The organism is Kitasatospora sp. NPDC004745 (assembly GCF_042873275.1).
GTDB lineage: Bacteria > Actinomycetota > Actinomycetes > Streptomycetales > Streptomycetaceae > Kitasatospora.
Genome location: NZ_JBIALK010000033.1, coordinates 1 through 56,659, shown reverse-complemented (window position 1 = coordinate 56,659; position 56,659 = coordinate 1). Strand labels below are relative to the sequence as shown.

Annotated in this window: 50 protein-coding genes and 1 pseudogene; 23 read left to right on the top strand and 28 right to left on the bottom strand. The window is 75.0% G+C overall.

The window, feature by feature from the left end:
- The first annotated feature begins 12 nt into the window (after positions 1–12).
- Both ACFYUY_RS35295 and ACFYUY_RS35290 read left to right on the top strand, forming a co-directional pair.
- Positions 13–207, top strand: a complete 195-nt coding sequence (locus ACFYUY_RS35295) for a DUF1918 domain-containing protein (protein ID WP_360215266.1) — start codon at positions 13–15, stop codon at positions 205–207.
- A gap of 50 nt (positions 208–257) precedes the next feature.
- Positions 258–1,013 carry a DedA family protein gene (locus ACFYUY_RS35290; RefSeq protein WP_387906933.1) on the top strand — a complete coding sequence of 252 codons (756 nt, stop codon included), beginning with the start codon at positions 258–260 and terminating at the stop codon, positions 1,011–1,013.
- 21 nt (positions 1,014–1,034) lie between these two features.
- On the opposite strand, the gene ACFYUY_RS35285 is transcribed toward ACFYUY_RS35290, so the two are convergent.
- The 6 genes from ACFYUY_RS35285 to ACFYUY_RS35260 form a co-directional block, all read right to left on the bottom strand.
- Positions 1,035–1,775: a PIG-L deacetylase family protein gene (locus tag ACFYUY_RS35285; protein WP_360215260.1), complete on the bottom strand. Its 741-nt coding sequence runs from the start codon at positions 1,773–1,775 to the stop codon at positions 1,035–1,037.
- 363 nt (positions 1,776–2,138) lie between these two features.
- Positions 2,139–3,374, bottom strand: coding sequence for an MFS transporter (locus tag ACFYUY_RS35280; RefSeq protein WP_360215257.1), 1,236 nt, complete (start codon positions 3,372–3,374; stop codon positions 2,139–2,141).
- A gap of 5 nt (positions 3,375–3,379) precedes the next feature.
- Positions 3,380–4,033 carry a GNAT family N-acetyltransferase gene (locus tag ACFYUY_RS35275; protein WP_387906931.1) on the bottom strand — a complete coding sequence of 218 codons (654 nt, stop codon included), beginning with the start codon at positions 4,031–4,033 and terminating at the stop codon, positions 3,380–3,382.
- Positions 4,030–5,268 (bottom strand): type III PLP-dependent enzyme, encoded by a 1,239-nt coding sequence (locus tag ACFYUY_RS35270; RefSeq protein WP_387906992.1) that lies wholly within the window; start codon positions 5,266–5,268, stop codon positions 4,030–4,032. The genes ACFYUY_RS35275 and ACFYUY_RS35270 overlap by 4 nt, the downstream gene beginning before the upstream one ends.
- Before the next feature lie 166 nt (positions 5,269–5,434).
- The gene (locus ACFYUY_RS35265) at positions 5,435–6,748 is read right to left on the bottom strand and encodes a DUF6271 family protein (protein ID WP_360215251.1); all 1,314 of its coding nucleotides are present in this window, start codon (positions 6,746–6,748) and stop codon (positions 5,435–5,437) included.
- Positions 6,730–7,839, bottom strand: a complete 1,110-nt coding sequence (locus ACFYUY_RS35260; RefSeq protein ID WP_360215248.1) for a phytanoyl-CoA dioxygenase family protein — start codon at positions 7,837–7,839, stop codon at positions 6,730–6,732. The genes ACFYUY_RS35265 and ACFYUY_RS35260 overlap by 19 nt, the downstream gene beginning before the upstream one ends.
- Before the next feature lie 570 nt (positions 7,840–8,409).
- Here ACFYUY_RS35260 and ACFYUY_RS35255 point away from each other — a divergent pair.
- Positions 8,410–10,368 (top strand): FUSC family protein, encoded by a 1,959-nt coding sequence (locus ACFYUY_RS35255; RefSeq protein WP_360215245.1) that lies wholly within the window; start codon positions 8,410–8,412, stop codon positions 10,366–10,368.
- Positions 10,369–10,462: 94 nt separating this feature from the next.
- Here the strand turns inward: ACFYUY_RS35255 and ACFYUY_RS35250 are convergent, their stop codons facing one another.
- Positions 10,463–11,866 carry an amidase gene (locus tag ACFYUY_RS35250; protein WP_387906927.1) on the bottom strand — a complete coding sequence of 468 codons (1,404 nt, stop codon included), beginning with the start codon at positions 11,864–11,866 and terminating at the stop codon, positions 10,463–10,465.
- A gap of 295 nt (positions 11,867–12,161) precedes the next feature.
- On the opposite strand from ACFYUY_RS35250, the gene ACFYUY_RS35245 reads away from it, so the two are divergent.
- Positions 12,162–13,484 carry a cytochrome P450 gene (locus tag ACFYUY_RS35245; RefSeq protein ID WP_387906926.1) on the top strand — a complete coding sequence of 441 codons (1,323 nt, stop codon included), beginning with the start codon at positions 12,162–12,164 and terminating at the stop codon, positions 13,482–13,484.
- 90 nt (positions 13,485–13,574) lie between these two features.
- On the opposite strand, the gene ACFYUY_RS35240 is transcribed toward ACFYUY_RS35245, so the two are convergent.
- Both ACFYUY_RS35240 and ACFYUY_RS35235 read right to left on the bottom strand, forming a co-directional pair.
- The gene (locus ACFYUY_RS35240) at positions 13,575–14,156 is read right to left on the bottom strand and encodes a DUF421 domain-containing protein (protein ID WP_387906923.1); all 582 of its coding nucleotides are present in this window, start codon (positions 14,154–14,156) and stop codon (positions 13,575–13,577) included.
- Between the two features lie 182 nt (positions 14,157–14,338).
- Complete coding sequence (locus ACFYUY_RS35235) at positions 14,339–15,160, bottom strand: LysR family substrate-binding domain-containing protein (protein ID WP_387906991.1); 822 nt, start codon at positions 15,158–15,160, stop codon at positions 14,339–14,341.
- A 67-nt stretch (positions 15,161–15,227) separates the two neighbouring features.
- Here ACFYUY_RS35235 and ACFYUY_RS35230 point away from each other — a divergent pair, with 67 nt between their 5' ends.
- From ACFYUY_RS35230 to ACFYUY_RS35220, 3 genes are all read left to right on the top strand, one after another.
- Positions 15,228–15,647 (top strand): DUF5997 family protein, encoded by a 420-nt coding sequence (locus tag ACFYUY_RS35230; protein WP_360215230.1) that lies wholly within the window; start codon positions 15,228–15,230, stop codon positions 15,645–15,647.
- Between the two features lie 227 nt (positions 15,648–15,874).
- Complete coding sequence (locus tag ACFYUY_RS35225) at positions 15,875–16,789, top strand: SDR family oxidoreductase (RefSeq protein WP_360215227.1); 915 nt, start codon at positions 15,875–15,877, stop codon at positions 16,787–16,789.
- 247 nt (positions 16,790–17,036) lie between these two features.
- Positions 17,037–18,713 (top strand): DUF885 domain-containing protein, encoded by a 1,677-nt coding sequence (locus ACFYUY_RS35220; RefSeq protein ID WP_360215224.1) that lies wholly within the window; start codon positions 17,037–17,039, stop codon positions 18,711–18,713.
- A 58-nt stretch (positions 18,714–18,771) separates the two neighbouring features.
- Here the strand turns inward: ACFYUY_RS35220 and ACFYUY_RS35215 are convergent, their stop codons facing one another.
- Entirely contained in the window at positions 18,772–19,560 is a 789-nt protein-coding gene (locus ACFYUY_RS35215; RefSeq protein WP_387906919.1) for a hypothetical protein, read from the bottom strand.
- A gap of 398 nt (positions 19,561–19,958) precedes the next feature.
- Between ACFYUY_RS35215 and ACFYUY_RS35210 the strand changes: the two genes are divergently transcribed.
- Positions 19,959–20,693 carry a hypothetical protein gene (locus ACFYUY_RS35210; RefSeq protein WP_387906917.1) on the top strand — a complete coding sequence of 245 codons (735 nt, stop codon included), beginning with the start codon at positions 19,959–19,961 and terminating at the stop codon, positions 20,691–20,693.
- A 142-nt stretch (positions 20,694–20,835) separates the two neighbouring features.
- Here ACFYUY_RS35210 and ACFYUY_RS35205 read toward each other — a convergent pair whose 3' ends face one another.
- The 5 genes and pseudogenes from ACFYUY_RS35205 to ACFYUY_RS35185 all read right to left on the bottom strand — a co-directional run bounded on the left by ACFYUY_RS35205 (position 20,836) and on the right by ACFYUY_RS35185 (position 24,981).
- A complete protein-coding gene (locus ACFYUY_RS35205) occupies positions 20,836–22,056 on the bottom strand; it encodes a glycosyltransferase (protein WP_387906914.1) in 1,221 nt (406 codons plus the stop codon).
- A 282-nt stretch (positions 22,057–22,338) separates the two neighbouring features.
- Complete coding sequence (locus tag ACFYUY_RS35200; protein ID WP_360215212.1) at positions 22,339–23,082, bottom strand: SDR family oxidoreductase; 744 nt, start codon at positions 23,080–23,082, stop codon at positions 22,339–22,341.
- 95 nt (positions 23,083–23,177) lie between these two features.
- Positions 23,178–23,630 (bottom strand): annotated as a pseudogene (locus tag ACFYUY_RS35195) (SAM-dependent methyltransferase); the annotation flags it as partial.
- Between the two features lie 209 nt (positions 23,631–23,839).
- Complete coding sequence (locus ACFYUY_RS35190; RefSeq protein WP_387906989.1) at positions 23,840–24,772, bottom strand: ADP-ribosylglycohydrolase family protein; 933 nt, start codon at positions 24,770–24,772, stop codon at positions 23,840–23,842.
- Positions 24,773–24,810: 38 nt separating this feature from the next.
- Positions 24,811–24,981, bottom strand: a complete 171-nt coding sequence (locus ACFYUY_RS35185) for a hypothetical protein (protein WP_387906912.1) — start codon at positions 24,979–24,981, stop codon at positions 24,811–24,813.
- A 302-nt stretch (positions 24,982–25,283) separates the two neighbouring features.
- On the opposite strand from ACFYUY_RS35185, the gene ACFYUY_RS35180 reads away from it, so the two are divergent.
- A complete protein-coding gene (locus tag ACFYUY_RS35180; RefSeq protein WP_387906909.1) occupies positions 25,284–25,706 on the top strand; it encodes a hypothetical protein in 423 nt (140 codons plus the stop codon).
- A 299-nt stretch (positions 25,707–26,005) separates the two neighbouring features.
- Here the strand turns inward: ACFYUY_RS35180 and ACFYUY_RS35175 are convergent, their stop codons facing one another.
- Positions 26,006–26,890, bottom strand: coding sequence for a hypothetical protein (locus ACFYUY_RS35175; protein WP_387906907.1), 885 nt, complete (start codon positions 26,888–26,890; stop codon positions 26,006–26,008).
- 58 nt (positions 26,891–26,948) lie between these two features.
- Positions 26,949–27,494, bottom strand: a complete 546-nt coding sequence (locus tag ACFYUY_RS35170) for a hypothetical protein (RefSeq protein WP_387906904.1) — start codon at positions 27,492–27,494, stop codon at positions 26,949–26,951.
- 59 nt (positions 27,495–27,553) lie between these two features.
- Between ACFYUY_RS35170 and ACFYUY_RS35165 the strand changes: the two genes are divergently transcribed.
- Positions 27,554–28,135, top strand: coding sequence for a hypothetical protein (locus ACFYUY_RS35165; protein ID WP_360215197.1), 582 nt, complete (start codon positions 27,554–27,556; stop codon positions 28,133–28,135).
- 13 nt (positions 28,136–28,148) lie between these two features.
- On the opposite strand, the gene ACFYUY_RS35160 is transcribed toward ACFYUY_RS35165, so the two are convergent.
- From ACFYUY_RS35160 to ACFYUY_RS35150, 3 genes are all read right to left on the bottom strand, one after another.
- Positions 28,149–28,622: a hypothetical protein gene (locus ACFYUY_RS35160; protein ID WP_360215194.1), complete on the bottom strand. Its 474-nt coding sequence runs from the start codon at positions 28,620–28,622 to the stop codon at positions 28,149–28,151.
- 82 nt (positions 28,623–28,704) lie between these two features.
- Complete coding sequence (locus tag ACFYUY_RS35155) at positions 28,705–28,869, bottom strand: hypothetical protein (RefSeq protein WP_387906901.1); 165 nt, start codon at positions 28,867–28,869, stop codon at positions 28,705–28,707.
- A 134-nt stretch (positions 28,870–29,003) separates the two neighbouring features.
- Positions 29,004–29,600, bottom strand: a complete 597-nt coding sequence (locus tag ACFYUY_RS35150) for a nuclear transport factor 2 family protein (protein ID WP_387906898.1) — start codon at positions 29,598–29,600, stop codon at positions 29,004–29,006.
- Between the two features lie 426 nt (positions 29,601–30,026).
- Here ACFYUY_RS35150 and ACFYUY_RS35145 point away from each other — a divergent pair, with 426 nt between their 5' ends.
- Complete coding sequence (locus ACFYUY_RS35145; RefSeq protein ID WP_387906895.1) at positions 30,027–30,587, top strand: SMI1/KNR4 family protein; 561 nt, start codon at positions 30,027–30,029, stop codon at positions 30,585–30,587.
- 183 nt (positions 30,588–30,770) lie between these two features.
- Entirely contained in the window at positions 30,771–32,048 is a 1,278-nt protein-coding gene (locus ACFYUY_RS35140; protein WP_387906892.1) for a damage-control phosphatase ARMT1 family protein, read from the top strand.
- Positions 32,049–33,199: 1,151 nt separating this feature from the next.
- On the opposite strand, the gene ACFYUY_RS35135 is transcribed toward ACFYUY_RS35140, so the two are convergent.
- From ACFYUY_RS35135 to ACFYUY_RS35120, 4 genes are all read right to left on the bottom strand, one after another.
- Positions 33,200–34,573: a M14 family metallopeptidase gene (locus ACFYUY_RS35135; protein ID WP_387906890.1), complete on the bottom strand. Its 1,374-nt coding sequence runs from the start codon at positions 34,571–34,573 to the stop codon at positions 33,200–33,202.
- 403 nt (positions 34,574–34,976) lie between these two features.
- Complete coding sequence (gene ftsH, locus ACFYUY_RS35130; protein ID WP_387906887.1) at positions 34,977–36,923, bottom strand: ATP-dependent zinc metalloprotease FtsH; 1,947 nt, start codon at positions 36,921–36,923, stop codon at positions 34,977–34,979.
- Between the two features lie 271 nt (positions 36,924–37,194).
- A complete protein-coding gene (locus tag ACFYUY_RS35125) occupies positions 37,195–37,800 on the bottom strand; it encodes a disulfide bond formation protein DsbA (protein ID WP_360215170.1) in 606 nt (201 codons plus the stop codon).
- Between the two features lie 116 nt (positions 37,801–37,916).
- Positions 37,917–39,515, bottom strand: a complete 1,599-nt coding sequence (locus tag ACFYUY_RS35120) for an alpha/beta hydrolase (protein ID WP_387906884.1) — start codon at positions 39,513–39,515, stop codon at positions 37,917–37,919.
- A 285-nt stretch (positions 39,516–39,800) separates the two neighbouring features.
- Here ACFYUY_RS35120 and ACFYUY_RS35115 point away from each other — a divergent pair, with 285 nt between their 5' ends.
- From ACFYUY_RS35115 to ACFYUY_RS35100, 4 genes are all read left to right on the top strand, one after another.
- The gene (locus ACFYUY_RS35115; RefSeq protein WP_387906881.1) at positions 39,801–40,640 is read left to right on the top strand and encodes an NUDIX domain-containing protein; all 840 of its coding nucleotides are present in this window, start codon (positions 39,801–39,803) and stop codon (positions 40,638–40,640) included.
- 144 nt (positions 40,641–40,784) lie between these two features.
- Positions 40,785–41,165 carry a PadR family transcriptional regulator gene (locus ACFYUY_RS35110; protein ID WP_360215161.1) on the top strand — a complete coding sequence of 127 codons (381 nt, stop codon included), beginning with the start codon at positions 40,785–40,787 and terminating at the stop codon, positions 41,163–41,165.
- Positions 41,162–41,764, top strand: a complete 603-nt coding sequence (locus ACFYUY_RS35105; RefSeq protein WP_387906879.1) for an HAAS signaling domain-containing protein — start codon at positions 41,162–41,164, stop codon at positions 41,762–41,764. The genes ACFYUY_RS35110 and ACFYUY_RS35105 overlap by 4 nt, the downstream gene beginning before the upstream one ends.
- A 680-nt stretch (positions 41,765–42,444) precedes the next feature.
- Positions 42,445–43,647, top strand: a complete 1,203-nt coding sequence (locus tag ACFYUY_RS35100) for an Ig-like domain repeat protein (protein ID WP_387906876.1) — start codon at positions 42,445–42,447, stop codon at positions 43,645–43,647.
- Positions 43,648–43,744: 97 nt separating this feature from the next.
- Here ACFYUY_RS35100 and ACFYUY_RS35095 read toward each other — a convergent pair whose 3' ends face one another.
- Complete coding sequence (locus ACFYUY_RS35095) at positions 43,745–44,458, bottom strand: DUF5995 family protein (protein WP_387906873.1); 714 nt, start codon at positions 44,456–44,458, stop codon at positions 43,745–43,747.
- 207 nt (positions 44,459–44,665) lie between these two features.
- Here ACFYUY_RS35095 and ACFYUY_RS35090 point away from each other — a divergent pair, with 207 nt between their 5' ends.
- A complete protein-coding gene (locus ACFYUY_RS35090; RefSeq protein ID WP_387906870.1) occupies positions 44,666–45,358 on the top strand; it encodes a TetR family transcriptional regulator in 693 nt (230 codons plus the stop codon).
- Entirely contained in the window at positions 45,355–46,269 is a 915-nt protein-coding gene (locus ACFYUY_RS35085) for an SDR family oxidoreductase (protein ID WP_387906867.1), read from the top strand. The genes ACFYUY_RS35090 and ACFYUY_RS35085 overlap by 4 nt, the downstream gene beginning before the upstream one ends.
- Positions 46,270–46,399: 130 nt before the next feature.
- Here the strand turns inward: ACFYUY_RS35085 and ACFYUY_RS35080 are convergent, their stop codons facing one another.
- Together ACFYUY_RS35080 and ACFYUY_RS35075 are read right to left on the bottom strand one after the other, a co-directional pair.
- Positions 46,400–47,077 carry a DUF6461 domain-containing protein gene (locus tag ACFYUY_RS35080; RefSeq protein ID WP_387906864.1) on the bottom strand — a complete coding sequence of 226 codons (678 nt, stop codon included), beginning with the start codon at positions 47,075–47,077 and terminating at the stop codon, positions 46,400–46,402.
- 283 nt (positions 47,078–47,360) lie between these two features.
- Positions 47,361–48,797, bottom strand: coding sequence for a cytosine permease (locus ACFYUY_RS35075; RefSeq protein WP_360215140.1), 1,437 nt, complete (start codon positions 48,795–48,797; stop codon positions 47,361–47,363).
- 73 nt (positions 48,798–48,870) lie between these two features.
- Between ACFYUY_RS35075 and ACFYUY_RS35070 the strand changes: the two genes are divergently transcribed.
- The 3 genes from ACFYUY_RS35070 to ACFYUY_RS35060 all read left to right on the top strand — a co-directional run bounded on the left by ACFYUY_RS35070 (position 48,871) and on the right by ACFYUY_RS35060 (position 53,467).
- Positions 48,871–49,566, top strand: coding sequence for a TetR/AcrR family transcriptional regulator (locus tag ACFYUY_RS35070; protein ID WP_387906861.1), 696 nt, complete (start codon positions 48,871–48,873; stop codon positions 49,564–49,566).
- A 117-nt stretch (positions 49,567–49,683) separates the two neighbouring features.
- Positions 49,684–51,360 carry an amidohydrolase gene (locus ACFYUY_RS35065; protein WP_387906858.1) on the top strand — a complete coding sequence of 559 codons (1,677 nt, stop codon included), beginning with the start codon at positions 49,684–49,686 and terminating at the stop codon, positions 51,358–51,360.
- 121 nt (positions 51,361–51,481) lie between these two features.
- Positions 51,482–53,467 carry an acyl-CoA dehydrogenase gene (locus ACFYUY_RS35060; RefSeq protein WP_387906855.1) on the top strand — a complete coding sequence of 662 codons (1,986 nt, stop codon included), beginning with the start codon at positions 51,482–51,484 and terminating at the stop codon, positions 53,465–53,467.
- A 154-nt stretch (positions 53,468–53,621) separates the two neighbouring features.
- Here ACFYUY_RS35060 and ACFYUY_RS35055 read toward each other — a convergent pair whose 3' ends face one another.
- Positions 53,622–54,086, bottom strand: a complete 465-nt coding sequence (locus ACFYUY_RS35055) for a MarR family winged helix-turn-helix transcriptional regulator (RefSeq protein ID WP_387906852.1) — start codon at positions 54,084–54,086, stop codon at positions 53,622–53,624.
- Between the two features lie 118 nt (positions 54,087–54,204).
- On the opposite strand from ACFYUY_RS35055, the gene ACFYUY_RS35050 reads away from it, so the two are divergent.
- Together ACFYUY_RS35050 and ACFYUY_RS35045 are read left to right on the top strand one after the other, a co-directional pair.
- Positions 54,205–55,557 carry an aldehyde dehydrogenase family protein gene (locus tag ACFYUY_RS35050; protein ID WP_387906850.1) on the top strand — a complete coding sequence of 451 codons (1,353 nt, stop codon included), beginning with the start codon at positions 54,205–54,207 and terminating at the stop codon, positions 55,555–55,557.
- Positions 55,558–55,700: 143 nt separating this feature from the next.
- Positions 55,701–56,459 (top strand): maleylpyruvate isomerase family mycothiol-dependent enzyme, encoded by a 759-nt coding sequence (locus tag ACFYUY_RS35045; protein WP_387906847.1) that lies wholly within the window; start codon positions 55,701–55,703, stop codon positions 56,457–56,459.
- Positions 56,460–56,659 lie beyond the last annotated feature (200 nt).

Sequence of the window (56,659 nt, the reverse complement as noted above, 5' to 3'; positions counted from 1 at the left end):
GAGGAGCAGACCATGCACGCAGCGGTAGGTGACCAGCTCCACATCCACAGCAGGTCGGTGGGCATGGTGGACCAGAAGGGCGAGATCGTCGAGGTGCGCGGCGCCGACGGCCAACCGCCGTACGTGGTCCGCTTCGAGGACGGACACCAGGGCCTGATCTACCCCGGCCCGGACTGCAACATCGAGCCGCGCGCGACGAACCGCTGACCGACGCCCCCACCGCCCCGCACCCCACCGGGACGAGGTGGTGAGGAGCGGTGTCCGCCGCCACGACCCCGCTGCCCGGGGCGCTCGCCGGGCTCGCGCCACTGCTGGACCACTACGGGTACCTCGCGGTGGCGCTGCTCGTGCTGCTCGACAACTGCGGCATCCCGGTGCCCGGGCAGACCATCCTCGTGCTCGCCTCGGTGTACGCCGGGACGGGCCACCTGAACTTCGCCGCCGTCCTGCTGATCGCCGTCGTCGCCGCCACCGTCGGCAACAGCCTGGGCTACCTGATCGGCCGCACCGGCGGGCGCGCCTTCGTCCACCGCTGGGGCCGCTACGTGCTGCTCACCCCGGAGCGGATGGAGCGGGCGGACGGCTTCTTCGCCCGGCACGGCGCCAAGGTCGTCACGGTGGCCCGCTTCGTGGACGGGCTGCGCCAGACCAACGGCATCATCGCGGGCACGACGGAGATGCCCTGGCGCCGGTTCCAGCCGTTCAACGTGCTCGGCGCGGTGCTGTGGGTGGGCGTCTGGGGCACCTTCGGCTACCTGGCCGGGGCCAACATCGGCACCGTCTACCGGACGGCGATCCGCTACCAGCTCTGGTTCGCCGTCGGCCTCGGGCTGCTGGTGGCGGCCTTCCTGCTCCGGCAGGTGCTGCGCTACCGGCGCCGGCGCGCGGAGGAGGGCGGTGCCGACGGGAACCCCGCCGGCACCGAGCCGGGCGGCGCCCCGGGCGGCGCCACCGGCACCACCTCCGACACCGCCACCGGGCACGACACCGAACCCGGCCCCGACCGCGACTGAACGGGCCGGCCGCCCGCGCGCCTACCGCAGCGGGAACACCTCGAACGGCACCGCGAACCGCACCCCCAGCCGGCTGCCGGCGCCGCGTCCGAAGCCCTCCAGGAACTCGCGCGCGTCCGCCATCGCCCCGCCCAACCCGGCCAGGTACGCCTTGTGCTCCTCCAGCGAGGCGACGCCCAGGTCGAAGTGGTCGGTGGTGTCCACCGCGTGCCGCGCCTCGGGCGAGCCCGCCGCCCACACCTGCCGCACCCCGTTCCACGGCTCGTGGCCCTCGTCGAGCAGCTCGCGGAACACCCACCGGTTGCCGGCGTCGCGCACCGCGTCCAGGGTGGCGCGTCCGACCGCGATGTGGTCGGCCTGGTTGAGGAACACCCCGCCGTAGGTCTCCCGGAAGTTGCTGGTGATCACCACGTCGGGCCGGTGCCGGCGCACCGCCCGGGCGATGTCCCGGCGCAGCGGCAGCCCGTACTCGAGGACCCCGTCCGGGTGGCCGAGGAACTCGACCGTGTCGACGCCGACGACCCGCGCCGAGGCGATCTGCTCGGCCTCGCGCAGCGGACCGCACTCCTCGGGGCTCATCGAGTCGATGCCGGCCTCGCCGCTGGTGACCATCACGTAGACGACCTTCTTGCCCTGCGAGGTCCAGCGTGCGACGGCCGCGGCGCCGCCGTACTCCATGTCGTCCGGGTGGGCCACGACGGCCAGTGCCGTGGTCCAGTCCTCGTCGACGGGGAGGTAGGGCTCGGGGGCCTGCTCGGTCATGGTGCTGTCGCCTCTCGCTCCGTGCATCACAGTCGTACGGTCGTGCCGCAGGCGACTCTAGAAGACCCCCGGCGTCGACGCACCGTCAGACACCGTTCCGGCCCGCGGCCTTGCCCCGGGGCCGGTCCGGCGGACGACCCGCCGCCCCGCGGAGGAGTGCCGCCCCGGGCGCCGGGAGCGTCCGGGCGGGCCGCCCGACGGGACGGGCTCGCCCGGCACCTCCGCGACGGGGGCGCGGAGGTGCCGAGCGAGGGTCGGGTGCGGGCGGGTGACCGGGTGGTCCCGCCCCGGCGGAGGGGGCTCGCCCGGAACGCCGCGACGGGGGAGGGCGCGGCGTGCCGGCGAGGGTCGGGGGTGCGGGCGTCAGGCCGGGCCGGCCGCGAGGTCGGCGCCGGGCCCGGTGCGGGGCTCCGGGGCCGGCCAGCCGATGCGCAGGGCGCAGAGCGAGACGATCGCGGCGGAGGCGGCGACGGCGGCCATGCCCCAGACCAGACTGGTGGCGTCGGCGATGAAGCCGATCACGGCCGGGCCGGCGAGCAGTCCGGTGGTGCCCATCGCGGCGACCAGGGAGAGCGCGTCGGAGCCCTGGCGGGCCGCGGCGACGTAGACGCAGGGCGTGACGGCCGCGACGCCCAGGCCGACGCAGGCGAAGCCGAGCAGGGTCGGGACGACGCCGCCGACGAGCAGGGCGAGGGCCAGTCCGGCGCCGGCCAGCAGGCTGCCGGTCCGGACGATCCGGCCGTCGCCGAACCGGGTCCGCCAGCCGTCGGCGAAGATCCGGGCGAGCACCATCATCACCGAGACCACCGCGATGCCCATCGGGGCGAGCCCGGCGCCGGCGTCCACGACGTCCTTGAGGTAGAGCGCGGACCAGTCGTTCATGGCGCCCTCGGTGACGGTGCCGAAGACCATGGCCAGCCCCATCCAGAGGGTGGCCGCGACGGGCAGGGCGAAGCGGCGCCGCGCCTTCCGCCCCGCGGGCGCCGGCTCCGCAGCCTTCGCCTCGTCCGTCTTCGCCTCGTCGGCGTCCGCCTCGTCGGCGAGCAGCCCGGGCCGGGCGGCGACGACCAGGACGGCGAGCAGGGCGGCGGCGACACCGAAGTGCGCGAGCAGGCCGTCGGTGACGGCGGTGACGCCGGAGGCCAGCAGCGCGGCCAGCAGCGAGCCGGCGCTGAAGGTGGCGTGCAGCCGGGACATCGTGGTCCGCCGGTACCTGGCCTCGAGCGCCGCGCCCTGGGCGTTCATCGCCACGTTCAGGCAGCCCACCGCGACGCCGTCGCAGAACAGCACCAGGAGGGTGAGCGGGTAGTCGGGCACCACGGACAGGGCGAGCAGGACGGCGCCGAGGGCGAGCGCGGACAGCACCGACAGCAGGCGCGAACCGACCCGCCGCATCAGCACCGCGACCAGCGGGAAGGACACCGCCGCGCCGACCCCGCAGGTCATCAGCAGCAGGCCGATCTGGGCCTCGCCGAGGTCGAGCCGGGCCTTGAGCGCGGGGATCCGGGAGACCCAGCTCGCGTACTGGAATCCGAGCAGGAGGAACAGGGCGCCGATGGCCAGTTGGGACCGGCGGAAGGCGTCTCGATCGGGGGACATGTGCATCAGCCCACTTCGGCTCTGGGTGGGGACCCGGGGGACGGTTCGGTGGAGCGCGCCGGCGGCCGGGGCACGCCCGGGACGGGCGCCGGCGCCGGGGAGGGGACCGGGGCGGCGGCAGGGACGGGCGCCGGGGCGGCGGGGAGCACCGCGGGGGCCGCGACCGGGCCGAGCGGCATCGCCATGTAGACGGCCTGCGGCCCGTAGCTCTCGGGCAGGTCGACCTCGGGCCGCGCCCGGTAGCCCAGCGGGCCCCACACCACCTGCGCGCCGCCGACGGCGACCAGCGAGACGGTGCGGTAGCCGGCCGCGCGGGCGGTCTCCTCCAGGTGGCGCAGCAGCCGGTGGCCGAGGCCCCGGCCGCGCAGCTCCTCGGCGACGACCAGGTCGTGGGCGTGCATGTTGGTGGCGCGCACGCCGCCCGCCTCGCTCCGGCTGAGGTCCGGGCACCGGAACAGCGGGTAGGGCAGGGCGAGCAGGTACCCGCCGAAGCCGCCGGCGTGCTCCAGCACGAAGCAGGTGTCGGGTGAGGCCCGGTGCCGGGACTGCAGGGCGGCGCGCCCCTCGGAGAGACCGCTGGCGGCGTAGGCGCGCTCCTCGAGCGCGACCAGGCCGTCCCAGTCGCCCTCCCGGAGCAGCCGGATCCTGACGTCGTTCATGCCGCGCCCCCGTCCCGGCCGACCGTTCCGGCCACGGCGCCGGTCACGCCGGGGCCGTCCGCACCGCCCGTGCCGTCCGCCGGGTCCGTCCGGCCCACGCAGACGTAGGGCAGCGGCTCGAAGCCGTTGAACCCGCGAGTGGTGTAGGCGGTGGCGTACGCCCCGCAGGAGTGGATCCAGACCGGGTCGCCGGAGGCGATCGCGCGCGGGACGCGGACCAGTCCGCCGTCCCGGGTGTAGGCGTCGTCGCTGTCGCAGGTCGGCCCGGCGACGACGGCGTTGACGAACTGGCCACCGGGGTGGGTGGGGAACTCCAGGCGGTACTGCAGCTCGTCCATCTCGTAGAGGCCGTTGAACTTGCCGCAGCTCAGGTAGAGCCAGTCCTCACGGGTGCCGTCGAGCTGGCGGCGGGAGGAGAGCCGCGCGACGTGGGCGCGGATGGCCCCGTGGTCGGCGACCAGGTGGCGGCCGGGTTCCAGCAGGAACTCCAGCGGTGCGGCGTTGACGGTGCGCAGCCGCTCCATGCCCTCGCGGATCACCGCGAACATCTTGTCCAGCGGCGGCTCCAGCGGTCGCCCGTGCCGGTCGAGGACGCCGAGGGCGGGCAGGCCGCCGCCGAGGTTGATCCGCTGCGGGGTGATGCCGCGCCAGTTGAGCGCCTCCAGGACGGCGGCGAGCGAGTCGACGGCGGCGCCCCAGGCCTCGGCGGTCATCTGCTGGGAGCCCACGTGGACGGAGAGCCCGGACGGGACGAGCCCGGCCGTGCGGGCCGCGTCCAGGACGCGCAGAGCGTCCTCCGGCGAGCAGCCGAACTTGCGGCTCAGGCCCCACAGGGCGCCGTCGCCGGTGGTGGCGATCCGGCAGAACACCCGGGAGCCGGGGGCGTGTTCGGCGATCGCGGCGACGTCCTCCAGGCTGTCGGTGGCGAAGTCGCGCACGCCCAGCCGGTACGCCTCGGCGATGTTGCGGTCGGACTTGATGGTGTTGCCGTAGTGGATCCGCTCGGGGCCGACCCCGGTGCGCAGCGCCTGGGCGATCTCCTGCGGGCTGGCCGCGTCGAAGCCGGAGCCGAGCGCGGCGAGGCCGGCGAGCACCTCGTCGACCGGGCAGGCCTTCATGGCGAACCGGACGTCGACGCCGGGGAGTTCACGGACGAGGGCGGCGTACTGGCGCCCGATGCCGTCGAGGTCGTAGACGATCCGGTCGTCGGTGGCGGCGGCGAGGGCGGCGCGGATCGCCGTCCGGTCGTGCGCGGCCGGGTCGGGTGCGGGGCCGGCGAGTTCGCCGGCGTGGTGGGCGGTGGTGTGGTGCGCGGGGGCGCGGTGGGCGGCCGCCTGGCGGTGGCCGGCGCTCTGGCAGTGGGTGGTGCTCTGGGATATCACGGATGGGCTCCCGGTCCGGCTACCGCGGCAGCCGCTCGGCGGGGGTGGTCCTGCTCGCCCGGGTCAGCGGGCCCCACGCGTCGATCAGCAGCGCGAAGTCCTCGATGTCCGCCTGCGCCTCGTCGAGCAGGCGTGCCCGCTGGGGCGCCAGGTGGTCGGCGAACTCGGCGTACTTGCCGCCCAGTCGCCGGTAGCAGCGGTCGAGTTCGTCGAGCCGCCGGTGGTTCTCCGCGCGGTCCGTCGCGGCGCTGCGGCGGGCGGAGTCGGCGATGGCGTCGGCGCGCACGTGGTGCGCCTCGTCGAGGAGGGCGTCGCCGGCCGCCTCCATGTCGAAGTAGACCGGGTAGAGGTAGAGCATGGAGAGCAGGAACTTGGCGTAGCGCAGCTGGTAGGCGGTGAAGCCGGCGCCGGTGCGGCGTTCCGGGGTGTAGTAGTTGACGATGTGCCGGTTGTGGACGACACCGGGCAGGGTGGCGTCCCGGACGAGGTGCAGCAGGAAGTAGTCGCTGCCGATGGTGTCGGTGGCGGGCGGCAGCGGGACGCGTTCGTAGACCTCGTGGTCGATGGCGACGTTGCACATGTCGATCCGCCAGATGTCGGGCAGGTCGAGCACGGCGCGGTCACCGCCGAACGGTTCGGTGCCGCCGCCGGTGAAGGACTCGGCGACGAGCTCGCGCCGCTCCTCCTCGCTCGCACCGGTGGGCGCCCAGAGCGCGACGACCCGGTGGTAGGCCTGCGGGTCGAGGTCACGGATCTCGGCGAGGTCGACGGAGAGTTCACCGACGAAGGAGCCGCCGACCAGGGCCACGGGCTTGTCCGCGTGCGCCGGGTCGAGGGTGTGGTCGGTGACGGCGGCGGCCGCGTCGGCGGCCTTCAGGCCGAGTGCGGCCAGTTCCGGGACGATCGGGAACACCGGTTCGCCGTCGAGGAGTTGGTAGTGGCTGTCGGAGTCGCGGCGGTGCACGGAGGTGCAGCCGAGGGCGGCGGCGAGCAGGAAGGCGCGGTTGGTGCAGGCGCCGTAGGAGACGGCGTCGGGCAGCATGAGGTCGAGCAGCCGCTCGGGGCCGGCGGCGCCGGAGCGCTCGATCACGTCGCGCAGGAAGGCGCGTTGGGCGTCCTCGTCGAGGTGGTGGACGGTCACCCGCTCGACGGCGGGCAGGGCGGCGACGGCCTCGGCGTGCCGGCGGAAGACGGCCGGGTCGGCGGAGTCCAGGACCAGCAGGTGCACGCGGACGTCGAACCGCGCCGCGGCGAAGGCGGCTTCGGCGCCGATCGCGGCGATGGTGGCCGCGCACTCGCGGTTGGTGGGCAGGGTCAGGCAGACGGTTCGCATTCGGGCTCCCCCGTGGACGTGGCGGGCTGGTGCGCGGCGGGATCCTGCTCCGCCGGCGCCGGGTCCGCGCTCGCGCGGCCGTGCCAGGAGCGCAGGCCGAGCAGCTTCTCGCCGAGTTCGGTGAGCCGGGCCGGCCCGTACCGCAGCGACTCGTGCCTGACCGGGTCGCCGACCAGGGTGCGGTTCCAGTCCGGGGTGGCGAGGGTGCGCCAGGACTCCACCCGGGAGCGGCGCATCTGCTCGGCCTCCTCCAGCGCGGGCATCATGGACAGGTACTGCACGGCCCGCACGCCGTTCTCGGAGGTGTTGCGGGCGACTCCGTGGGCCAGCAGGCCGTTCCAGATCAGCAGGTCGCCGGCGGCCAACTCGGGCCGCACCACCGGGAACTCGGTGCGGTCGACGTCCGGGCGGATCGGGTCGCGGTCGGCCGGCTGGGCGGCCTGCCACTCGTTGAACCGGCGGAACAGCTCCGGGTTGCACTGGAAGCCGCCGTGGTCGGGGCGGGTGTCGTCGAGCGCGATGATGCCCTGGACGCGCTGGGGCAGCATGCCCTGGGTGGTGTCGACGTCCCAGTGCAGCTCGATGTCGAAACCCTTGTCGGTGGGCTCGATGAGTGCGCGGTCGCGGTTGCGGACGTTCGGCGGGTTGAGGTTGAGCCGGTCGAGGGTGACCCACAGCTCCTCGCAGTCCCAGACGTCGACGAAGGCGTCGTAGACGCGGCGGGTCTGCCGGCTGTCCCAGATCAGCTGGTGGTGGTAGGCCTCGACGAAGCCGTAGATGTGCAGGTGCTGGTCGAGTTCGTCCCGGTAGTCGCGCTCGCGGTACCAGTCCTCGGGGCGGTCGGGCGAGAGGCCCTGGAACTCCCAGGCGAACTCCAGCAGGCGCCGCGCGGCCTCGGCCGGGACGGCCTGCTTGACCACGACGTAGCCGTAGGTCTGCCAGAACGCGAAGTCCTCTTCGGAGAGCACCCGCAGCGGGTGCTTCTTGCGGACCTCGCGCAGCGCGGTCCGCGCGAGGTAGCTCTCCCCGTCCTCACTGAAGTAGGGGCGCTCCGAGGCGGCTCGGTGCAGATACCCGTCAGGGCTCGGCATGGGCAGTCACTCCATGGTTCGTAGTCGACGCAGCGCCCCTCGGGCGCAGAGTGCGGGTACGGCGGGCCGACGGCCCGTCACCGGCCGCACGCGGAATTCGACCCACGAACGCGTGCCGATCCGCACACGCTCCGTCCCTTCCGGGGCCCGGTCGCGGGCTTCGCCGAAAGGGGCCAACTCGCAAGTCCGGCAGGCGTGCTCACCCCGTCTCAGCCTTTTGCCGAACCGCGCTCCCCATACGTTGGACTAGACCAACTAATGGTGTCAACCCTCGATCGGCGGTTACCAACGGGGAAATCCACGCAGCTCATGACGACCCTCGGGAGCGCTTTATGTTTCGGGAGCCGACATAAGCCGGGATATGTTTCCGGAATTGACATAACCGTCGGTGAACCGGATCGGCCGCCCGTCCGTTGCCCGCCCGCCCGGGCCGGACGCAGGACGAACCCCGGACCGGACGCCCGACGAACCCCGGGCCGGACGCCCGACGAACCCCGGACCGGACGCCCGACGAACCCCGGACCGGACGCAGGACGAGCCGCGGGCCGGGCCCGGCCGTACGTTGGGCCTATGGCACGCCGCCGACGAGTCGCCGCCAGGCTCGCCCCGCCCAGCTGGCTGACCGAGGGCCTGCGGCCCGCGCCCGCGCCGGTGCCCTGGGCGGCGGCGGCCCGGGCCTCGGTGGCGCTCGCCGCGCCGCTCGCGGTCGGCACCGCCACCGGCCGGACCGGGTACGGCGCTCTGGTGTCGATGGGCGCCCTGTCCGGGGTCATCGGTGACACCGCGGACGCCTACCGGATGCGGGTGTTCAACATCGCCGTCCCCCAACTGTTCGGCGCGCTCGGGGTGCTCCTCGGCACCCTGGTGTACGGCTCGGGCTGGACGGCCGTCGCCGTGCTGACCGCCGTCGCCCTGGTCTCCGGCATGATCTCCTCGATCGGCGCGGTGGCCTCCGTCTCCGGGCTGCTCCTGCTGCTGAACGCGGTGGTCGGAGCCGGGCTCCCGCTGCCCCCGCCGTGGTGGCTGCCGCCCGCGCTGCTGCTGCTCGGCGGTCTGCTGGTGCTCGCCCTCACCCTGCTGGCCTGGCCGCTGCGCGGCGGCACGCCGGAGCGCTCGGCCGTCGCGGACACCTACCGGACGGTCGCCGCCGTCCTCGAGGCCACCGGCACCCCCGGCCACGACGCCCGGCGCCAGGCGCTCACCCAGTCGCTCAACCACTCCTACGACCTGCTGCTCGCCCGCCGGGCCCGCCGGCACGGCCGCTCCCCCACCCTGGTGCGCCTGCTCGCCCAGCTCAACGCCGTCATCCCCGTGGTGGAGGCGGTCTCGGCGGCCCAGCTGCGCCCGAGCCCGCAGGTACCGCTGCCGGCCGCCTACCCGGCGGCCGTGCGCGACCTGGCCGCGGCCATCGACCACGACCGCCCCGGGCGCGCCCCGCCACCCGCCCTCCCCGCACCCACCGGGCCGTCCACCCGGGCCCTGGTGGACGCCATCGGCCACGCCCGGAGCGTCGTGCACGAGACCGAACCCGACCCGTACGGCGCCGAGGACCGGCTCGGCCGGCCCGCCGCGCTACGGGTCCGCGCCCGGAAGGCGGCGCACGCCCTGCTGCTGTCCGGCGCGTCCTGGCGGTACGGCCTGCGGCTGGCGCTGTGCATCGGCCTCGCCCAGATCCTGGTCTCGGTGCTCGCCGTCCCCCGCTCCTACTGGGTGGCGCTCACCGTCACCTTCGTGATGAAGCCGGACTTCGGCTCGGTGTTCTCCCGAGCGGTGCTGCGCGCCCTCGGCACCGCCGGCGGGCTGCTGATCGCCGTACCGGTGCTGGCCGCGGTGCCGCGCGGCTGGTGGGACGTCCCCGTGATGGCGGTGCTCGCGGCGCTGATCCCGGCGATGTCGGCGAAGGGCTACGCCTTCCAGACCGCGGCGATCACCCCGGTGGTCCTGCTGCTCTCGGACCTGCTCAACCACCAGGGCTTCCACCTGGTGCCGCCCCGGCTGTACGACTCGCTGATCGGCTGCGCCATCGCGCTGCTGGCCGGCTACCTGTTCTGGCCGGAGTCCTGGCACACCCGGATCGGGGAGCGGCTGGCCGACGCCGTCGCGGACAGCGGCTCGTACGTCGCCCTGGCCTTCACCACCGCGCCCGGACGGGACCACCCGGCCCGCGCCCGCTACCGGCGGCGGCTCTACCGGGACCTCTCCGCGGTGCGCAGCGAGTTCCAGCGGGCGCTCACCGAGCCGCCGCCGGTCGGGGCCAGGGCCGAGGCCTGGTGGCCGCTGGTGATCGCGGTCGAGCGGATCGTGGACACCACCACGGCCACCCGGGTCCGGGTCGAGCACGGTGCGCCGGCCCCCTCGCCCGCCGAGGTCCGTGCCGTCACCCGGGAGCTGGCCGCCCTGGCCGACGCGCTGCGCACGGGCGCACCGCTGCCCGCGGCCGGGGCGGACGGCCTCTCGCCGGACTGCGCGCTGGCCCGGCTGCACCACGAGGTGCAGGCGGCCCGGGCGGTCGCCGCCCCGGCCGGATAGCGCCCCGGGCGCCGGGCCGACCCGGGCCGGGACGGAGGCCGGGGGCTGGGAGCTGGGAGCTGGGAGCTGGGGGACGGGAGCAGGGGGCCGGGGCTCAGTCCTGGATCCGGCGCCAGGGCCGGTCCGCCTCCAGCTCGAAGGCCAGCTCCAGCAGCCGCCGCTCCTCGCCGTGCGCCGCCGACAGGTGCACGCCGATCGGCAGGCCACCCGGTGCGACGCCGGTGGGCAGCGCGATGCCGGGCCCGCCCGTCACGTTGTTGACCGGCGTGAACGCGACGTAGCGCAGCAGGCGCTCGATCAGCTCGTCGAAGGCCACGTTGGGGCTGAGGTGCCCGATCGGCGGGGCGGTGTGCGCGAGCACCGGCGAGAGCACCGCGTCGTGGCTGCGGAAGATGCCCGCGTAGGCGGCCTCGGTCCGGCGCAGCCGGCGCAGCACCGCCGGGACGTGCCGGAACTCGCGCTGGAAGCGGCGGCGCAGGCCGGTGGTCAGGCCGTCCAGCCGGTTGATCCGGAAGCTGCGGTCCAGCATCAGCCGGCCGCTGACGGCGATGGCGAAGGCGATGTACCCCCAGTACAGGACGAAGTCGCGGGAGAACTCCTCGCCGAACGGCAGGGTGGTCTCCTCGACGTGGTGCCCGAGCGCCGACAGCCGGGCGGCCGTCTCCTGCACCGCCGCCCGGGTGGGGCCGTCGGTGGTGGCGATCGGCGAGTCGACGACCAGCCCGATCCTCAGCCGGCGCGCCGCCGGGCCCTCGACCAGCCCGATCGGGGCCAGCCGGGGGTTGCGGTGGTGGCGTTCGGCGGCGGCGTAGAAGGCCGCGGTGTCGCGCACCGACCGGGTCAGCACGCCGTCGGTGACGATGTCGATCGGCAGCTTGTCGCTCTGGGCGTTGACGACCAGGCGGCCCCGGGTGGGCTTGAGGCCGACCAGTCCGCAGCAGGCCGCGGGGATGCGGATCGAGCCGCCGCCGTCGTTGGCGTGCGCGATCGGCACCACTCCGGCGGCCACCAGGACGGCCGAGCCGCCGGAGGAGGCGCCCGCGGAGTGCGAGGGCTTCCACGGGTTGCGCACCGGCTGCGCGGTGGCGAACTCGGTGGAGGCGTTCAGCCCGAACTCGGGCAACCGGGTCTTGCCGAGCACGGACAGGCCGGTGGCGAGGAACTGGTCCGTGAAGCGGGCGTTGCGGCGGGCGGGGCGGGCCCGGAACGCCTCGCTGCCCATGGCCGTCGGAAGACCCTGCAGGTCGACGTTGTCCTTGAGGAAGGTCGGCACGCCGTACAGCGGGCCGCCGGCCCCGCCCGGGCCGGAGCGCGGACGGTCGTAAGAGGGGTGGGCGACGGGCGTCAGCGCGCCGTCGATCCGGGCCGCCCGGGCCGCCGCGGCGGCGGCCAGCTCCGCGGGGGACACCTCGCCGGAGCGGACCAGCGCGGCCAGCGCCACGGCGTCGTGCGCCCCGAGGGCGTCGTCGGTGAACGCGTGGGCCCGCTCGTCGGACATCCGAACTCCCCAATCCCTACTGACCAGTAGTCTCGCAAGTTCCGCAGTGTAGGGGCGGGGCGGCGCCCGGGGATACCCCCCACGCCGAGGGCGGCGCCGACACGCACCACCGCGCTCCCGGCGTCGGCCGACGTTCCCCCAGGCGCCGGGCGGCGCACGGACGTTCGGCACGCGCCCCCCTGCCTCCCCCGCCCGCCCACCGCGGATCGTTTCGCCACCGGGCTCCGGGAAAGATCGGGAGCACGAACCGTCCCGGCCACCACCGTTGCGGCCACCCCCACCCAAGGTGACGCCCGTGCCCACCCAGTACACCTCGGCCACCGCCCCCGGCGCCCTGCCCCTGCTCGGCCACACCCCGGCCCTGCTCCGCCGGCCGCTCGCCTTCGTCGCCGGCCTGCCCGCCCACGGCGACCTCGTCCGGCTCCGACTCGGCCCGCGCGACGCGTACGTCGCCTGCCACCCCGAGCTGGTGCGCCGGCTGCTCGCCGAAGACCACCTCCTCGACCGGGGCGGGCCCGGCACCGGCCCCGCGGGCGGGGACGGCCCCGCCGGCTGCCCCGCCGCGGCCCACCGGCGCCGGCGCCGCCTGCTCCAACCCGCCTTCCACCACGACCGGTTGCCCGGCTACGGCGCACTGATGGCCGAGGAGATCGCCGGCACCACCGCCCGCTGGCGCGTCGGCGACGTGGTCGACGTCCCCGCCGCGATGCACCGCCTCACCACCGCCGCCACCGCCCGCTGCCTGTTCGCCGCGCACGACCGGGCCGGCTCCCCGGCCGTGCACGACAGCGTGGACGTCGTCACCCGCGGCACCGGCCGGCGCGTCACGCTGCCGCTGCCCGGAGCCGACCGCCTCCCCACCCCCGGCAACCGCCGTCTCCGGCGCGCCCGCCGGGACCTGTCGGAGCTCACCGGGCGGCTCGTCGCCGGCCGCCGGGCCACCGGCACCGACCACCACGACCTGCTGTCCGGGCTGCTCGACGCCCGCGACGAGGACGGGCGCGGGCTCACCGACGCCGAGGTCCACGACCAGGTGGCCACCTTCCTGCTCACCGGCACGGAGACCACCGCCGCCACCCTCGCCTGGGCCTGGTCGCTGCTCGCCCGCCACCCGGCCGTCCGCGAGCGGCTGCACACCGAACTCGACACCGTGCTCGACGGGCGCCCCGCCCGCTACGAGGACCTCCCGGCCCTGCCGCTCACCGCCCGCGTGGTCAGCGAGACCCTGCGGCTCTACCCGCCGGTCTGGATCCTCAGCCGCACCGTCACCACGGACGCCGACCTCGGCGGCCTGCACGTCCCGGCCGGCGCCACCGTCCTGTTCAGCCCGTACCTGCTGCACCGCCGGCCCGACCTGTTCCGCCGCCCGGACCGCTTCGACCCCGACCGCTGGCTCACCACCGCCCGCCCCTTCCCCGGCACCTACGCCCCCTTCGGCCTCGGCGCCCGCCGCTGCCTCGGCGACGCCTTCGGCACCACCGAGGCCGTCCTCGCCATCGCCACCATCGCCGCCCGGTGGAGCGTCACCCCGACCCCGGGGCGCACCGTCCGCCCCGGCCGCGGCCCCTCGCTCTCCCCGCACCCCTACACGGCCACCCTCGCCCGCCGGGCCCGGTGAGCCCTCAGGGGCACGGTGAGCCCGTACCAGGGGGCGGTGAGCCCTCACGGGGGCACGGCGGGCCCGTCCGGGCACGGCGGGCCGCCCGGCTCAGCGCCCCCGGCCCCGGTCGGCCGCCAGGGTGGCGAGCAGCCCCTCGATCGACTCCAGCCGGCGCCGCAGCTCCTCGACGTCGCCCCGGGTGGCGCCCTGCTCCTCGGGCTTGAGGGTGATCACCAACTGGCCGTCCGGCTCCAGGCGGCCGACCGCGACGTCCCGGACGGTGTCCCCGTTCTGCACCCGCACCGCGTGCTCGATCTCGGACGCCCGCAGCGCGAGGCCGCGCAGCGACTCCGGCACGAGCCGGCCGTCCTTGACGACGGTGGTCGGGGTTCCCTCCAGCAGCCGGGCGGCGCGCGGGTCCCGGGCGAGCCAGCGGGTGACGGCGGAGTTCACCGTGACCAGGGTGACCGCGCCGATCGTGCCCCCGAGCAGGCTGTTGTCGTTGCCGATGATCGCGTTCTGCACCACGTTGGAGAGCAGGAAGACGACCACCATGTCGAAGGTGTTCAGACCGGCCAGCCCGCGCTTGCCCGCGACCCTGAACAGCACCAGGATCAGCACGTAGACCGCCACCGTGCGGACGACCTTCTCCGCGATCGGCATCTGGACAACCACCAGGTCGTGCCACACGGCGCGCTCCTCCAACCCCTCGACCGGACGGGGCCGGCAGCGCCCGGGGCCGACGGTACGCTCCCCACCGGGCCCCGGCCAGCACCGGAGGCCCCGGGCGTCCCGGCCGGGGGCTCCGGTGCGCGGCGCCGCGGGGGGTTCCGGTGCGTGGCGCCGCGTTTGGCGGCCGCCCGGGCCTGGCGCTACGAGCGCCGCTTGGGCTTGCCGCTGCCCCGCTTCGCGGCCGCACCGCCCCGGCCGCCCGCCGAAGGCCGCGGCTTGCCCTGGGTCTTCTGCTGGCCGCCCTTCTGCTGGCCCGCCCGCTGCTGGCCGGCCTTCTGCTGGCCCGCCTTCGGCGACTGGGGCTTGCGGGCCTGCGCGCCCTTCTTCGGCTCGGCGGCGGGGGCGGCCGGCTGCGCGCCCCGGCCGCGCGAGCTGTTGACCGTCCGGCCGCGGACGATGCCGATGAACTCCTCGACCAGGTCCGTCGTCTCCTCCTGCCGCCAGGCCAGCACCACCTGGGACTGCGGCGCCTCCACGACCGGGCGGAAGGTGAGGTCGCGCCGGTGGTGCAGCCGGGCCAGCGACTGCGGCACCAGCAGCACCCCGACGTTGGCCGCCACCAGCTCGATCGCGTCGGCGGTGGTGGCCGGGCGCTCGACGGCCGGGCGGCCGGGCAGCTCCCCCGGCCAGCCCAGGGTGTCGTCGAGCGGGTGGAACACCACGTCCTCGGCGAGGTCGGTCAGCGCGACCTCCTCGGCCGCGGCGAGCCAGTGGTCCTTGGGGAAGACCACCACGGTCGTCTCGGTGTACAGCGGGATCGCGCTGAGCACGTCCCGGTCGACCGGCAGCCGGAGCAGCCCGGCGTCCGCGGTGCCCCCGCGCAGGGTCCCCTCGGCGTCGCCGACCGGCACCGCGAGGAGGTCGAGCGGCACGTCCGGGAGCCGCTCGCCCCAGACCCGGGCCCACTTGCCGGGGGTCACGCCCGGGACGTACACGAGCCGGAAGGACGGGTTCACCTGCATCTCTGTCACAGGGCAAGGCTACCGACCGTGACCGGGAGCGCCCGCGCACTCCCTTACCCTTGTCTCCATGACATCGCTCAAGCAGAAGACCGGCCAGACCATGAAGCCGGCCACCGCGGCCAAGAAGCTGGGGATCTACCTCGACGCGGCGCCGACCGGCTTCCAGGAGGGCGTGGTCTCCCGCGAGGAGCTCAACGCGCTGCAGGCCGAGCCGCCGCAGTGGCTCCAGGAGCTGCGCAAGAACGGCCCGCACCCGCGCCCGGTGGTCGCCGCCAAGCTCGGCATCTCCATCTCGGGCCTGGCCCGCGGTGGCGTGACGGAGGCGCTCACCACCGACCAGATCGAGGCGATCAAGGCCGAGAACCCGCTCTGGCTGCAGCACGAGCGCGCCAACCAGGTGGACGTCCGCAAGGAGACCGCCCGGATCAAGGCGAAGCACGACAAGGAGGCCGCGGCCAAGGCCGCCAAGGCCGCCCACGCGGGCTGAGCAGCGGCTCCGGCCGAGTGTCGGACCCCTGCGCGAGGATGGTGCCGACGTCCGTTCCACGGGCGTCGGCACAGTCGTCACCGCGGCCGGTCGGTCCCGGTGGGTCCGGCGGGTCCGGGTCCGGTGGGTCCGGCGGGTCGTTCCCGGGCAGCCGGGCCCGCCCGGGCCGGCCGGTGGCGTGACCGGGCAGCGGGCGGCCGCCGGAGGCGGTCAGGGAGGCGGGGCGCGTGGCAGGGGTACTGGACGGGCGGATCGCGCTGGTCGCGGGGGCGACGCGGGGCGCGGGGCGGGGCATCGCCGTCGAACTGGGCGCCGCGGGCGCCACGGTGTACGTCACCGGGCGCAGCACCCGGCGGCAGCGCTCGGAGTACGACCGCCCGGAGACGGTCGAGGACACCGCCGACCTGGTGACGGCGGCCGGCGGAACGGGCATCGCCGTCCCGACGGACCACCTCGTCCCCGCCCGGGTCGCCGCCCTGGTCGAGCGGATCGACGCCGAGCAGGGCCGGCTGGACGTCCTGGTCAACGACATCTGGGGCGGCGAGAACCTGTTCGGCTGGAACGTCCCGGTCTGGGAGCACGACCTGGACGACGGCCTGCGGCTGCTGCGGCTGGCCGTGGAGACGCACGCCGTGACCAGCCACCACGCGCTCCCGCTGCTGCTGCGCCACCCGGGCGGCCTGGTCGTCGAGATGACGGACGGCACCGCCGAGTACAACGGCGCCACCTACCGCAACTCCTTCTTCTACGACCTCGCCAAGTCCTCCGTGCTGCGGATGGCCTTCTCCCTCGGCCACGAGCTGGGCCCGCGCGGCGCCACCGCCGTCGCGCTCACCCCCGGCTGGATGCGCTCCGAGATGATGCTGGAGCACTTCGGCGTCACCGAGGAGACCTGGCGGGACGCCGTGGTGCGGGAGCCGCACTTCGGCATCTCCGAGACGCCGCGCTACGTCGGCCGGGCGGTCGCCGCCCTGGCCGCCGACCCGGCGCTCGCCCGGTGGAACGGCCGGTCGCTGTCCAGCGGGCAGCTCGCCCGAGAGTACGGCTTCACCGACCTCGACGGCAGCCGCCCGGACTGCTGGCGCTACCTGGTCGAGGTCCAGGACGCCGGCCTGCCCGCCGCACCGGAGGCCTACCGCTGACGCGCCGCCAGACCGGTGCCCCGGCGCGCGGACACCGGCGCGGACCTGCAGCACCGCGCCGGTGCCGCACCCCGACGCGGCCCGGCCCCGACGTCGACCGGCGCTCGTTCCACCGACCCCGTGCCACCGGTGCTTATTTCCACCGGTGCTTATTGACCACGCCGCCGGCCGCTCCGAATAATCGGCGCAACCGGGGCCGCCCAGGGCCCCCTCGGCACACAGACCGCACCGGACCGGGGGAACGATCGTGACCGACCAGCCGCATCAGGCCGAACTCGCCTCACTCGCGGAGGAGTTCTTCGCCGCCGAGAACGCGCACAACCCGTTCGACGCGACGCTCAGCGGGGTCGCGGGCCACGCCCACCAGGTGCCCGACCCCTCCCGGGCGGCCGCGCTGCGCCACCGCGAGGTGCTGACCGGGATCGGTACGCGGCTGGCCGCGATCCCGGTGGACGCGCTGACCGGAGACGACCGGATCACCCACGGCGTCCTCGGCCGGCTGATCGAGAACGGCACGGGCCAGATCACCCACGGGCTGGCCGACTTCAGCGTCTCCGCGACCATCGTGGCACCGCAGAACGCGGCGTTCACCTCGCTCGCCATGACCTCCGTCGACCAGGAGGGCCCCGAGGCCTACCTGGAGCGGCTGGCCGGCCTGCCGGGCTACTTCGACGCCGTCCTGCAGGGCTTCCTGGACACCGCGGCCGACGGACGACGGCCGCTGCGCAGCGGCGTCGACGCCGCCGTCACCCAGCTGGACGCCTACCTGGCCGCCGGCCCGGACGACGACCAGCTGCTGCGCCCGATGCGGGGCCGGCCGGAGCTCGAACGGGCCCTGGCGATCGTCCGCGACGGCGTGCGCCCGGCGGTGGCCCGCTACCGGGCCGGGCTGGCCCAGCAGTTGGCCGCGGACGCCCGGCCCGACGACCAGGCCGGCGTCTGCCACGTGCCCGGCGGCACCGAGGGCTACGCCGACGCCGTCGCCCGCTACACCCGGCCGGGCCTCACCCCGGAGGAGGTCCACCGGATCGGCCTGGACACCGTGGCCGAGCTGCGCGAGGAGTTCGCCGAGCTGGGCGGGCGGGTGCTCGGCATCACCGACACCGAGGGCGTGCTGACCGCGCTGCGCGAGGACCGCGCGCTGCGCTTCGACAGCGCCGCGGAGATCATCGCCCTCGTCGACGACGCGCTGGAGCGCGCCCGCCGCGCCTCGGTCGACTACTTCCGCCCGTACCCGATCGCCGACTGCGTGACCCGGGAGATCGACCCGGTCGAGGCGGAGACCGCGCCGCTGGCCTACTACCAGCCGCCGGGCCCCGGCGGCCTGCCCGGCACCCACTGGATCAACACCCTGCGCCCGCAGACCCGGTTCCGGTACGAGTACGAGGCGATCGCCTTCCACGAGAGCGTGCCCGGCCACCACCTGCAGATCGCCGTCGCCCAGACGCTGCACCACCTGCCGGTGTTCCGGCAGAAGCCGAGCGGTCAGCTGACCGCCCACGTCGAGGGCTGGGGGCTGTACACCGAGCGGCTCGCGGACGAGATGGGGCTGTACAGCTCGGACCTCTCGCGCTTCGGCATGCTCTCGATGGACGCGCTGCGCGCCGTGCGCCTGGTCGTCGACACCGGACTGCACCACTTCGGCTGGTCGCGGGAGCGGGCGATCGCGTTCATGCGGGACAACACGGCCACCACCGAGGAGAACGTCCGCAACGAGATCGACCGGTACATCTCCTGGCCGGGCCAGGCCACCGCCTACCTGATCGGCCGTCGGGAGATCGTCCGGCACCGCGAGCGCGCCCAGGCGGCTCTGGGCGGGCGGTTCGACGTCCGGGAGTTCCACCACCAGCTGATCGGGCACGGCAGCCTGCCCCTGGGGGTGCTGGACGAGCTCATCTCGGACTGGATCGCGGCGCAGCGGTAGCCCGTCGGCCGTGCCGCCGTGGGGCGCGGCCTCGCCCCCACGGCGGCACCCGGGGGGATCAGCAGACCGGGATCGGCACCGTCAGCACGAAGGCGTGCGGGTCCGGGTTGGCCGGGGCCTGGTAGGTGAGCGTGACCGGGATGCTCGTCCCGGGGCTCGCGGCCGGGTCGACCCGGAGCGCGAAGCCCCGGTTGTACCGGGACCAGGTGTTGTTGACCGGGTCGTCACAGGTCGCCGTCGTGCCGTCCGCCGAGATCACGCACGGGTTGGAACTCGGCGCGGTGTCCAGCCAGGTGGAGCCGGGCGGCAGCTGTGCCACCACCCGGCCGCGCCACGGGTAGTCGGTGGAGGGGCCCAGGTTGCGCTCCAGCACCTCGAAGTCGGCCGGGTCGCCGGGCGCCGCCGGCTTCGGGGGCCGCCACATCTCCAGCACGGCGTTCGTCACCGGCGCCGAGGTGGCGAAGGACCAGGTGGCCGACCCGTCGTCCGGGTTCTGCGCCGGGTCCCAGGTGACGACGGCGGTGCCGCCCGGGTAGGTCTGCGGGCCCGGGGTGGTGCCGATGCTCCGGCCGAAGATCCGCTCGGTCTCGCAGGTGCCCGGCGCGAGGCCCTGCGCCACCTGGAACCGGATCCAGTTCCAGCCGCCGTCCACCGGGCCCGCGTGGTCGGTGGTGAGCTCCAGGCCCGGATCCCCGGGACCGTTGACGACCAGGGTGGCCTCGGTCGGCGTCTCGGTCCCGTTGTTGCAGACCGTCACCAGGACGGTCCCGACGGCGCCGGGCGCGGTCGGGAAGGACGGCGGGCTCACCTGCACGCTCAGGTCCTTGGCGTACGTCGGGCGGTGCACGGGCGCGGGAGGCCCGGGCGGCCGGGGCGGCGAGGAGCGGGACGGGTAGCAGCGCGGCTGCCGCGATCAGGGCGGGGATCCGCATGGGGTGACTCCGCATGGGGTGACTCCGGGAGGTCCGAAAGGGGCGAACGTCGTCGTTCGGTCACGAAGCTACGCCGCCCGGCGCCTGCCGCCCTGCTGGGTTGCTCCGCCCGGCGTCGGCCGCGGCCGGCCGCCGGGGAGGGCCCGGGCGTCCGGTGACGCGGAAACGATTCCGCACGCCGGTCACAGCCCTCCCGCGCCCGGACGTGGCGTCACCCGTTCGGCCCCCTCGACACGGTAGTGTCCGCTGGCGCGGCCGGCGGCGTCACCCGTCCGCCCGCCGCCCGTCCGACCGCACCGACCTGGAGGAACCCGTGCCGGCTCCCGCCCGTGCCGCCCTGGCCATAGCCGCGGCCGCCCTGATAGCCGCAGCCACCGGCTGCTCGCCCGGCGGCGGCCACACCGCCAAGCCGGCGGGCCGCAGCACCGCCGCCGCACCCGCCGGCGACGCCGCCGACCCCAACGCCGGAGCGGCCCCCGCACCCGCCGCCGTGGTCACCGGAGCCGGCCCGAAGAGCTCCTACGACGTCCAGCCGCAGCCCGCGCCGGGCAGCTGCAAGTACCGCTACACGGCCGACAAGCAGCCGCTGCCCGACCCGAACTGCACCCCCGGCGCGATCAGCCCGGCCGTCAACCAGGGCAACCTCAACGACACCATCTGCAAGACCGGCGGCTACACCTCGACGATCCGCCCGCCGTCCAACATCACCGGCAAGGAGAAGGCCGAGAACGCCAAGTCCTACGGCTACAGCGGCCCGATGGGCGACGCCGAGTACGACCACCTGATCAGCCTGCAGCTCGGCGGCGACCCCAACGACCCGCGCAACCTCTGGGTCCAGCCGCCCTCCCCCGACCACGTGCCGGGCAAGGGCCCCAACAACCCCAAGGACTCGGTGGAGACCCACCTGCACACCGCGATCTGCAAGGGCCAGACCACCCTCGCCGCCGCCCAGCAGGCCATCGCCACCGACTGGACCACGGCCGAGGTCAAGCTCGGCATCAAGTCCGGCGGCGCGCCGACCGCGGCCCCCGACGCCGACGGGGACTGACGGCGACGGGGGCTGACTGCGAGCAGGCCGGTCCCCGGGGTGCCCCCGGGGGTGGCCCGGGCACCCTGAACCCGGGCACCCGGAACCCGGCCTCAGCGGCCCTGAGCGGCTCTCAGCAGCCCTCAGTGGCCCCCGGAGACCTTCAGTGACCCTCAGCAGCCAGGGAGTCCACCAGCTCGGCGATGGCGTCGAACGGCCGGTACTCCGCGAGCTCCGCGCCCAGCGCCCGGGCCCGCTCGCGGAACCGGCCCCGCCCGAGCACCTCGTCGACCGCCCGCCCCACCGCGGCCGGATCCGGGCGACCGGTGCGCAGGTCCACCCCCACACCCGCCCACTGCACCCGGGCCGCCACCTCCGGCTTGTCCTCGCTCGCCCCCGCCACCACCAGCGGCACCCCGTGCCGCAGCGCGGTGTGCACCCCGCCGTAACCACCGTTGCTGACCAGCACGTCCGCCTGCGGCAGCAACCGCTCGAACGGGACGTACCCGGCGGCGCGCACGTTGCCCGGCAGCTCCCCGCCCAGCAGATCCACCAGCGCCGCCGGCCCCTCCGGGCGGCCGGTGACGGCCACCACCAGGACGTCGCGGTCCGCCAGCGCGGTGACGGTCGGTACCACCAGCTCCCCCAGGTCGGCGTTGGCCAGCGTCCCCTGCGTCACCACCACCACCGGCCGCCCGTCGGACAGCTCGTCCCACCACGACGGCAGCGGCTGCGCCTCCCCGTCGACCCCGGGCAGCGCCCCGATCAGCCGGAACGACGCCGGGGCGTCACTGCGCGGGTACTCGAAACCCGGCACGGTCAGCTGGAGGTAGTGGTCCGGCACCGTCACCATCGCCAACCCGCGCGGCCCCTCCGGCATCCGCACCCCCAGGCCCGCGTACACCTTCGCGGCGTACTCCCGCAGGGGCTCGCCGCGCCGCTCCGACTCCGCCAGCAGCGCCCGGTTGCGGGCCCGGCCCTCCTCCCCCGGCATCGGCGGCAGCGCGTAGCCGAACGGCGCGGTGTCCACGCTCGGCAGCATCACCGGCGACACCCCGATCCCGATCAGCGCCGGACGCTCGGCCCGCGGCCGGCCCGACGCCAGCGCCAGCGCGCCCTGCACGAACGCGTCGGCGATCACCGCATCGGCCGGGAAGTCCGCCAGCAGCGCCAGCAGCGTCCGGTACTGCGCCGGAATCGGGTCCAGGAAGACGTGCCGCACGTCGAAGCCGATCCGCTCCGGCCCGGGCGGCAGCGCCGACCGGCCCGGGAACGACGCGTCCAGGTCCCGGTCGTCGAAGTCCGCCTCGGCGGGCAGCGCGGCGAACCGCACCCCGGCCCGGCGCGCCGCCCCGGCGAACCGGGAGCCCCCGAGGAACACCACCTCGTGCCCTCGGGCGGCGAGGTCGGCGGAGACGGCCAGCAGCGGGCCGGTGTGGCCGTGTGCGGGCAGGGCGGTGGTGATGATCCTGGACAGCGGGACTCCTCGGGTCGGTCGTCGGCGGTCGGTGGTCGTCGGTCGCCGGTGGTCAAGTGCGGCGGTCGTCGGTGGTCGTGCGGCGGCCGTGCGTCGGCGGACGGACCCACGGTAGGCAGGGCCGGTTGACGTCCGATGAACGCGCCGCGCGGCGCCGCGGCCCGCGGTGCCGCGACGCCCGGGCACCCCTCAGCGGCCGAGCACCGCACCGCCGTTCAACCCGATCACCTGCCCGGTGAGGTACCCGGCGGACGGCGAGGCGAGGAAGCCGACCGCCTCCGCCACATCGGCGGGCGTACCGGCCCGACCGACCAGCGTGTCGGCGACCTTCCCGGCGTGGAACTCCTCGCTCCAGCCGGCACCGAAGATCTCGGTGTCCGCCACGTAACCCGGTGCGAGTACGTTCACCGTGACACCGTCCGGGCCCAACTGCCGCGCCAGCCCGAACGCCCAGCCGTGCAGCGCCGCCTTCGCCGCCGCGTACGAACCGGCCGAGTGCGGGCCCGCACCGCCGCGCTGCGCCGCCGCCGAACTGATCACCACCAACCGGCCACCGGGCCGGCGCAGCCTCCCCTGCAGCGCGGTCGTCAGCAGCACGGCGGTGAGCAGGTTGGCGTCCAGGTCCTTGCGCCAGGCGTCGGCGAGGGCCGCCAGGCCGTCCCCGGCGGGCGGGGTGACGATGGCGCCCGCGTTGTTCACCAGCACGTCCACCGGGCCGAGCCCGGCGATCCGGGCGGCCGCGGCCTCGACCGCCGCCGGGTCCGTCAGGTCCGCCGGCACCGGGACGATCCGGCCCGGGCCGACGGTCTCCTCGATCCGCGCCCGGGCCTCCTCCAGCACCGCCTCCCGGCGGCCGAGGATCACCACCCGGTTCCCGTCGGCGGCCAGGCGGGCGGCGATCGCCCGGCCGATCCCGGTCCCCCCGCCGGACACCACCGCGAGCCTCACCGGGCGGACCCGGAGGTCTCGGAGGCCCCTGCGGACCCGGAGGTCTCGGTGGGCTGAGCGGACTCGGCGGACTCGGTCTCGTAGTACTCCTTCATCAGCTCCACCGACCACTCCGACTGCCGGACCTCACCCCGCGGCCCGAACTCCGCCAGGTACGGCTTGATGTCGAGCACCGGCGTACCGGCCACCGCGTCCAGCCCGGTCACGTGGAGCTCCAGACCGTCGACGCGGACCAGCTCGCACCGCGAGACGCCCAACCGGTTCGGGCGGTTCTTGCCGCGCTGCGCGAAGATGCCGACCAGCGGCCAGTCCGGGTTGCCGCGCGGGCGCCGGGCCCCGGACTCCACCTCGTCCTCCGGGACGCGGTCGAAGTGGTAGACCACCTCCAGGTGCGAGAAGTCCGCCAGCCCGTACAGCGCCTCCTCGCCGAACCGCTCGCCGTCCAGCCGGATCACCGCACCGACACTCCCCCAGCCGTCGTCCCGCACCTCCTCCCGCCCGCCGACCACCCACGCCACCGGACGGACCGTCACCTCGACTGCCACCTGGCCCCCTCATTCGCTCTCGAACCGCTGCCACCGTACGGTAGCCCCGCCCACCACCGACCCGGCCACCGGGTCCGCCGGGCCCCGGAAGGCCACGAGGTCAGGACGCTCGGGGCCGTCGGGCCGGTGGGCCGTCGGGCCGGTGGGACGTCGGGCCCTTGCCCCTCAGGTCGTCGGCCCCTCAGATCGTCGGCCCGTCAGACCGGGCGGCCCGGCCAGGCCGCCAACCGCGCGGCCAGGTCCACCAGATCACCCACCCTCAGCACCCGCCCACCGGATCCGGGCAGCGGCACGTGCAGCGGCTCCGTCCAGCGCGCCGGAATCGCCGCCAGGCCGTACCTGGCCCCGGCCAGGGCCCCGGTGACGGCGGCCACCGTGTCGGTGTCGCCGCCGAGATCGACGGCGGCGCGGAGCGCCTCCTCGAACCCGCTGGTGGTGCGCAGCGCCCACACCGCCGAACCGAGGCACGGCCAGACCGCCCCGTTCGCCTCGGTGGCCCGGTCGGGGTGCCAGTCCGGCGCCAGAACGGCGGCGTAGCGGTCGCGGTGCTCGGCGTCGACGTGGGCCAGGGCGTCGGGGACGGCGGCGAGCGGATCGGCCCCGGCGAGGGCGAGGCGGACCAGCTCGTGGAAGATCGCCGTCCCCTCCCAGGCCGCCCGGTCCCCGTGGGTGAGGGCGGCGATCCGGCGGGCGGCGTCCATGGTGGCCGACCGTCCGGCGCCGGCGAACGCGACGGCCGACGTCGAGGCGCGCATCAGCGAACCGTTGCCGGCCGCCCGCAGCGTCGAGTTGAAGTGGACGGCGGCTGCGAGGTCCCACGGCATGCCGTTGGTCAGCACGTCCTCCGTCTGGATGCCGATGTCCTTGGGCTCGGCGGCGGCCCAGCGCCGGAACCGTTCGAAGACGTCCGGGAGGTCCAACTCCCCCCGGTCGAGGAGCGATTCGGCGACCAGCACGGCCATCTGCGTGTCGTCGGTCGCCTCACCCCGCTCCCAGCCGCCGCCCGCCGCCAACTCTCCCCCGCCGTCCGGGAACCGGGCCGAGAACGCCCCGGCCGGGCCGAACTCGTAGGGCGCGCCCAGGGCGTCACCCACCGCCGCCCCGACGACCGCCCCTGCCGCTCGTGACACCACGCCCCCCGTTCCCTGGACGAGTCATTCCGAAGTGATCAGTGATCGTAGGCGATGAGGGGCCGTGTGATCGGCTGTCCGGTCCTGTGGTCGTGCCAGGTTGCCACGGCCGGCGCGAGGACGCGTCGGGCGACGCGGACGGCGACGCCCTCAAAGGTCCGGCCGCCGCGTTGTTCCAGGTCGAGCCGGCCTTTGAGGGTGTCGTTCACCGACTCGATCAGTTGAGTAGGCCACAAGCTGCGGGAGACCGGACGCCGCCGCCATGGCCGCCCGTGCCGGACCTCCCGGTCCGCGCTGTGGCCAAGAGCACTCAGGACAACGCGAAGGTCTCAGGTCTTCCGCCGTCTGCTGCCCGCCGCTGTCGAAGGCGGCGACGACCTGGCCGCCTTCGCGTCCCGGCCTCGGCCCGGTGTTGCCCGAACCCCGTGCCGTGTTCATGCCGTTGGTGTCATAGTCGGACGCTATGTGGACAACGCTTGCGCCGCTCATCGGCGTCCTACTCGGCGGACTCATGTCGATGCTGGCCCAGCGCTCGGCAGGACGCGCCCTGGAACGCGGCGAGGCGCGCCGCAGTGTTCGTGAACTTGCCGAGGCGCGCCGCAACGAGCGTCTCACTCACCTCATCGAATTTCTGTCTGCGGTGCAGGAAGCAGAACGAGTCGCGGTGGATCGGCATCACCACGACGTGGCTGACGAGCAGTGGCAGGCCCGGGCAAAGCAGGTCCTTGACAGGGTGTGGGTGATGCAGAAGACGATCCACGTACTGTGCCCGTCCGAGGTCAGCGAAGCGGCACGCAGCCTCGCGTTCGCACTACAGGACGTGATCAGAAAGGGCCCCGAAGACCCGGGAGAGCCACAGGACGAGAAGGTCTGGGCACACATACATCCGAGCCGACAGGCATTCCTTGATCTCGTGCGCGACCAGCTGAGTTGAACCCCGGGGAGGGATTCGGCAGCTGCCGTGAGCGGCCCGGGACAAGCAGCACCGGCTCCGGCCTCCATGGTGCGGCGCGCGTCATCTACTTCGCCGGCTTCTCGAGGGTTGCGAAGCCTGCCTTGGCACAGGAGGCGGGCATGCCCACGGGCCGGCAGCAGGCCCTCGAATGGCCCCTCGGCCCATCGCCAAGCTGATCACGATCACTTCGGAATGACTCGTCCAGAACTCCCCGACGATCCGCCCGCGCCCGACTCCTCGGCTTCACCTCACCGCAACGGTTGGACGGCGGCACGCCGTTATCGGCCCGCCCCGTCCGGCCGGGTGCCGAGGGCCCGGGCGAGCCGGTCGGCCGTCTCACCCGACACACCCGACGCGCCGTGGTGCGCGGCGTGTCGCGGGCTCGCCGGGGCGTCGCACCGGAGCACGTGGTCGGCAGGCCCCCCGGCCACCCGTCTGCACCACGACGGGCCGCGCCACGACGGCCCGCGCCGGCCGCGGTCTGCGGACGCCGGCGACTCCCAGCGGGCGGCCGGCCAGACCGGGCGGTCCAGCAGGAAGCGCGCGGCAGCGGGCGCGTCCGCCGCCGCCACGCCGGCCGCGGTGAGGGCCGCCCCGATCGACCCGACCGCCCCCTTCGGGGTCTCGGCGTCACCGACCACCGGGAGCAGCAGGAGCAGCCGGGCGTGCGGGTCGTGGACCCCCGGGGCCGCGCGGTCCGGCGTCCGGGCCAGGTGTGCGGCCTCCCGCCAGGACAGCCCCGGGCCCCGCTGGTGCTCCGGCGTCCCGAGGCGCCGTGCGACGTACCGGTCGACGTCCGCCAGCCGCACCGAACGTCCGCCCCAGCCGGGGTGGTGGATCCGGAACTCCGTCCCCCAGTCCGTGGGGAGCTCCACGCTCGTCACGACCACCCGGTGACCGCCGCCGAACGGCACCAGGACCTCGGACTCGCCCCACAGGTGCGCGTCCCAGGCCGCTTCGGCGTCGACGGCGTCCACCCCGAACCAGCGTGCCAGGCACCGGCCTTCCGGATCGTCCAGCGCCCACATCCGCATCAGGTAGGCGGCCCAGAAGGCCGGACGGATCAGCCTCCCGTCCGGGCTGCCCTCGCCCTCCCCCGGCCCCGGCCGGTGGCTGCCCTGGTCGCCCTCGTCGCCCTGGTCACGCGTGTAGTCGCTCGGCACCGGCCCAGCCTGCCACCCGCGTCCGCACCCCCGCAGGCCACCCCGGCAGCCGGGCGGGTCAGTCCTCCAGCACGGTGTACCCCAGCGCGCGGGCCTGCTCGGCGACGGCCTCGAAGCGCGCCACGGACGACAGCGTCGCCACCAGCCCCCGGCCGACCGCCCCGCCGGCCAGCACCGCGGCCGCCGCCTCCCGGTCGACCTCCCGCTCGTAGTAGTCCTCGGCGAACGCGACGTACGCCGCCGGGCCCTCCCCGGTGAGCAGCCCGAACAGCCAGTCGGAGCCGTCCGACTCGCCGTCGGCGAACTCCACCGGACCGCACCGCCACGCCGGGGCAGCCGCCTCCCTCCAGACGCACACGGTGGCGTCGAAGAACCCCTCGAACTGGAACTCCGGCGCCTGCGCGTACGGCGCGAGCGACGCGGGCAGCCCGTCCAGCAGGCCGGGCCAGTGCGCGCGCTGCTCCGCCCGCCACGGGGTGGCGTCGCTCTCGTGGTCGAAACCGTGGAGGAACACCCCGGCCTGATCGAAGACCACCGCGTAGTCGTCCCCGGAAACCGTTGTACCGGGCCGCCCGTGCGGCCGTACGCCGGTGCGCCAGCGCACCCGCACGACTGTCAGACCCGGGTGGCAGCATCCCCCTACGACGACGAGAGGGGGCGACGGTGAGCTTCCTGGGGATGTGGTGCCTGCTGCCCATGACGGCCGACGCCGTCGCGCAGTACGCGCCGCGGCTGCGACCGGCCGTCGACGCCGAGGCCTCCCTACCCGGGTCGCGGGAGCTCCTCGCGTGGTGGCGCGAGGCGGGAAGCACCGAGGAATCACGGCACCATCTCGTCGAGTCCGCCGCGCCGTCCGCACTGGACGACCGGATCTGCCTCGTCTACGAGGCCTGGGAACGCGGGAGCGACGACTCGCTGCCCCGCCTCGCCGTCTCGGCCCGCAACTCCTACCCGGCGGCCGCCCTGGCGCACGCCCTCGGCCCCACCCGGTTCGCGCTCCTCCCCGGCTGGTTCGGCGACCTCGTCCTCACCCCCGAGGAGGTCCGGCAGACCCTCCCCGCCGTCGAACAGGCCTTCACCTGGGACGCCCCCGCGCGCCACCACGCCGAACGGCTCCTCACCGCCGCCCTCCGCGACGAGGCGACCCGGGCCGACCTCGACACCCTCCTGGACGGCGTCCCACCCGTCTGGCGCGCCGCCGCCGACACCGGCCGGGGCCTCCTCGGCGCCCACTTCCTGCCCTGAGCCCCCGACCGGGTCAGTCCACGTCCGACGGGTGCTGCGCGCGGCTCGCCCGCAGGAAGGACTCCAGCCGGTCCCGCTCCGTGTCGAGGTTGCTCAGGGTCTCGTAGGCGTGCTCCCGGGCGATGCCCGACGGATGGGTGACGAGTTCCCGGTAGAGGATCCAGACGCCTCCCCGGATCAGCTCCTCGCACTCCTCCTGCTGCACGGTGTCCCCCGCGCCGAAGGCCAGGAGAAGACCCAGCAGGGCGGTGCGGGCCACCGGCGTGGTGACGGCCGGATCGGCCAGCGCCGCGAGGACGACGGCGGCGGCCGCGGGAGCCGGGTCCATCAGGCTGGACTGGATCATGACGTGACCGTCGATCTCCGCCAGCGTCGCCTCCCCCGGCGTACGCGCGGTGATCAGCCGGAGCAACGCACCCGGCAGATGAGCCGCCGATCGCCCGCACCCGCAGGAGAACGCGCCCCAGTCGTACCGGTCGATCTCCATGCGAATCACCCGCATTCCGGGCGCCTCCGCCATCCCACCCACCCCCGTTCCGGCCCCGCTCCCCGATCCCGATCCCCCGACCCTACGGGTGCATCCCCACGCACTCCTGCCGCGCCCCGCTCTCCGTCACGATGTCGACGGCGACCCGGAGCGGCGTCTCCGCTCTCCCGAGCAGCTCCCGGGTGATCGCCATCGCCTCGATGACGGTCGCACCACGCTCGACCAGGAGCGCCTGAACGGCCCCCATCCCATCACCCTCGAGAACCGGCCGGGCCTCCTCGACCGGCGCGTTCCACCCCGTCGCCCGCTGCATGGGAAGTCGGCCGGGCCGACTTCCGGTGCGTCGGCGGACGGGCCGTGGCTCCACCGCTGGTCGGGAGTTCAGAGGCCGGCCGCCACTCCACCCGGCCGCCACCGCGAGCGCGCACCGGCCACTGGGGCCGCCCGGCGGTGCGCGATCTGACCAGCGGGCGGGGTCCAGTCGGCGGGGAGGCCGGACTGGGCGAGGACGGTGGAGAGGCTGTAGCGGTCGCGGTCGGCGGTGATCCTGCAGTGGCTCCCGTCGAGGTCGAGGACGGCGGTCATCGGCACGGCGAACGGCGTCGGTGCGCCCTTGAGGTGGCCCGCGTAGACGGCGTCGACGGTGATGCGGTCGCCGTTGTGGTGAGCGGCCCGCACGGTGACGTGGACGCCGTCGATCAGGCTGTCCGCGCGGGCCTTCCACCCGGAGATCTCCTGGCGGCCGTGGAAGGTGACGCCCACGCCCTCGTCGGAGTAGGTGCCGTCGACGGTGAACAGGGCGCCCAGCGCCCGGGGGTCGGTGCCGTTCCAGGCCCGGGCCCAGTCGTTGACGATTCTCGACGGACGCCGGCCGGCGTCCTCCACGGCCTGCGCGGTGGTGGCGGCCGAGACAGCGGTGGCACAGAGGGCCGCGGCGGCGACCAGTGTGCTCACGGCGTGGGGCGGACGGGACGTCATGGTGCTGCTCCTTCGGGCGGGCTGGGCAGTCGTGCAGTGCGGAGGTGCGGGGATGGCGCGTCAGGCGACCGGACCGGCGCGGCCCGTCGGGACTCGGCGCACCTCCCGGCCGTCCGGGTGCGTGTGTGCGGGGTTCATGGAGCACAGCCTCACGTCAGGCGCTGTCCACTTCCCAGGCCTGCGGGGAACGGCGACTGTCCGGCACTGTCCGCACCTGTCCACCCGCTTCGCCCGGAGCCGTACGGCGGCTGTCATGCGCCGGGCCCTGGGGATCCGGTGCGAATCGGGTTCCGTGGTCGGCGACCGCGGTTGCGGAGTTCGCCTCGCACAGACGTGATCACTAGGGTGTCCCAGGCCGCGGCGGGAGCCGCACTCCTGCGAAACGCTCGGCGGGGCTCTGTCCGGGCTCTCTGAGAGGCACTGCTGATGCATCCGAGTGTTGCCCGGTTGGCCGGGGTTCTGCCGCCGCACGACGGAGCCGGCGATCCCGTCGACTGGGACGCGGCGGCCCGCAGATGGGGCACTCGGTTCCCCGCGGACTACCGCGCCTTCGTGTCCGCCTACGGTGGCGGATCGATCAATTGCTCGCTCCACGTGGGGCTGCCGCTGAAGGATGTCCAGGACCCTCGCAGCCACCTGGGGTTCGAGGAGTTGATCGAGTGCGGGTACGAGCTGCTCGACCTGAACCCCGAGGACGGCCCGGCCCTGCGGGGGACGTTCTCGTGGGCCGTGGACTGCAGCGCCAACCAGGCGTTCTGGGACACCACGGATCCGGATCCCGACAGGTGGACCACCCTCGTACTCACCCGGGACGGCGACTGGGTCGAGTACGACTGCGGCATGGTCGACTTCCTCGTCGGGTTCCTGGCCGGGGAGATCAGTCCTCAGCCCATGGGCCTGTTCTCCCCGGATCAGCCGGTCTTCCTGAACTGGCGGGAAGAACAACGGCTCAAGGAGGCGGGAATCGACCCGTGGCCCCACCTCTGACCCTCGGCCCGTACACCCCAGCGCGCGGCCCGCGACACCGGCCGCCCGGAGCAGGTCACGATCCATCCGCATGGGGGCAGGAACGGGTGGCTACGCCCAAGGGTGGTGCAGACCTCGTGCGAGGCCCGTCGGCAGTACTGTCGGACCGGCCGCCCGGCGATGATGAGAGAAACGAGCAGCACCGTGTCGAACGCACCCGTGATCCGCAGCGACGTCCCCGGGTCGTTCGCCTGGGGCGTCTTCCACCAGCGGCACCCGGTGCTCCTCCGACAGGTCCTCGACGCGCTGCCGTACGGGCCCGCCGAGCGGGCGGCGGTCGGGCGGCTGCTCGCGGAGAGCACCACCGGTGTCCTGGAGCCGCCGGGCACGGACAGCCCGGACGCCGGGCAGTGGGTGGAGTGGGGCCGGGGCCTGTGGGGCAAGCCGTGGGGCGAGGCGCCGTTCCTGTGGGCGGAGAGCTACTTCTACCACCGCCTGCTCGACGCCACCGGCTACTTCCGGCCCGGTGCCTGGCAGGGCGTCGACCCGTTCGCGCCCTTCAAGGCCGACGAGCTGGCCGGGGCGGTGGTCGACGACGAGCTGGCCTCCCTCGACGTCCTGGACGGCCTGCCGCAGAGCCGACGGGCGGACGCCCTGCTGTCGTCCGCCCTCTGGGGCAACCGCGCGGACCTGAGCTTCCGCATCACCGCCGAGCCGGACGGTCGGCCTGCGTCCGACGGTCCGCATACGCCCGACGGCCCGGACTCCTCCGACGGTCCGGCGTCCTCCGACGGTCCGGTTTCGGCCGCCGGCCGGGCCGCCTCCGGCCTGCTCGCCGACGACAGCGCGCAGCTCTGGGCCACGCTGGAGCGGGCCGGGGGCGGGCGGATCTGCGTCGTCGCGGACAACGCGGGCCGGGAGCTCCTCCCGGACCTCGTCCTGATCGACCACCTCCTGACCCGCGGCCTGGCGGCGCAGGTCGCCCTGTACGTCAAGCCGCAGCCGTACTTCGTGTCGGACGCGACGACGGCCGACGTCCTCGCCGCACTCGGCCGCCTCCGCACCGCCCCCTCACCGGCCGCCGCGGCGGTCGGCGGGCGACTGTGGCAGGCCATGGGCGACGGAACGCTCGCCGTCCGCACGCACCCGTTCTTCTGCGCCCCGCTGCCGTACCACGACATGCCCGGCGACCTACGGGCCGAGTTCACCGGCGCAGCCCTGACCGTCCTCAAGGGAGACCTCAACTACCGCCGGCTCGTCGGCGACCGGCTCTGGCCGCCGACCACCCCGTTCGCCGACACGACACGCCACTTCCCCTCCGCCGTCGCGGCACTGCGCACCCTCAAGTCGGACGTGATCGTCGGCCTCGACGACACCCGTGTCACCCGACTCGACGACACCGCCACCCCGTGGCGCACCAACGGCCGCCACGCCGTCATCCAACTCGCCCCCGCCAACACCGACGTCGACGCCGAGGGTTGACGCCGCTGGCGGCGAGCCCGGTCAGACCGGAGCGCCCACCGATGACGCGGGCCGCGCCGTGCACTCCCTCCGGCCACGCGTCGCGGGCCGCAGCGGTGCAGCGAACGACGCGATCCCCGGTGATCGCCCGGAGCCTCGATCGATTCATGACGTCACTGCGCGATAACAGTCCTGCACATGAAGGTAGTTGGCCTCCGTCTGCTGCCAGACTCGGTCCTGGCCATCCGACCCACAGGTAAGGCACCACTCGTGACCGACCCCGACCTGTCCCGCCCCAACCAGGGAGGGGCGCAGAACCCCGACTCGGCCAGGGCACCATCCGGTCTTGCGCCGTCGGTTCAGCCGGCCACGCCTCGCCCACGCAGGTTCAAACCCTGGCAGGTCGCCGGCATGGGCTGCGGTGGCCTGTTCGCCCTGCTCATGGCCATCGGGATCATCGGCTCGATCGTCGGTCCTCTCCCGAGGGCCATGCCGCCCAGCGCGTCGACCACACAACCGAGGCCGGCGGCGGTCACGGGCATCGCAGCTCCGGTGACGGCGTCGGTAGCAGCACCGGTGCCGTCTGCCAGTCCAGACCGGGAAGCGAGAACCACACCGCCGTCAACGCCGCCGTCCACGCCGGCCACGCACAGCCCGACCGTGCAGGCGCGGCCCGCGGGTCCGCAGGCGGCCACAGCAGCCACAAGTACGCCCTCGCCGGTCACGACCGGCTGCGGGCCCACACGTGACGTCATCGTCCGGTTCGTCGTGCCGGGTCTCCCCCCGAGCTCAGAGCTTCTCGGAGCGTACGCAATCGCGACCTGCGAACCGACGTTCGAGAACCTGGAGAGGACAGCCCCGAAGGAACCGGGCTACTGCACGCAGGCGGCCTGGGCGAGCGACAACCCGGGCTACGACACCGACGTCACACCCGCCCCGCCACTGAAGAAGGTCCAGGTGTTCTTCGGCCCGGCCTGCCGATAGTCGGGATCAGGAGGCGTCCACCGGGCCTTCCGACGTCCTCTGCCGTGGCACCGGGCCCGACTGAGCTGCAGCGGCCGGGCCTCCGCCGCCGGCGCTTCTCGCGCGCCGGCGGCGGAGGCCTCGACTCTTCGTGAGCGTCGGCCCGTTCGGCGAGGAAGGGCCGGGCACCCGCTCCGAGGTGTGTGCGGTCAGGCCGGGATGCCGCAGTACTGCTGCTGCTTGCCGATCACGCGGTAGACGCAGTCGGCGGTCTCCACCAGGCGCAGGACCGCCTCGCGGTTGCGGCTGGTTTCGCGGCCGATCACCTCGTCGGGCGGGTAGAAGCCGCTGCTGCCGTTGGGGCCGGGGTACATCTCGAAGGTGTAGGCGAAGACGCGTTGGGCGCCCCAGAGCCAGTCGTCGATCGCGCCGTCGGTGATGTAGAGGTCGCTGGACTGCTCGGGCGTGTAGCCGTTGGTGGCGGCCATGCTGCGACCGAGGGTGGCGAAGGTGTTGTACTCGTCGGCGGTCATGCCGGGCACCGTCTCGGCGGTGGTCCAGCCGAACGGCCAGAGCACCAGTTCGCTGTAGGTGTGGAAGTCGATGGCCGCGGTGATCTGCTGCTTGCCGCCGACGATCCGGCGCCGGACGAAGTCGGCGACGACCTTGGTCTCCCGGGCGGACTCCGGGGCGCTGCCCCGGTAGGTCTCGCTGGAGGTGGAGCCGGAGGAGCCGCCGCAGCAGCCCCACTTGTAGTTCCAGTTGCGGTTGAGGTCGGTGCCGACGCTGTTGCTGCCGGAGTTCGGCTGACGGTCCTTGCGCCAGCTGCGGTAGCGGCCGGTGGCGATGTCGTACTCGCCGCCGTCCGGGTTGAGGTCGGGGATCACCCAGATCTCGCGGCTGTTGACGACGTTGGCGATCCGGCTGTCGGTGGCGTACTTGTCGCCGAACTCGTGCAGCAGGTACAGCGCCATCTCGACGGTGAGGTGCTCGCGGGCGTGCTGGTGGGCGGTGAACAGCACCTCGGGCTCGTTCTCGTCGGTGCCGACGTTGTCGCTGATCTTCACCGCGACGATCGGCCGCCCCTCGTACGAGGTGCCGATGACGCGCTTGCTCATGATGTCCGGGTGTGCGGCGACCACGGCGTCGATGTCGGCGGTGGCCTCGGCGTAGTTGTGGTAGCCGGAGTCGGCCTGCGGGAAGTCGTTCACCCCGCTCAGGCTCCCGACGTCGGGCCCGTCGCCCTGTCCGGTGCCCGGCTCGGCGCCGTAGCGGGGGCCGGGCAGCGCGACCGGGGACCAGCCGAGCGCCCGCAGCCGCTCGGCCTCGGCGGGGGTGGCGGTGACCACCACCGCGTCGGGCAGGACGGCGTCGACGGCGGCGCCGGTGGCGGCGACGGCGGTGCGTTCGGCGACGGTGCGGGGGCCGTCGAGCCGGTACTGCCGCGCGGCGTCGACGGACGCGGACGAGGGAGCGGGGCGGCGGTCGGGGGAGGCCGCCCGGGCGGTGATCGGTGTGGCGAGGGCGAGGGCCAGCAGCACGGCGGTGGCCGCAGCGGGCTTCCCTCGGCGGGGCAGTCGCATGACTGTCCTCCTGTGGGGGTCCGTGGGGGCGGAACGGTGGAGGAGGTGAGGCGCGCGCCAGCATGATGGTCCGCCAGTGTCATGGGTTCGTCAAGACACTGGGAAGGAAAGGAAAAGCCCCCCGAAAACCCCCACCCGACGGCGCCCGAGCCGGCCGCCACGCCAACCGGGCAGGCGCGCATCCTGATGGAACCGGGGGACGGCGCCGACCCCCGACTCGCGCACATGGTGCGGGACTCGAGCGCCGGATGGCCGGCCGCCCGCGCCACCCTCCGCATGCCTGCGGGGGTCGGCCGCCCCCGCGCATCGGTGATCCGCACCTCGGCGGTCCTCCCCGCACACAGGGATTCAGCGCCGGGGGCGCGGGGTGCGGGGATGCATCAGGCCAGGCTGGGCGTGGGGGTCAGGGGGCGGGGGTGGGGTGGGTGAGGAGGGTGAGGACGACGGTGCCGTCGACGGTCTCCTGGGCGACGAGGAGGGCGGCGAGTTCGTCGAGGTGGTGGCGGTGTTCGCGGAGGAGGTCGACGGCGCGCTGTTCGGCGCGGCGCAGGAGGCGGGCGACGGCTTCGTCGACGGCGCGCTGGGTCTGTTCGGAGTAGGGGCGGCGGAGCAGGTCCTCCGGGGCGTCGCCGAGGAACTGCGGGGCGCCGGAGGAGTAGCCGACGGGGCCGAGTTCCGGGGAGAGGCCGAACTCGCGGACCATCCGGGTGGCGACGCCGGTGGCGTTGGCGAGGTCGTTGGCGGCGCCGGTGGAGCCTTCGCCGAAGACGACCAGTTCGGCGGCCCGCCCGCCGAGTTGGACGGTGAGCAGGTCGGTCAGGTAGCTCTCGCTGTACAGGTGGCGTTCGGCTTCGGGGAGTTGCTCGGTGGCGCCGAGGGCGACGCCGGCCGGGATGATGGTGACCTTGGCGACCGGGTCGGCGTGTTCGCAGAGCGCGGCCATCAGGGCGTGCCCGGACTCGTGGACGGCGACGGCGTGCCGCTCCTCGGGCAGCAGGGCGTTGGAGGAGTCGCGGCGGCCGAGCAGGACGCGGTCGCGGGCGGCGTCGAGGTCGGCGGCGGTGAGGGTGGCGCGGTCGGCGCGGACGGCGTTGATGGCGGCCTCGTTGAGGAGGTTGGCGAGGTCGGCGCCGGAGAAGCCCGGGGTGCCGCGGGCGATCCGGTCGAGGTCGGCGTCGGGGGCGAGGGTCTTGCCGCGCACGTGGACGGCGAGGATGGCGGCCCGTTCGGCCTGGTTCGGCAGCGGGACGGTGACCTGGCGGTCGAAGCGCCCGGGGCGCAGCAGGGCGGGGTCGAGGGCGTCGGGGCGGTTGGTGGCGGCGATGACGACGATGCCGGTGCTCTGGTCGAAGCCGTCCATCTCGGCGAGCAGCTGGTTGAGGGTCTGCTCGCGTTCGTCGTTGCCGCCGAGCCGGGTGCCGCCGGCTCGGCGGCCGCCGACGGCGTCGATCTCGTCGATGAAGATGATGGACGGTGCGCGGTTGCGGGCCTCGTCGAAGAGGTCACGGACGCGGGAGGCGCCGACGCCGACGAACATCTCGACGAAGCCGGAGCCGGTGACGGAGAGGAACGGCACCTCGGCCTCGCCGGCGACGGCGCGGGCGAGCAGGGTCTTGCCGGTGCCGGGCGGACCGACCATGATCACCCCGCGCGGGCCCTTGGCGCCGGCGGCGGCGTACCGGTCCGGGCTGCGCAGGAAGTCGACGACCTCGCTGACCTCCTGTTTCACACCCTCGTACCCGGCGACGTCGGCGAAGCCGGTGGCGGGCCGCTCGGCCTCGATGATCTTGGCGCGGGAGCGGCCGATGGCGCTCAGGCCTCCGCCGAGCGCACGGGTGGCCATCCGGCCGGACCAGAGGAAGAGTCCGCCGAAGATCAGCAGCGGCAGGAACAGCAGCAGGGTGGACCAGATCGAGCCGCCCCCGCTGCGGGTGGCGGTGACGTCGACGTGCTGGTCGGCGAGTGCCCGGCTGAGCTGGGAGGTGTCCAGGGCGGTCGGGATCTGGCTGGTGAAGTGCGTGCCGTCCTTGAGGCTGCCGGTGACGCCGCCGGTGTTGTTGACGTTCACGGTCCGGACCTGTCCGGCGTCGACCCGGTTGAGGAGGTCGGTGTAGCCGTAGCGGGTGCCGGTCGGACCGGGGCTCGCGAACAGCACCAGCAGGAGCAGGGCGACCAGGACGGCGACGGGCAGCAGCCAGCGGCGCGCCGACGGCGGGGGCGGCTTGCCCGGCGGCGGGCGGCCCGGGGTGGGCTTGCGGGGACGGTCCGGGCCGACGCCCGACCCCCAGCCGCGGTGTGGCGGCGGGGTGGCCGGGTGTCGGGCGGCGCGCGACCGTCCTCGCACGATCATCGTCGCTCACCGCCTCTCGGCACCTCCGGGCCCACCCCTCCATGGTGGGGCCGGATGCGCCCGGACGGGAGTCCTGGGGGCGACGAGAGGGCCGGGGCGGGCGGGCCAGGGGCAGCCCGGGCGGGAGGCGGCGGGCCGGGAGACGGCGGACGGCGGTCGGCGGAAGGAGGCCGGCGGAAGGAGGCCGAAGGACCCCGGAGACCGGCGGAAGGAGGCCGGAAGCACGCCGGAGGGACGCCGAGGGCGGCGGTGCAGGCCCCGGGCGAACGCCTCAGGAGAAGTCGAGCGAGCCCGTCCGGGTGCGCTTGAGCTCGAAGAACTTCGGGTAGCCGGCCAGCAGCCGCACGCCCTCGAAGACCCGGACGGCGTCCTCGCCGCGCGGGATCGCCGTCAGCACCGGGCCGAAGAACGCGACGCCGTCCACGTGGATGGTCGGCGTGCCGACCTCCTCGCCGACCGGGTCCATGCCCTCGTGGTGGCTCTTGCGCAGGGCGATGTCGTGGGCGGTGCTGTCCGCGGCGTCGGCGAGCTGTTCGGGCAGCCCGGCCGCGACCAGGGCCTCCCGGATGACGTCGGCGTCGGCCTCGCGGTCCTGGTCGTGCAGGCGGGTGCCGAGTTCGGTGTAGAGGTCGCGCAGCACGTGCTCGCCGTGCTGCTCCGCGGCGGCGATGCAGACCCGGACGGGGCCCCAGCCGGTGGTCATCAGGCGCTGGTACCGCTCGGGCAGGTCGGTGCGGCCCTCGTTGAGGACGGACAGGCTCATCACCCGGAAGTTGAGGTCGAGTTCGCGGTGGCGCTCGACCTCCAGGATCCACCGGGAGGTGATCCAGGCGAACGGGCAGATCGGATCGAAGTAGAAGTCGACTTTGGTGGTCACGCCGGAGAGACTAACCGTCCGAGTGGACCGGTATCCAGGGCCAATCGATATTCGATGGAGTGGGCCACTCACCCGCTGCCGGTCGCCCCGCCGGCTGCGGACGGGCTCCCGCCGGGTCAGCTGCAGGTGGTGCCGTCGGCCGGGACCGTGCCGTCCAGCAGGTAGCCGTCCACGATCTTCTTCAGGCAGGGGTTGCCGGTGTTGTAGCCGCCGTGGCCCTCGCCCTGCAGGGTGACGGTGACGCCGACGCCGGGGCCGAGCTCCTGGGCCATCGCCCGGGCGCCCTCCACCGGGGTGGCCGGGTCACCGGTGGTGCCGACCACCAGGATCGGGGCCGCGCCGGCGGCGGACACCTCCGGATGGTCGGTCCTGCCCGCCACCGGCCAGCCGGTGCAGCTGGTCAGCCCCCAGGCGGTGAAGGCGCCGAACACCGGTGAGGCACTGTCGAACTGCGGCAGCTGCTGCTGGACGTCCTGGTCGGAGTAGCGCTGTCGGGAGTCCACGCAGGAGATGGCCCGGTTCGCGGACATCAGGGTGCTGTAGTGGCCCTGCGGGTCCCGGCCGAGGAGCGCGTCGGCCAGCTGGAGCAGCGTGTCGCCGGTGCCCTGTCGGGTGGCCTCGGTGAGGCCGGCGGCCAGCGCGGGCCAGGTCTCCTGGCTGTACAGGGCGGCGGCGATGCCGGTGAGGGCCAGGCTCTCGGTGAGTTGGCGGCCGCTCGCCGTGGGCAGCGGGGACTGCTCCAGCTTCTTCAGCAGGGCGGTGATCGTCGCGGTGCCCTCGGCGCCGCCGCCGCCGGTCGGGCAGGCCGGTGCCTGGCTCGCGCAGGCCTTCATGAAGTCGTCGAGGGCGAGTTGGAAGCCCTGGGCCTGGCCGAGCGCGGACTGCTGGGGGTCCTGGGTCGGATCGACCACGGAGTCCAGCACCATGCGGCCGACCTGGTGCGGGAACAGGTGCGCGTAGACGCCGCCGAGCTCGGTGCCGTAGCTGATGCCGACGTAGGAGAGCTTCTCGTCGCCGAGCGCCTGCCGCATCAGGTCGAGGTCGCGGGCGGCGCTCTCGGTGTCCACGTAGGGCAGCACCGGGCCGGCGTTGTGCTCGCAGGCGGCCGTGACCTGTGCGTTGCTGTCGTCCAGGGCCTTGACCGCCTCGGGGCTGCTCGGCGTGCTGTCGACGGCCGCACTGGCGTCCGTCGCCCGGTCGTCCAGGCAGTGCACCCCGGCGCTGTCACCGACTCCGCGCGGGTCGAAACTCACCAGGTCGTAGCGGGAGTTGAGGGAGTCGTAGGTGGCCGCGAAGGCCGGCAGGGTGGCCACGCCCGAAGCGCCGGGGCCGCCGAAGTTGAACAGCAGCGAGCCGATCCGGTGCTGCGCGTCCTTGGCCGGGGTCCGGATCAGTGCCAGGTCGATGGTGCGGCCGCCCGGGTCGGCGTGGTCCAGCGGGACCTTGAGGGTGGCGCACTGCCAGTCGCCGGCGGGAGCCGTCCCGGCGCCCTGGGCGGTACTGGGTGCGGCACAGGTGTGCCAGTCGAGGTTCCGGGCGGACGGCCCGCCGCTCGTGGTCGCCGCGGCCGCCATGGCCGCCCGGTCGGCCGGGGAGGTCGGAGAGGTCGGCGCCGGCTCGGCCGTGGACCGGCCGTCGTCCTGGCAGCCGACGGCACCGGTGAACAGCAGCGCTGCCAGGCCGACCGCTCCGGCCCCGCGAACGACGGTCTGCATGGTGCGGTCCACCTCTCGGGTTGACGGGCGCGCTCCGGCGCACGGCCGCGCGGCGTACGCCCCGGCGCCCGGCACGGTCGACGCATCACCGACCCTAGGGGCGGCGGGGCGGCCGTGCCCGCCGGAAGCCCCGGACGGGGGGCGTGCGCCGGACCGGCCGCCACCGGCCGTCCGGGTGAAGGAGCGATCCGCCCTCCGGGTGAGGGTTCAAGCCGCCCGTCAGGTGGCAGCCTCAACCGCCGGCCGCCCGCGCCGGGCGGCGGCCCCGTCTGCAGGGAGGGCGACTTGAGCACCGACTTCACGAGCTTCGACTCCACCGGTTCCAGCTCCAGCTCCAGCTCCAGCGAGTCCGGTTCCGCCTCCGCCTCCGCGTCCGCGAGGACGAGCGCGGGCCCGGCCGACGACGACTACGACAGCGTGGACGTCTTCATCACCAACAGCCAGCACGAGGTCCTGCTCCAACTGCGCGACGACAGGCCGGACATCTGCTGGCCCGCGTACTGGGTCGTCCCCGGTGGCCACCGCGAACCGGGCGAGACGCCGTACCTGACCGCCGTCCGCGAGCTGCGCGAGGAGACCGGCCTGGACGTGCCCGGCCTGCTGCCCTTCGACCCCGTGCCGTACGAGGGCGCGACCACCGGCCCGTACCGCTTCTTCCACGCCGTGGTGGACGTCGACCCGGCCGACCTGGTCCTCGGCGAAGGCCAGGAACTGCGGTTCGTCCCGATCGCCGAGGCCCAAGGAATGAAGGTGCCGCCGGCGGTCAGGGACTACCTGCGCCAGCTGGAGGGCCACCTGCGCACCGGCAGGCCCCGGGTCTGGGCCGTGATCGACGAGATCCACCGCCACCTCTCCGACCACCGGGCGGCGATCGGGCAGCCGCTGCTGCCGCTCCAGGTGGTGAAGATCCAGGAGGAGGCCGGGGAGGTCGCCGAGGCCCTGCTCGGCGTGCTCGGCGCCAACCCGCGCAAGGGCGTCAGCCACACGGTGGCCGACCTGCAGGGCGAGCTGTGCGACGTGATCACGGCCGCCATGGTCGCGTTGCGCGAGACCACCCCGGACGCCGCCTCCGTCCTGGCCGCCCACCTGGCCGCCTGGCGCCCGGGGCCGCGCGCACAGGCCTGACCCGGTGGGGATGCCGCGGCGCGCCCGCCATCCCCACCGGCACCGCCACCGCACCCGGCACCGCCACCGCCACCGCATCCGGAGCCGTCGCCCGTCGCCCGTCGCCCGTCGCACTATCTTGCTTCGCCTGCTATCTTGCATTGCATGGTACCTGGCATCGCACAGCACGAGGGCGCCGGCGACCCGGCCGACGGGCCGGTGGCGACGCAGCTACGCAAGGGCGTGCTGGAGTACTGCGTCCTCGCCCTGCTGCGGGACGGCCCCCGCTACGGGGTGGAGCTGCTCCAGGAACTCGGCCGGTTCCCGATGCTGGCGACCAGCCAGGGCACCATCTACCCCCTGCTGTCCCGGCTGCGCCGCGCCGGGCTCGCCGACACCTTCCTGCGCGACTCGGCCAGCGGCCCGTCCCGCCGGTACTACACCCTGACCGACGCGGGCCGCAGCGCACTGGCGGAGTTCACCGCCCTGTGGCCGGCCTTCCGCGAAACCGTCGACCACGTCCTGACCCCGGGAGAGAACCCGTGAACGAGCCGATCGAGCACCCCCTGGTCCGCACCCACCTGGACGCGGTCGCCCGCTACACCGCCCCGCTCCCCGAGGAGCGCCGCCGCGAGCTGCTGGCGGACCTGCGCGAGCACGTCGAGATCTCCCTCTCCGAGTGCGACCCCGCCGACGAGGCCGCCGTCCGACGGGTCCTGGAGCAGCTGGGCAGCCCACGGGCGATCGCCGACGCCGCGCTCGACGAGGAGGGCCGGGCGCGGCCCGAACCGGAGAGCGCCGGCCGCACCACCCGCACCCTGATCCTCGCCGTGCTCCCGATGCCGTTGGTGCTGATCCCCGCCCTCGGGCCGCCGCTCGCACTGGCCGCCGCGGTCATCGCCGCGACCCGGGTGTGGCGCTCCCCGCAGTGGACCCGCCGGGAGAAGCGGCAGGCGGCCCTGCTCCTGCTCTCGCCCGCCCTGATCACCCCGCTGGCCGCCGCCGTGCTGGCCGTCTCCGGCCCCGGTCTGACGCCGGTCGGCGTCCTCCTCGCCTGCGCCGTGGGATTCTGCCCCACCCTGGTGGCGGCCTTCCGGCTGGCCCGTTCGGCCTCCCGCCTGCGCACGGCCGCACTGACGGCCTGACGGCCTGACGGCCTGACCATCTGATGGCCTGATGGCCTGACAGCCAGGCCGGAGGCAGGCGCTCCAACCCCCCGGGCCCCGCACGACGAGGAGCCCGACGCGCCCCCACAAGGCGCCGGCTGCGGTTCGGGCCTCGGCCGCGGTACGGGCACCGACCGGTCCTGACGAGCCGCGAAGCAGCCCGCCGACCGACGGCCGGCCCACGCAGTCATCCGCCCACGACCAGCGCGAGTCCACCCATGCCGACGCACACCGGGCCCACGGCCTGCGGCTTCCTGCCGTACGCCGCCCAGTGAGTTCGCACACGGCCCAGTGTGATGGTGTGCGGCATGCCGCTGTCGGCGCAATCGGGGCACACGGGCCGTCCGGTCGTCACGCTGTGCCTGTCGATCGCGCTCCGGGCCAGGGACACCACCGCTGTACCGATCGCGCGATCCAGCACCCCGAAGCCCCACCTCAAGCCAGCACATCGGGAGACCGCAGTGACCGGACACCACGCCCCCGGACATCCCGCCGTCGAAGGAGAAGCAGGCGTCCGCGCCCGTGCACGGTGGTGGCAGGCCGGGATCGTGGCAGGGATGTGCGCGGCCCTGGCCGGTACCGGGCCGGCCCCCGCAACCGCCGCCGCAACGGGGCCTGCGCCGGTCGCCACCCCGGCGCGAACCCGAGGAGCCGACCCGGTGTTCACCTTCGGCTTCACCGGCGCCCCGCAGAGCCTCACCATCCCGGCCCAGGCGGTGATCACGATCACCGCCGACGGCGCGGGCGGCGCCGACAACACCGGCACCTCCTGTTCCGCCACGGGGGCCGGCGGTACGGGGGCACGGGTCGTCACCACCCTCCCGCAGACCACCGCCACGACGACGGTCACCGTCACCGTCGGCGGCGCGGGCGGCAAGGGCTGCAACGGCACGGGTACGGGGGGTGCCGGCGGGTTCAACGGCGGCGCCCCGGGCGGGGGCATCCCGGTCACCGGCTTCAAGGCGGAAGGTCCGGGCGGGGGCGGGGCCTCCAGCGTCAGCGCGGGCTCCTTCCTGGTGGTCGCCGGGGGCGGCGGTGCCGCCGGCGGCACCGGGGCGACCCGTGCGGGAGGGAACGGGGGCAACGGCGGGACGACGCCGGACGCCACCGCCGGTACCGCGGGAAGCGCCACCGGCCCCGGGGCTTCGCCGGGCCAGGGCGGTGGCGGCGGCAGCACCAGCACGACCACCGGTGGTCCCGGTGGGACCGCCGGCAGCGTTCCGCTCTGCGGCGTCACAACGGGTGGGCCGGGAGGCGGGTTCGTCGGCGACACGGTCGGCACCGGCGGCGCCGGCGGTTCCATCGGCGGCGGCTGCGCCGCCACCGCCACCGGTGCCGGGGGCGGTGGAGGCGGCGGGTACTTCGCCGGCGGGGGCGGCGGCAGCGGTGCCGTCAACAACACCGGCACCGCGGCGAGCGGCGGCGGAGGCGGTGGCGGGAGCAGCTTCGCGACGCCGTCGGGCACCGGGACGTCCTATGCGGCCTCCACGATCGGAACGGCGAACCACAACGGCCAGGTGATCATCAGCTACACCGTGGGCGAGCCGATCACCACGACCATGACGGCGATGCCCCAGCGCACCCGGATCGGCTCGCCGGTCGTACTCAACGACATCGTCTGCCCCCGCGGGGCCTCCACGACCAGGCCCACCGGAACCGTCACGTTCACCGACACCACCACCGGAACGACCCTCGGCACGGGGCGCCTGTTCGTCTCCCTCGGCAGGTGCGCCGCCAGCGGGACGGTCACCGCCTTCCGCACCGCCGGCACCCACACCATCACCGCCGTCTACAGCGGCGACTCGGTGTACCAGGACAACAGCGCCACCCCCGAGACCATCACCGTGACGGTGAACCCCTGACCGGAACGCCGTAGCGGCGGGCCGGACGGTCCGCCGCACGACGCGGCGGCCGCCCCCCGCCCACCGGGGAACGGCCGCCGCTCCACGCGCGCCGGGGCTACCCGGCCGGCGGCGGGACGACGGGGACGAGGATCCCGTGACTGGTGGTCCGCACCCCCTGGGCCATGAGGGCGAGCTGGCCGTTGTAGGCGAACGGGAGGCCCCGCACGGCCCACAGACCGTTCGCCGCGCCCCAGGCGACGTCGCGGGCCGCCCTGATGCTGAAGCCGCTGACGGCGTGCTTGAGCGACTCGGCGGGCGCGGTGGCGATCCGGACCAGCCGGCCCTCGAACTCGGCCCGGACCTCGGCCTCGACGCTCGCCAGCAGGTCGTTGACCTTCTCGTAGTCCCGGTGGACCGGCGGGCGCTCGGGCGCGGTGCCGCGTTCCTTGCAGGTCTCGACCACGCTGATCGCGAGGTCGTGGTCGATGTGCGCGTTCATCCCCGCGAGGGCGAACTGGATCGGCCAGACGACCCGGTTGCCGCGCATCCGGAAGAGCGGCTCCCAGGCCGGGTCGACCGGCTTCCCGGCCTTCGCGGCGTCGACGTTCGCGAGGTAGAGCCCGGCGAACAGGACGTCCATGCGCTCCATGAACGCGTTGTCCTCGAAGCCGCCGGCGGCGACCTTCTCCTTGACCAGTTTGGTCACTTTCAGATACATGCGGTTGAAGCAGGCCACGCCGTCGCGGGGGTCGAGTTCGGCGTCGACCTGCTCCATCCTGTCGATCACCGCATCGATGGTGGTGGGGAGTTGGGTGGACTGGGTGGTCATGATCGGCCTTCCGTGGGGCGGGTCAGCTCAGCGGATACGGTACGACCTGTCCGCCGCTTTGACTACGGAGCGTGTCGAAACAGCCCACAAGGTAGTACGCGGAGCAACGGACGCGCGGCGCGACCCGCCGCACCGGGCGTTGCCCTCGCCGCATCCGTCCCGTATTAATAAATGAACAGTCATTTATGAATGGGATGGGAGTGCACCATGGCCGGACGCCCCCGGGGTGTCGAGGACGCCGTGCTGCTGCGGCACACCGCCGAGGTGATGGGGCGGGTCGGCCCCGCCGGACTGACGCTCGCCGCCGTGGCACGGGCCGCCGGCGTGGCGCCGGCGACGCTGGTGCAGCGCTTCGGGTCGAAGCGCGGACTGCTGCTGGCGCTGGCTCGCGCCTCGGCGGACGCGGCGGACGCGCGGTACGAACGGCTGCGCGCCGCGCACGCCTCACCGCTCGCCGCACTGCTCGCGCTGGCCGAGGAGGAGACCGCGCCCCTGGCCAGCCCCGAGAGCTTCGCCAACCACCTCGCCTTCCTCGGGATGGACCTCGCCGACCCGGAGCTGCACGCCCACGCCCTGACCGTGCACCGCGCCCAGGGGCGGGCCGTCGCCCGGATGCTGGAGGCGGCCGCGGCCCTCGGCGAACTCCGCCTCTCCGCCGACCCGGCACGCCTGGCCCGCTCGGTGCAGACGGTCGTCGCCGGAACGGGACTGACCTGGGCGCTGGACCGCGAGGGGACGCTGCCGGACCGGCTGCGCACCGAGCTCACCGACCTGCTCGCGCCCCACCTCGCCGCGGACCTCGCCCCGCACCCGCACGTCCCCGCCGGCACGGGCCCCACCGGCACCGGCACCGGCACGATCCGGACCACGACCACGACCACGACGTCGGAGGAATCATGAGCACCGCCCCCAAGCCGCTGTCCGGCAAGGTCGCCCTGGTCGCGGGCGGCACCCGCGGCGGCGGCCGCGGCATCGCCGTCGAGCTGGGCGCCGCCGGCGCCACCGTGTACGTCACCGGCCGCAGCAGCCGGACGGCCGGCACCACCGGGCTGGACCGCCCGGAGACCGTCGAGGAGACGGCCGACCGGATCACCGCGGCCGGCGGGACGGCGATCCCGGCCCCCACCGACCACAGCGACCCGGCGGCCGTCCGGGCCCTGGTCGAGCGGATCTCCACCGAGCAGGACGGACGGCTGGACGTCCTGGTCAACTGCGTCTGGGGCGGCGATCCGCTCGTCGACTGGGAACACCCGCTCTGGGAGCAGGACCTGGACACCGGCCTGCGGCTGCTGCGCCAGGCCGTCGAGACCCACGTGATCACCAGCCGGTACGCCCTGCCGCTGCTGGTCGCCCGGCGCAGCGGCCTGGTGGTCGAGGTCACCGACGGCAACACCGCGCGCTACCGGGGCTCGTTCTTCTACGACCTCGCCAAGTCCGCGGTGATCCGGCTGGCCTTCGCCCAGGCCGCCGAGCTGCGGCCGCACGGCGTCGCCGCCGTCGCCCTGACCCCCGGCTTCCTGCGCTCCGAGGCCGTCCTGGACCACTTCGGCGTCACCGAGGAGACCTGGCGCGAAGCCGCCGCCCAGGACCCGGACTTCGCGTACTCGGAGAGCCCCGCCTACCTCGGCCGGGCGGTCGCCGCCCTCGCCGCCGACCCGGAGGTGATGGCGAAGAGCGGCCGGGCGCTGGCCACCTGGGGGCTCTACCAGGAGTACGGCTTCACCGACGCGGACGGCACCCGGCCCGACTTCGCGGCGCACTGGGCCGAGGCCCTGGTCGACACCTACGGCCCGCTGGGCGACCCGCTGTGACCGGGGACGGCCGGCGGGACGCGACGTCGGGCACGTGACGCCGGGCACGCGACGTCGGGGACGCGAGGGCGGGACGTGACGCCGGGGACGCGACGGGAACGGGCCGCCGGGACGGACGCCCGGCGGGCGCTCAGCGGGCCTGCAGCTCCAGCCCCGGCGTGCCGCGCACCGCGTACGCCGGCAGTCGGAGGTCACCGAGGACGGCCCGGGGCAGGGTGAGGCCGAAGCGGCGCTCGACGGCGCCGAGGGCGCGCCGCCGGACGGCCTCGTGCGATTCGCCCACCGGGCCCCGGTACGTCACCCCGTCGGCTTCGAGCACGCCCGCGGCGACCAGGTCGGGCAGCAGCAGATCGGGCTCCCGGCCCCAGCGCCAGCGTTCCTCCGCGAGGCCGAAGCCGCAGAGCACGGCGCCGTCGCGGGCGTAGTCGAGCAGCGCCGGCGGGTGCTCGGGCATCGGACGGAAGTGGACCACCTCGGCGCCGTCGCAGGCTATCTCCGTCAGCCGCTCGCCGCCGGTGGAGTCGCCGTACTCGACCGCGAAGGACCAGCCGCCGGCCTCCCCGACCCGGATCACGCCGTCGCCGTCGTCGCTCGGGCGGTAGACCTCGATGTCGAGCTCCCACACCTCGGTGCCGCTGATCGGCCCGGTGGCGGCGGCCGGATCGGCACCCATCCGGCGGGCGAGCTCCTGCGGCGGGATGCCCCGGGCGAACACCACGCCGTCGAGGGACCCGCCGGCGTCGGCGAGCCATCTGATGCCGTCACCGCCCCCGGCCCCGGCCCCGGCCCCGGCGGTACCGTTCGTCATGAACGCCCCCTCCCCTGGCGCCGATCCGCCGTGGACCGGGCTACCGGTCGGCACCCTAACCGACCGCACTGACACCCGGCGGGCGTTCGGCGGACGGCCGGGGAGGGAACGGACCCCCGACGGGCGGGAGAAGCCGTCGGCCGGGAGGCCCCCCGTGCGAGCCGACAGCCGACCCCGTCGGACCTCCCGTCCAGACCTCCCGTCCAGACCTCCCGTCCGGACCTCCCCGGCCGGACCCCCACCCCGGCTTCCCCGGCCGAACCCCCCGGGAGGACCTCCCCCGTCAGACCTGCCGCCGCGCCGCCGGGCGACGCATCAGCACCGCGTACACGGCCGCCGCGACGACCATGCCGACCGGCAGGGCCAGGTCGACGCCGAACAGCGCCGCCACCGGCCCGGTGTAGAGGGTGTCGACGCACAGCGCGGCGCAGGCCACCCCGGCGCCGAGGGCCAGCGCGCCGGCGGGGTTGACGCCCGCCCGGTACCAGAAGGCGCTCCCCGGGGACTCGTCGCCGAGGGCGCGGCCGTCGTAGCGGTTGCGGCGCAGCAGGATGTCGACGGCGTAGACCGCGGTGCTGGGGCCGAGCAGGACGACGGTCAGCTGGAGCACGTTGCTGACGGTGTCGAGGAAGTTGGAGACCAGCAACGCGTACAGGGTGAGGCTGACCGCGACGGCGCCGTCGACGAGCACGCTGACGGTGCGCTTGATGCGGATGCCGACGGCCTGCAGTGCGAGGCCCGCGCTGTAGGCGGTGAGGGCGTTGACGGCGATGGTGCCGACGACGAGAGCGAGGAGGAAGACCGGGTTGAACCAGCCGGGCAGGATCCGCTGGAGCGCGGCCTGCGGGTCCGTCATGTCGACGACGGTGGCGGCGAGCACGCCCAGGCCGCCGACGAGGACGCTGGGCAGGAAGCCGCCGAGGGCGGTCCAGCCGAGGACGGCGCGCGGGGAGGTGGTGTGCGGCAGGTACCGGGAGAAGTCGGCGCTGGTGGTGTAGGACAGCGGGCCGGAGGCGATCAGGGTGACGCCGGCCAGGACGGCGGCCCACAGGTGGCCGCCGGAGAGCGGCTCGGCGGGCGCGTAGCCGTAGTCGGCGCGCCGCAGGACCACGTACCCGACGACCGCGAAGGCGGCGGCGAGGGCGAGGGTGATCGGCAGGTAGAGCCGGACGATCGCGGCGTGCCCGTAGACGCTGATGGCGAGGGTGACCACGACGATGGCGACCACGATGGCGACCTTGATCGGGGTGGTCGGGGTGAGTCCGGCCTGCTCGGCGAGGGAGAACGCGGCGACGGCGGCCGCGGCGAGGTTGAGCGCGAAGTAGCAGACGGAGATCATCCAGCCGGTGACCGCGTTGTTGACGCGGTTGCCGATGACGCCGTACATGGCGCGGGTGATCACCTCGCTGGGTGCGCCGGCGGCCGGTCCGGGGACGGCGAGCAGCCCGGTGCCGAGCCAGAAGAGGTTGCCGACGACGACCACGGCGAAGGCCTGGAGGAGGTCGAGGCCGGCCAGGACGAGGGCGCCGCCGACCACCAGGTTGAGGTAGTTGACGTTGGCCGCGGCCCAGACGGAGAAGAGTTCGCGGGCGCGGCCGCGCCGTTCGTCCTCGGGGATGTGGTCGATGCCGTGGACCTCGACCCGACCGGCCTTCTCCGGCTGGGGCGGTGCGGCCGACCGGGTGTCGGAGTGGGGGTGGTCCGGGAGCGTGGACGCCATGTGGGGGCCTTCCGTGGGGGGTGTCGTGCCCACCTGCTTGCTTATTGGTCGCACACTCAATAGCATCCGGCACATGACGTCAAGCGTTCAGCGCAAACGGGTCCGCAAGTCCCCCGACGACCGGCGGGCGGAGATCGTCGGGGCCGCCGCCACCGTCGCCCTCACCGAGGGCCTGGAGTGCATCACGCTGCGCCGGATCGCCGAGCAGCTCGACGTCCGCCCCGGGCTGATCAGCCACTACTTCCCCGCCGTCGAGGACCTCGTCGCCGAGGCCTTCGGCAGCGCCGCCACCGCCGAACTCGAGACCCTGCTGCCCGCCGACCCCCACGACGGGTCGCCGCTGCGCCACCTCGCCCGGTTCTTCGCCCACGCCACCGGGCCGGCCTACGACGACATGAGCCGGCTCTGGCTCAACGCCCGCCACCTCAGCCGCTACCGGCCCGTCCTGTCCGAGCGGGTCCTCGCCCAGGAGGCCCTCTGGCGCGGCCGGCTGAGCGGCGTCATCGAGACGGGCGTGCGGCAGGGCGAGTTCCGCACCGAGGACGCCGACGTGACGGCCCTCCAGATCCTGGTGGTGATCGACGGCCTGGCCGGGCACGCCAACACCGGGCTCGGCGGCCACCCGGCCGCCGTCATCGGCCTCGCGGCCAGCACCGCCGAACGCGAACTCGGCCTGCCCCCGGGCACCCTCGCCGCCCCTCCCGCCGAGGCACCGGACGCCCCCGCCACCCCTCCGGACACCCCCGCCGCCCCTCCCGCCGAGGCGTAGAACCCGCCCGCCGGCCCTCCCGCCGAGGCGTAGAACCCGCCCGGCAGGCCCGCGCCGGATCCGCCGGACCCGCCCCGGGCCCCTTCTCCCCCACCCCGCACCCCCGTTGGAGCCGCCGTGCGCACCTCCCTCGTCCTCCTCTCCGCCCGTCTGCTCGACCCCGCGACCGGCGGATTCCTCCCGCAGACCGCGCTGGCCGTCGCGGACGGCCGGATCGCCGCCCTCGGCGACGACCGGGAGATCCGCGAACTCGCCGACGCCGCCACCACGGTGATCGACCTGAAGGGCGCCGTGGTCACCCCCGGCCTGGTCGACGGACACCTGCACCCCGTCACCGGCGCCGAACTCACCCACGGCCTCGACCTCTCCGGCTGCACCGACCTCTCCGACGTCCGCGCCACCCTCGCCGCGGGGGTGCGCGCCCTCGCCCCCGGGGCCTGGCTGCACGCCTGGGGCCTGGACCCCAACGTCTTCGGCGACCGGCCGGTGGAGTCCGCGGCGCTCGCCCCCGTCCTCGACGGCGTCCCGGCCCTGCTCCAACTCTTCGACGCCCACTCCATGCTGGCCAGCCCCCGCGCCCTGGAACTCGCCGGCGTCGACGGCCCGCGCCGCTTCGACCAGGCCGCCGAGGTGGTCTGCGACCCGGCCGGCCGCCCCACCGGGCTCCTGCTGGAGGACGCCGCCTGCGAGCTCGTCGAGCGCGCCGCTCCGCAGCCCACCCGCGCGGAGCGCCGCGACCGCCTCGCCGCCGCGCTCTCCGCGATGGCCGCCGCCGGCCTCACCGGCGGCCACGCGATGGACGCCAACGGCGACAGCCTCGAGCTGTACGCCGAACTCGACGAGGCCGGCGACCTCCCGCTGCGGCTGCGGGTCGCGCCCTGGTGCCAGCCGGGCGTGGACGCGGACGGGCTGCGCGCGCTGATCGAGCAGCAGCGCCGGGGCGGCCGGCTCTGGCGGGTGGACGGCGTCAAGCTGTTCATGGACGGCACCATCGACAACGGCACGGCCTGGCTGGAACGCCCGGACTGCCACGGCGAGTCCACCCACGCGTTCTGGCCCGACCCGGCCGAGTACACCCGCGTCATCGCGGAGCTGCACCGCGCGGGGGTGCCCACCGCGACCCACGCCATCGGCGACGCGGCCGTCCGTCACGCGCTGGACGCGATCGCCGGGGCCGCGGGCGGGACGACGGGCGAGGCGGCCGGCGGGACGGCGGGCAGGGCGGCCGGGGCTCCCGGCGGCGACCGTGCCGTCCGGCACCGGATCGAGCACATCGAGACCGTCCCGGACGACACCGTCCGCCGGTTCGCCGAGCTGGGCGTGATCGCCTCCATGCAGCCCACCCACTGCTGCGACTTCACCCGGGCCGACCACACCGACAACTGGTCCCGCCGCCTCGGCGAGGAGCGCGCCGACCGCGCCTGGCGCTGCCGCGACCTCTGGGACGCGGGCGCCACCGTCGTCCTCGGTTCGGACTGGCCGATCGCCCCCTACCCACCGCTCGGCGTCATGGCCGGCGCCCGTCACCGCCGGCCGAGCCGCGACCTCGCCCAGCCCCCGCACAACCCCGGCCAGGCGCTCACCGCGCTGGAGGCGCTGCGGGCGATGACCGTCAACGCCGCGCACGCCGCCGGCGAGGAGCAGCGGGCCGGCCGGATCGCCGTGGGCCGGCGCGCCGACCTCACCGTGCTGGCCGCCGACCCGCTGACCACCCCGGCCACCGCGTTGCCCGAGGTCCCCGTCCTGCTCACCCTCCTCGACGGCCGCCCCACCCACCGCGCCGACTCGCTCTGATCCCGGCGCCGCCGTCCGGCCCCCGGAGCCGGACGGCGGCGGTGTCGAGCAGCAGTGACGACCGCCGGTGATCTTGATCACAAAGCCGTTACCCGGCCGCCTCCCGGTCAATGGCCCGTACATGACCTTAATCAGCGACACCCTGCCGATCCCCGCCCCGACCGCCCCGGCGGGACCCTCCACCCAGGCCGGGACGGACGGTCCGGCCGGCCCGTCCGTCCCGGATGCCGCGACCGCCCCCACCGGCACGACCACGACGACCGCCGACCTCACCCGTCTCCTCTTCGGCCCCGACCGCGACCGGGTGCACTCCCCCTGGCGCGCGCTGACCACCGACCCGGCCATGCACCGCCGCACCGAGGCCGGCACCGAGGAGCAACTCGCCGCCTCCTACCGACGGTTGCACCGGATCAACGCCGGCACCGACGCCGCCGGACTGGCCACCGACCCGCGGCTGCTGACCGCCCTGCACGAGTGGACGGCCCCGCTCGACGGCGCACTCACCGTCCTGGCCGGCATCCACTACAACCTCTTCCTCGGCTCCCTCCTCGACCACGACCCGGCGCCGAAGCGCCCCCTCGACGAGTACCTCCGGATGGAGCGGATCGGCACCTTCCTCTGCACCGAGCTCGGCCACGGCAACGACGCCGCCGCGCTGGAGACCGTCGCCGACTACGACCCCACCGACCGCACCTTCACCCTCCACACCCCCGTCCCGGCGGCCGCGAAGTTCATGCCGAACACCGGCCCGGCCGGCGGCCCGAAGTCGGCCGTGGTCGCCGCACGGCTGCGGGTCGACGGCCGCGACCACGGGATCTTCCTGTTCCTCGTCCCGCTCACCGACGAGCGCGGCACCCTGCCCGGGGTGACGGTCCGCCCGCTGCCGCTGCGCCCGGGCAGCCCGGTCGACCACTGCCTGACCTCCTTCGACCGGGTCCGGCTCCCGTTCGAGGCCCTGCTCACCGGCGACCACGGGCGGCTCTCCGACGACGGCACGCTCACCAGCGCGCTCGGCAGCAAGCGGAAACGGTTCCTCACCGCGATCTCCCGGGTGGGTCTCGGAAAGCTGTGCATGAGCGCCAGCGCGATCGGCGGTGCCCGGGCGGCCCTCGCCACCGCGATCCGCTACGCCCACCACCGCGAGGTCACCGGTGCACGGCCGGACCGCCGGGTGCCCGTCTGGGCGCACCGCACCCACCACGGGCCCCTGCTGGAGGCGCTCGCCACCGGCTACGCGATGACCGCGCTGCACCGCGCCACCGTGGAGCACTGGGCCGGCGACCACGGCACCCGGCCCGTGACCGCCGACCGCGAGGCCGTCGACCACGAGCCGGTCGATCCCAGCACGGCCGGCCGTGGAGGGGTCGACCGTGCGCACGCCGAACGCCGCGTCGCCATCACCAAGGGCTGGATCACCTGGCAGGCCCGCGACCTGATCATCGAGTGCCGCGAGCGCTGCGGCGCCCAGGGGCTGCTCCCCGTCAACGGCCTGATCCCCCTCGCGGCGGACATCGAGGGCGCCATCACCGCCGAGGGCGACAACCTCGCCCTCTGGGCCAAGGCCGGCGCCGAACTGATCCTGGAGAGCGCGCCCGAACCGCCCGCCGCGGCTCCCGCGCACCCCGGCGACCTCCGCGACCCGGCCACCCGCCAGGCCCTGCTGCACGCCGTCGGCGGGCACCGGCTGGCCCGCGCCCGGGCCCGGCTCCGCGGGGCGCCCGCCGGCGACGGCCTGCGGCGGTGGAACGCGGCCGCGCCGGACGCCCTGGCGGCGGTGACCGCGCGGGCCGAGCACGACGCCGGCGCCGCCCTGCTGGCCTGGGCCGGGGCCGCACGGGACCCGCAGGCCCGCGCACTGCTCCTCGACCTGCACCGCCTGTTCACCCTGAGCCGGATCGAGGCCCACGGGACGCTGCTGCTGGCCACCGGCGAACTGGCCCCGGACCGGGCCGACGGACTGGCCGCTCTGCGGGAGCGCTCCATCGACCGGCTGGCCGGGCACGCGCTCGTCCTGGTGGACGCCTTCGACCTGCCCGAGGCCTTCTTCGCCCACCGCCCCATCGCCACGCCGGCCTACCAGCAGGCGTTCACCACCCGGACGTCCTGAGCCCGCGGGCACGGCCCGAGCCCACCGCGACGACCGGCCCGCCCACGACCGGGGCCGCACCGGGCGGTCCACACAGCAGCGCCTCCCGCCCGGTTCCCGTCCCGACCCGGGCGGGAGGCCGCGGGCGGGAGGCCGGGCGCCGATCCGCCGGGGGTTACCCGGGCAGGGCCCGGTCCGCCGCGGAGGTCGTCTCCGGGAAGGCCCGGTCCAGCAGGGAGCGCAGGGCACCCCGGTCCTCGGCGGTGAGCTCCTCGAGGGCGGTGAGGCCGGACATCAGGTCGGCGCGGATCAGCCGGACGGTCCGCTCTCCGTGCTCGGTCAGCGCGATGTTCTTGACCCGGCGGTCGGAGGGGTCGGGCTCCCGGAGCACCAGGTCGCGGGCCTCCAGGCGGTCGACGATCCCGGTGACGTTGGAGGCGTCGCAGGAGAGCAGTCCGGCGAGGCCGCGCATGGAGCGCGGGCGGGTCAGCAGGCTGAGCGTCTTGCCCTGCATCAGGGTCAGCCCGTGCCCGGCCGCGGCGGCGGCGAAGTGGCGGTAGTAGGCCGCGGCGACCCGGGCGAGCTGCTCGATCAGTTCGATCGGCGTGGCGGTCCGGTCCGGCCGGGGGTTCTCGTGCACGGTGTCGAGCATAGGCAGATTGCTTGACATCCTCAACCATCGAGGTCTACGGTCCAACAATGCTTGAGGTCATAAACCATCGACGACCTCAAGACACTCGGAAGGACCGCGAGCCCCCATGACCCACACCCCCGCCACCCCGGACACCGCCCCCGACGCCCCCGGCACCGCCGGCGTCCCCGCCACCGTCGCCCGGCTGCGCGCCACCTTCGACACCGGCCGGACCAAGCCGCTCGCCTGGCGACTGGCCCAGCTGGCGGCGCTGCGCGCGCTGCTCACCGAGCGGTCCGAGGAGCTCCTGCAGGCCCTGCACGCCGACCTCGGCAAGGGCACCGCCGAGGCCTACCGCACCGAGGTCGGCTTCACCCTGAACGAGCTCGACCACACCGTCGCCCACCTGGAGCAGTGGCTGCGGCCCAAGCCCGCCGAGGTGCCCGAGGTCTTCCGGCCCGCCGCGGCCCGCGTGGTGCGCGACCCGCTCGGCGTCGTGCTGATCATCGCGCCGTGGAACTACCCGCTGCAGCTGGCGCTGGCCCCGCTGGTGGGCGCGCTGGCCGCCGGGAACGCGGCCGTCGTCAAGCCCAGCGAGCTCGCCCCCGCGACCTCCGCCGCCATCGCCCGGCTGCTGCCGCGCTACCTCGACCCGGAGGCCGTCGCCGTCGTCGAGGGAGCCGTCCCGGAGACCACCGCCCTGCTGGAACAGCGCTTCGACCACATCTTCTACACCGGCAACGGCGCGGTCGGCCGGATCGTGATGACGGCCGCCGCCCGGCACCTGACCCCGGTCACCCTGGAACTCGGCGGCAAGAGCCCCGTCGTGGTCGAGCCCGGCGTCGACCTGGCCGTCACCGCGCAGCGGATCGCCCGGGGCAAGTTCCTCAACGCCGGTCAGACCTGCGTCGCCCCCGACTACGTCCTCGCCGTCGGCGACACCGCGGCCGAGCTGGAGGCGCGCCTGGCCGAGGCCGTCCGCGAGCTGTTCGGCGAGGACCCGGCCGCCGACCCCGGCTACGGCCGCATCGTCAACGAGCGCCACTTCGACCGGCTCACCGCGCTGCTCGGCGACGGGCGGACCGTCACCGGCGGCACCCACGACAGCGCGAGCCGCTACCTCGCCCCGACCGTGCTCGCCGACGTCTCCCCCGAGGCCCCGGTGATGCGGGCGGAGATCTTCGGCCCGATCCTGCCGATCGTCGCCGTGCCCGACCTCGACGCGGCCATCGCCTTCGTCAACGAGCGCGACAAGCCCCTCGCCCTCTACGCCTTCACCGCGTCGGAGCGCACCAAGGAGCGGCTCACCGAGGAGACCTCCTCCGGCGCGCTCGCCTTCGGCCTGCCGGTCTCCCACCTCGCCATGCCGGAGCTGCCGTTCGGCGGGGTCGGCGAGAGCGGCATGGGCCGGTACCACGGCGAGTACTCGATCGACACCTTCAGCCACGCCAAGGCCGTCGTCGACAAGCCGCTGGACTGACCGTCCGACGGGCCGGCCCGTCGCCCCCGAGGCCCGGCCGGCACCTGCCGGGACCCGCGGCCCGGCCGACGCCCGTCGGCACGCGTCCACCCCGAGCCCGTCCGCCCCACACCCATCCACCCCCGTACCCGAGCGAGCACCCCATGACCACCATCGACCACGGCGCCGCCGTCGCCGCGGAGACCGCCCGCCTCGTCACCGTCCTCCGGGACGCCGACCCGGACACCCCGGTGCCCGGCTGCCCCGGCTGGACGCTGACCGACCTCGCCCGCCACACCGGCAGCGTGCAGCGCTGGTTCACCGTGCTGCTGCGCGGCCGGGTCCAGGAGCCGCCCCGCAGCCGCGAGGTCGACCTGCGGCTGCCCGAACGGCCGGACGGCTACCCGGCCTGGCTCGCCGAGGCCTCGGCCGAGGCCGCCGAGGCGTTCGCCGAACTCGACCTCGACGCGCCGATGTGGGCCTGGGGCGCCGACCAGCACGCCCGCTTCTGGGTGCGGCGGATGCTGTTCGAGACCCTCGTGCACCGCGCCGACGCCGAACTCGCGCTCGGCCGCACCCCCGACCTCGACCCGGTGCTCGCCGCCGACGGGGTGGACGAGTTCCTCACCAACCTGCCCTTCGCGGCCCTCTTCGCGCCGCGGACCGCCGAACTGCGCGGCTCCGACCGCACCCTGCGCTTCACCCGGACCGACGGCGAGGGCGACTGGCTGGTCCGCCTGCGACCGGACGGCTTCGGGCTCGACCCGGACGGCGCCGGAGTCACGGCCGACGCGACCGTCCGCGCCGGCGCGGCCGACCTCCTGCTCCTCCTCTACGGCCGGCTCGACCGCACCTCCCCGCGGATCGACGTCCGGGGGGACGACGCGCTGCTCGCGCACTGGTTCACCCACTCCGCGTTCTGAGCCCCCGCGTTCCGCAGCTCCGCACCCTGACCCTGGAGCGGCCGGGCGGGGGGGCGGGGGGGGGCGGCCCCCCCCCCCCCCCCCCCCCCCGGCCCCCCCCCCCCCCCCCCCCCCCCCCCCCCCCCCCCCCCGGGCCCCCCCCCCCCCCCCCCCCCCCCCCCCCGCCCCCCCCCCCCCCCCCCCGCCGGCGGCGAGGGCCC

Bases quoted from the DNA above. Each gene is read 5' to 3' on its own strand.
- ACFYUY_RS35295 (WP_360215266.1), top strand. From the start codon at position 13: ATGCACGCAGCGGTAGGTGACCAGCTCCACATCCACAGCAGGTCGGTG.
- ACFYUY_RS35285 (WP_360215260.1), bottom strand. From the start codon at position 1,775: ATGACCGAGCAGGCCCCCGAGCCCTACCTCCCCGTCGACGAGGACTGG.
- ACFYUY_RS35280 (WP_360215257.1), bottom strand. From the start codon at position 3,374: ATGTCCCCCGATCGAGACGCCTTCCGCCGGTCCCAACTGGCCATCGGC.
- ACFYUY_RS35275 (WP_387906931.1), bottom strand. From the start codon at position 4,033: ATGAACGACGTCAGGATCCGGCTGCTCCGGGAGGGCGACTGGGACGGC.
- ACFYUY_RS35265 (WP_360215251.1), bottom strand. From the start codon at position 6,748: ATGCGAACCGTCTGCCTGACCCTGCCCACCAACCGCGAGTGCGCGGCC.
- ACFYUY_RS35260 (WP_360215248.1), bottom strand. From the start codon at position 7,839: ATGCCGAGCCCTGACGGGTATCTGCACCGAGCCGCCTCGGAGCGCCCC.
- ACFYUY_RS35255 (WP_360215245.1), top strand. From the start codon at position 8,410: ATGGCACGCCGCCGACGAGTCGCCGCCAGGCTCGCCCCGCCCAGCTGG.
- ACFYUY_RS35250 (WP_387906927.1), bottom strand. From the start codon at position 11,866: ATGTCCGACGAGCGGGCCCACGCGTTCACCGACGACGCCCTCGGGGCG.
- ACFYUY_RS35235 (WP_387906991.1), bottom strand. From the start codon at position 15,160: ATGCAGGTGAACCCGTCCTTCCGGCTCGTGTACGTCCCGGGCGTGACC.
- ACFYUY_RS35230 (WP_360215230.1), top strand. From the start codon at position 15,228: ATGACATCGCTCAAGCAGAAGACCGGCCAGACCATGAAGCCGGCCACC.
- ACFYUY_RS35180 (WP_387906909.1), top strand. From the start codon at position 25,284: ATGTCGATGCTGGCCCAGCGCTCGGCAGGACGCGCCCTGGAACGCGGC.
- ACFYUY_RS35160 (WP_360215194.1), bottom strand. From the start codon at position 28,622: ATGGAGATCGACCGGTACGACTGGGGCGCGTTCTCCTGCGGGTGCGGG.
- ACFYUY_RS35155 (WP_387906901.1), bottom strand. From the start codon at position 28,869: ATGGGGGCCGTTCAGGCGCTCCTGGTCGAGCGTGGTGCGACCGTCATC.
- ACFYUY_RS35150 (WP_387906898.1), bottom strand. From the start codon at position 29,600: ATGACGTCCCGTCCGCCCCACGCCGTGAGCACACTGGTCGCCGCCGCG.
- ACFYUY_RS35145 (WP_387906895.1), top strand. From the start codon at position 30,027: ATGCATCCGAGTGTTGCCCGGTTGGCCGGGGTTCTGCCGCCGCACGAC.
- ACFYUY_RS35135 (WP_387906890.1), bottom strand. From the start codon at position 34,573: ATGCGACTGCCCCGCCGAGGGAAGCCCGCTGCGGCCACCGCCGTGCTG.
- ftsH (WP_387906887.1), bottom strand. From the start codon at position 36,923: ATGATCGTGCGAGGACGGTCGCGCGCCGCCCGACACCCGGCCACCCCG.
- ACFYUY_RS35120 (WP_387906884.1), bottom strand. From the start codon at position 39,515: ATGCAGACCGTCGTTCGCGGGGCCGGAGCGGTCGGCCTGGCAGCGCTG.
- ACFYUY_RS35110 (WP_360215161.1), top strand. From the start codon at position 40,785: ATGGTACCTGGCATCGCACAGCACGAGGGCGCCGGCGACCCGGCCGAC.
- ACFYUY_RS35095 (WP_387906873.1), bottom strand. From the start codon at position 44,458: ATGACCACCCAGTCCACCCAACTCCCCACCACCATCGATGCGGTGATC.
- ACFYUY_RS35090 (WP_387906870.1), top strand. From the start codon at position 44,666: ATGGCCGGACGCCCCCGGGGTGTCGAGGACGCCGTGCTGCTGCGGCAC.
- ACFYUY_RS35085 (WP_387906867.1), top strand. From the start codon at position 45,355: ATGAGCACCGCCCCCAAGCCGCTGTCCGGCAAGGTCGCCCTGGTCGCG.
- ACFYUY_RS35080 (WP_387906864.1), bottom strand. From the start codon at position 47,077: ATGACGAACGGTACCGCCGGGGCCGGGGCCGGGGCCGGGGGCGGTGAC.
- ACFYUY_RS35075 (WP_360215140.1), bottom strand. From the start codon at position 48,797: ATGGCGTCCACGCTCCCGGACCACCCCCACTCCGACACCCGGTCGGCC.
- ACFYUY_RS35070 (WP_387906861.1), top strand. From the start codon at position 48,871: ATGACGTCAAGCGTTCAGCGCAAACGGGTCCGCAAGTCCCCCGACGAC.
- ACFYUY_RS35060 (WP_387906855.1), top strand. From the start codon at position 51,482: ATGACCTTAATCAGCGACACCCTGCCGATCCCCGCCCCGACCGCCCCG.
- ACFYUY_RS35050 (WP_387906850.1), top strand. From the start codon at position 54,205: ATGACCCACACCCCCGCCACCCCGGACACCGCCCCCGACGCCCCCGGC.
- ACFYUY_RS35045 (WP_387906847.1), top strand. From the start codon at position 55,701: ATGACCACCATCGACCACGGCGCCGCCGTCGCCGCGGAGACCGCCCGC.